The sequence below is a fragment of the Nostoc sp. JL23 genome, assembly GCF_017115065.1.
Classification (GTDB): domain Bacteria; phylum Cyanobacteriota; class Cyanobacteriia; order Cyanobacteriales; family Nostocaceae; genus Nostoc; species Nostoc punctiforme_A.
In genome coordinates, this window is record NZ_JABXKN010000094.1 from 1 (window position 1) to 57,671 (window position 57,671).

At 41.6% G+C, this 57,671-nt stretch carries 40 protein-coding genes and 4 pseudogenes (1 of these 44 running past the window's edge); 16 read left to right on the plus strand and 28 right to left on the minus strand.

The features are described from left to right. Positions 1-63 precede the first annotated feature (63 nt). On the plus strand, positions 64-996 hold the full coding sequence (locus HWQ42_RS19185) for a hypothetical protein (protein WP_292815024.1): 933 nt from the start codon (positions 64-66) through the stop codon (positions 994-996). On the opposite strand, the gene HWQ42_RS19190 is transcribed toward HWQ42_RS19185, so the two are convergent. The 4 genes from HWQ42_RS19190 to HWQ42_RS19205 form a co-directional block, all read right to left on the minus strand. Further along, a complete protein-coding gene (locus tag HWQ42_RS19190) occupies positions 977-1,360 on the minus strand; it encodes a hypothetical protein (RefSeq protein ID WP_292815026.1) in 384 nt (127 codons plus the stop codon). The two genes, HWQ42_RS19185 and HWQ42_RS19190, sit on opposite strands and share 20 nt — an antisense overlap. A 124-nt stretch (positions 1,361-1,484) precedes the next feature. Continuing rightward, positions 1,485-2,531, minus strand: a complete 1,047-nt coding sequence (locus HWQ42_RS19195; protein WP_292815028.1) for an MFS transporter — start codon at positions 2,529-2,531, stop codon at positions 1,485-1,487. Beyond that, positions 2,476-2,742 carry a hypothetical protein gene (locus HWQ42_RS19200; RefSeq protein WP_292815030.1) on the minus strand — a complete coding sequence of 89 codons (267 nt, stop codon included), beginning with the start codon at positions 2,740-2,742 and terminating at the stop codon, positions 2,476-2,478. Before HWQ42_RS19200 ends, HWQ42_RS19195 begins: the two co-directional genes overlap by 56 nt. Before the next feature lie 54 nt (positions 2,743-2,796). After that, positions 2,797-3,921, minus strand: a complete 1,125-nt coding sequence (locus HWQ42_RS19205; protein WP_292815032.1) for a fatty acid desaturase — start codon at positions 3,919-3,921, stop codon at positions 2,797-2,799. Between the two features lie 690 nt (positions 3,922-4,611). On the opposite strand from HWQ42_RS19205, the pseudogene HWQ42_RS19210 reads away from it, so the two are divergent. Beyond that, positions 4,612-5,365, plus strand: a pseudogene (locus HWQ42_RS19210) (IS5 family transposase). A gap of 219 nt (positions 5,366-5,584) precedes the next feature. Here HWQ42_RS19210 and HWQ42_RS19215 read toward each other — a convergent pair. From HWQ42_RS19215 to HWQ42_RS19225, 3 genes and pseudogenes are all read right to left on the minus strand, one after another. Further along, the gene (locus HWQ42_RS19215) at positions 5,585-7,984 is read right to left on the minus strand and encodes a calcium-binding protein (protein ID WP_292815034.1); all 2,400 of its coding nucleotides are present in this window, start codon (positions 7,982-7,984) and stop codon (positions 5,585-5,587) included. 1,029 nt (positions 7,985-9,013) lie between these two features. Next, positions 9,014-9,268: pseudogene (locus HWQ42_RS19220) on the minus strand (abortive phage infection protein); the annotation flags it as partial. 52 nt (positions 9,269-9,320) lie between these two features. Continuing rightward, on the minus strand, positions 9,321-10,355 hold the full coding sequence (locus HWQ42_RS19225) for an AIPR family protein (protein WP_292815036.1): 1,035 nt from the start codon (positions 10,353-10,355) through the stop codon (positions 9,321-9,323). A gap of 496 nt (positions 10,356-10,851) precedes the next feature. Between HWQ42_RS19225 and HWQ42_RS19230 the strand changes: the two genes are divergently transcribed. Continuing rightward, positions 10,852-11,043, plus strand: coding sequence for a hypothetical protein (locus HWQ42_RS19230; RefSeq protein WP_292815038.1), 192 nt, complete (start codon positions 10,852-10,854; stop codon positions 11,041-11,043). A 331-nt stretch (positions 11,044-11,374) separates the two neighbouring features. On the opposite strand, the gene HWQ42_RS19240 is transcribed toward HWQ42_RS19230, so the two are convergent. After that, a complete protein-coding gene (locus HWQ42_RS19240) occupies positions 11,375-11,671 on the minus strand; it encodes a hypothetical protein (protein ID WP_292815040.1) in 297 nt (98 codons plus the stop codon). A 318-nt stretch (positions 11,672-11,989) separates the two neighbouring features. Beyond that, positions 11,990-12,199, minus strand: coding sequence for a CopG family transcriptional regulator (locus tag HWQ42_RS19245; RefSeq protein ID WP_292815043.1), 210 nt, complete (start codon positions 12,197-12,199; stop codon positions 11,990-11,992). Between the two features lie 453 nt (positions 12,200-12,652). On the opposite strand from HWQ42_RS19245, the gene HWQ42_RS19250 reads away from it, so the two are divergent. Then, a complete protein-coding gene (locus tag HWQ42_RS19250) occupies positions 12,653-12,889 on the plus strand; it encodes a DUF1392 family protein (protein ID WP_292815045.1) in 237 nt (78 codons plus the stop codon). On the opposite strand, the pseudogene HWQ42_RS19255 reads toward HWQ42_RS19250, so the two are convergent. The 6 genes and pseudogenes from HWQ42_RS19255 to HWQ42_RS19280 all read right to left on the minus strand — a co-directional run. Continuing rightward, positions 12,872-13,240, minus strand: a pseudogene (locus HWQ42_RS19255) (hemerythrin domain-containing protein); the annotation flags it as partial. The gene HWQ42_RS19250 and the pseudogene HWQ42_RS19255 overlap by 18 nt on opposite strands. Before the next feature lie 205 nt (positions 13,241-13,445). Further along, the gene (locus HWQ42_RS19260; protein ID WP_292815048.1) at positions 13,446-14,891 is read right to left on the minus strand and encodes an alpha/beta hydrolase; all 1,446 of its coding nucleotides are present in this window, start codon (positions 14,889-14,891) and stop codon (positions 13,446-13,448) included. Between the two features lie 87 nt (positions 14,892-14,978). Continuing rightward, entirely contained in the window at positions 14,979-15,305 is a 327-nt protein-coding gene (locus HWQ42_RS19265; protein ID WP_292815050.1) for a phytanoyl-CoA dioxygenase family protein, read from the minus strand. After that, positions 15,278-15,907, minus strand: coding sequence for an SDR family NAD(P)-dependent oxidoreductase (locus HWQ42_RS19270; RefSeq protein WP_292815053.1), 630 nt, complete (start codon positions 15,905-15,907; stop codon positions 15,278-15,280). The genes HWQ42_RS19265 and HWQ42_RS19270 overlap by 28 nt, the downstream gene beginning before the upstream one ends. A 255-nt stretch (positions 15,908-16,162) precedes the next feature. Further along, entirely contained in the window at positions 16,163-20,374 is a 4,212-nt protein-coding gene (locus tag HWQ42_RS19275; protein ID WP_292815056.1) for a DEAD/DEAH box helicase, read from the minus strand. Between the two features lie 249 nt (positions 20,375-20,623). After that, complete coding sequence (locus HWQ42_RS19280; RefSeq protein WP_292815059.1) at positions 20,624-20,938, minus strand: hypothetical protein; 315 nt, start codon at positions 20,936-20,938, stop codon at positions 20,624-20,626. 136 nt (positions 20,939-21,074) lie between these two features. Between HWQ42_RS19280 and HWQ42_RS19285 the strand changes: the two genes are divergently transcribed. After that, positions 21,075-21,701, plus strand: coding sequence for a transposase (locus HWQ42_RS19285; protein WP_292815063.1), 627 nt, complete (start codon positions 21,075-21,077; stop codon positions 21,699-21,701). A gap of 302 nt (positions 21,702-22,003) precedes the next feature. After that, complete coding sequence (pyrC, locus tag HWQ42_RS19290; RefSeq protein WP_292815066.1) at positions 22,004-23,032, plus strand: dihydroorotase; 1,029 nt, start codon at positions 22,004-22,006, stop codon at positions 23,030-23,032. Positions 23,033-23,168: 136 nt separating this feature from the next. On the opposite strand, the gene HWQ42_RS19295 is transcribed toward pyrC, so the two are convergent. The 6 genes and pseudogenes from HWQ42_RS19295 to HWQ42_RS19320 all read right to left on the minus strand — a co-directional run bounded on the left by HWQ42_RS19295 (position 23,169) and on the right by HWQ42_RS19320 (position 30,296). After that, a complete protein-coding gene (locus tag HWQ42_RS19295; RefSeq protein WP_292815069.1) occupies positions 23,169-24,545 on the minus strand; it encodes a hypothetical protein in 1,377 nt (458 codons plus the stop codon). 226 nt (positions 24,546-24,771) lie between these two features. After that, positions 24,772-25,020 (minus strand): hypothetical protein, encoded by a 249-nt coding sequence (locus tag HWQ42_RS19300; protein WP_190882096.1) that lies wholly within the window; start codon positions 25,018-25,020, stop codon positions 24,772-24,774. Positions 25,021-25,112: 92 nt separating this feature from the next. Next, a complete protein-coding gene (locus HWQ42_RS19305; protein WP_292815075.1) occupies positions 25,113-26,063 on the minus strand; it encodes an RpoD/SigA family RNA polymerase sigma factor in 951 nt (316 codons plus the stop codon). A gap of 72 nt (positions 26,064-26,135) precedes the next feature. Next, positions 26,136-28,381: pseudogene (locus HWQ42_RS19310) on the minus strand (ATP-dependent RecD-like DNA helicase). Positions 28,382-28,588: 207 nt separating this feature from the next. Beyond that, entirely contained in the window at positions 28,589-29,542 is a 954-nt protein-coding gene (locus HWQ42_RS19315) for a ParB/RepB/Spo0J family partition protein (protein ID WP_292815078.1), read from the minus strand. A 1-nt stretch (position 29,543) separates the two neighbouring features. Then, positions 29,544-30,296 (minus strand): AAA family ATPase, encoded by a 753-nt coding sequence (locus HWQ42_RS19320; protein WP_292815081.1) that lies wholly within the window; start codon positions 30,294-30,296, stop codon positions 29,544-29,546. 257 nt (positions 30,297-30,553) lie between these two features. On the opposite strand from HWQ42_RS19320, the gene HWQ42_RS19325 reads away from it, so the two are divergent. From HWQ42_RS19325 to HWQ42_RS19360, 8 genes are all read left to right on the plus strand, one after another. Continuing rightward, a complete protein-coding gene (locus HWQ42_RS19325; RefSeq protein WP_292815084.1) occupies positions 30,554-31,144 on the plus strand; it encodes a hypothetical protein in 591 nt (196 codons plus the stop codon). Between the two features lie 81 nt (positions 31,145-31,225). Next, entirely contained in the window at positions 31,226-31,711 is a 486-nt protein-coding gene (locus HWQ42_RS19330) for a hypothetical protein (protein WP_292815086.1), read from the plus strand. A 414-nt stretch (positions 31,712-32,125) separates the two neighbouring features. After that, the gene (locus tag HWQ42_RS19335; protein ID WP_292815089.1) at positions 32,126-33,085 is read left to right on the plus strand and encodes a ParM/StbA family protein; all 960 of its coding nucleotides are present in this window, start codon (positions 32,126-32,128) and stop codon (positions 33,083-33,085) included. A 5-nt stretch (positions 33,086-33,090) separates the two neighbouring features. Further along, positions 33,091-33,381, plus strand: a complete 291-nt coding sequence (locus tag HWQ42_RS19340) for a hypothetical protein (RefSeq protein ID WP_292815091.1) — start codon at positions 33,091-33,093, stop codon at positions 33,379-33,381. A gap of 617 nt (positions 33,382-33,998) precedes the next feature. Then, the gene (locus tag HWQ42_RS19345; protein ID WP_069074080.1) at positions 33,999-34,196 is read left to right on the plus strand and encodes a DUF2811 domain-containing protein; all 198 of its coding nucleotides are present in this window, start codon (positions 33,999-34,001) and stop codon (positions 34,194-34,196) included. A gap of 105 nt (positions 34,197-34,301) precedes the next feature. Next, a complete protein-coding gene (locus HWQ42_RS19350; RefSeq protein WP_367119064.1) occupies positions 34,302-34,439 on the plus strand; it encodes a hypothetical protein in 138 nt (45 codons plus the stop codon). 13 nt (positions 34,440-34,452) lie between these two features. Further along, positions 34,453-34,641: a hypothetical protein gene (locus HWQ42_RS19355; RefSeq protein WP_292815093.1), complete on the plus strand. Its 189-nt coding sequence runs from the start codon at positions 34,453-34,455 to the stop codon at positions 34,639-34,641. A gap of 680 nt (positions 34,642-35,321) precedes the next feature. Next, positions 35,322-39,869: a filamentous hemagglutinin N-terminal domain-containing protein gene (locus HWQ42_RS19360; protein WP_292815095.1), complete on the plus strand. Its 4,548-nt coding sequence runs from the start codon at positions 35,322-35,324 to the stop codon at positions 39,867-39,869. Between the two features lie 997 nt (positions 39,870-40,866). On the opposite strand, the gene HWQ42_RS19365 is transcribed toward HWQ42_RS19360, so the two are convergent. Further along, positions 40,867-41,361 carry a tetratricopeptide repeat protein gene (locus HWQ42_RS19365; RefSeq protein WP_292815100.1) on the minus strand — a complete coding sequence of 165 codons (495 nt, stop codon included), beginning with the start codon at positions 41,359-41,361 and terminating at the stop codon, positions 40,867-40,869. A gap of 55 nt (positions 41,362-41,416) precedes the next feature. Continuing rightward, the gene (locus HWQ42_RS19370; RefSeq protein ID WP_292815102.1) at positions 41,417-46,603 is read right to left on the minus strand and encodes a hypothetical protein; all 5,187 of its coding nucleotides are present in this window, start codon (positions 46,601-46,603) and stop codon (positions 41,417-41,419) included. A gap of 47 nt (positions 46,604-46,650) precedes the next feature. Here HWQ42_RS19370 and HWQ42_RS19375 point away from each other — a divergent pair, with 47 nt between their 5' ends. Next, a complete protein-coding gene (locus HWQ42_RS19375; protein ID WP_292815104.1) occupies positions 46,651-47,181 on the plus strand; it encodes a hypothetical protein in 531 nt (176 codons plus the stop codon). Positions 47,182-47,398: 217 nt separating this feature from the next. On the opposite strand, the gene HWQ42_RS19380 is transcribed toward HWQ42_RS19375, so the two are convergent. The 4 genes from HWQ42_RS19380 to HWQ42_RS19395 form a co-directional block, all read right to left on the minus strand. Next, positions 47,399-47,800 carry a hypothetical protein gene (locus HWQ42_RS19380; protein WP_292815105.1) on the minus strand — a complete coding sequence of 134 codons (402 nt, stop codon included), beginning with the start codon at positions 47,798-47,800 and terminating at the stop codon, positions 47,399-47,401. 438 nt (positions 47,801-48,238) lie between these two features. Beyond that, positions 48,239-49,027 carry a hypothetical protein gene (locus tag HWQ42_RS19385; RefSeq protein WP_292815107.1) on the minus strand — a complete coding sequence of 263 codons (789 nt, stop codon included), beginning with the start codon at positions 49,025-49,027 and terminating at the stop codon, positions 48,239-48,241. A 13-nt stretch (positions 49,028-49,040) separates the two neighbouring features. Then, positions 49,041-49,604, minus strand: coding sequence for a hypothetical protein (locus HWQ42_RS19390; protein ID WP_292815109.1), 564 nt, complete (start codon positions 49,602-49,604; stop codon positions 49,041-49,043). Continuing rightward, positions 49,597-50,724: a ParM/StbA family protein gene (locus HWQ42_RS19395; protein ID WP_292815111.1), complete on the minus strand. Its 1,128-nt coding sequence runs from the start codon at positions 50,722-50,724 to the stop codon at positions 49,597-49,599. Before HWQ42_RS19395 ends, HWQ42_RS19390 begins: the two co-directional genes overlap by 8 nt. A gap of 480 nt (positions 50,725-51,204) precedes the next feature. On the opposite strand from HWQ42_RS19395, the gene mobF reads away from it, so the two are divergent. Continuing rightward, a complete protein-coding gene (gene mobF / locus HWQ42_RS19400; protein WP_292815112.1) occupies positions 51,205-56,331 on the plus strand; it encodes a MobF family relaxase in 5,127 nt (1,708 codons plus the stop codon). Between the two features lie 202 nt (positions 56,332-56,533). On the opposite strand, the gene HWQ42_RS19405 is transcribed toward mobF, so the two are convergent. After that, positions 56,534-57,671 carry the 3' portion of a hypothetical protein gene (locus HWQ42_RS19405; RefSeq protein ID WP_292815114.1) on the minus strand. 110 nt of this gene lie beyond the right edge of the window, so the window shows 1,138 of its 1,248 coding nt (coding positions 111-1,248); its start codon lies off the right edge, out of view; the stop codon is at positions 56,534-56,536.

Genomic DNA, 57,671 nt, shown 5'->3' on the forward strand with positions numbered 1-57,671 from the left:
TTGATGGTTATTTTGTTTATTCATGTTATTTTAACATAACTACTCTTGGAGAGCCGGAGTTTATTGCCTAAAACTATATCAGAAACACAAAATAAAGGCTTAATCCAATGTGAGCATTGCACCCATATTTTTAAACCGCTAACTGATGAATTAGCTAAAATTGAAGCCGAAGTTGACGAGGATGGAGTGGTGATTCAACATCACCAAGCTATTTGTCCAAGCTGCGGTGAAATGATTGATTTTATTACTAAAGAAAATTCTGCAAAGCCAAGTTTTAGCAGAATTCGACTTAGGCAGGGTTTTAGCCTTGAGCTTGCAGAAATTGACCTTTCTGTTTCTACTTACAGATTAGACTTAGTTACTGATACCATCAGAAGGCAAGGTTTACGGGGTGCGAGTCCCACTAAAATTTATAGCGCCATTTTCATCGCTTTTATTGAAAATATTACCAAATTTACTCTTGGTGATTGGCGCGAAATCGTTAAAATGGTTGAGCCGTCCCAATCAGCAATTACCAAAAAAGCATGGGAACTGTACAAGGAAGCTTTTGAGCGGCATAAGAACCGCATCCTGGCTATGTCTTTTGTTGAACAGAAAAAGCTTAAACAACAAGGCAGTAGCAATGTGGCGACTAATATAGCGACAATAGAAGCCCTTGGGCAGTTAGAGAATAGTATATTCTGGGAACCAAAACCACAGGAGAAGTCATCTAAGTTCAAAAAGAATTTAGGCGATAATTATTTTAGAGTGAAGTACAAATCACAATGGCTTGAATCTTTAACTCACTGTTCAATGCTAACAGGTGATTTTTTAAACATAAATGCTGGCCTGTTCCATGTGGAAATTAAAGATGTATATGTAAATATGTGTATTGAGGTTAGAGAACTTCCTGGGCTGAAATCCAAACTAACAGAGATTTGTGATCCCGCAGAGATTGAATATGCCTTTACTCAAGGGTTTGGCAAGCTTGCTAAGATCATGTTCCGGTTAAGTTGATTCCCAATGTTGGGTCAGAATTAACTTGATAATTTTCTAAATATTCATTTGCCTCCTTTGATGCCAACATCCTACCATCTGGGTGTAAGTTGAAATCAACCCCTGGCTTGAAACCTCCTTTAACTAGTTTTTGAGTCATGCTTGTCGATACATCCTTTACGGCTTGTTGATAACTTTCCTTGCCTACGTATTCTTGCAAGAACCAAACAAAATTTACATACTCTACTTGCACGAGAGCTTCTTTGAGGATTATTGTCTCATCCTCTAATTGTGCTAGGGTTAGGATTTTTTGAATTTCTTGCAGATTTTGACAAGAAATCGCTTCTATCAACTGCTGTTTTAGGAGTTCATTTTGCGAATTCATTTATCTCAATGCTCAACGGCACTTCAGTGCGTTAACTATTCTACAGTGACTAATTAAATTATGTTGAGACAAATTCGTGTCATCGAGTTAAGCCTGTTTTACTTTTCAGCACCTGTTGAGTGCATCAAGATGATCTTCGGTTGTCTCCTGTAGCTCGTATGCAATCCAATAGTGGCATGAAGTACCAGCCGCTCGCCGCTGTGATCGCCAACAAACTCCCATTCAGGCTCAATACCCATTCGACGCTGCTTAATTCTGCGATTACACCCGCAATCAGTAACCCGAAAATTCCTGCGGTAAAAGTGATTGCGCTGTGTGATGTAAAAACCTGTCCAGCTATTCGACTGGGTGTCACTTCTTGCAAAATCGTCTGTTCTAGAGGATTTCCTGCGCCTAATAGCAAACCACCAAAACTAACCGCTAGAATCAGCGCAGTTGGAGTTTCGACGATGGCGCACAGCAGAATGGCGATCGCAGTGAGAAGTAAACCGCTGTAATAAATGGCTGAACGAGAAAATCGTTTTGTCAACCTTGCGTAGGATAAAGCACCCAGAGTTGCTGCCATACCAAATCCAGCTAAACAAAGACCCAGTAGGGCAGGATTGGCAAATTTCTGGGTGGCTAACACTGGAAGCAAGAGACTGAGAAATGGCAGCAGCACAAAATTAAGTACCATGCCGCTAAAAGTGAGCGATCTTAGTTGACGCTGCTGGAGAATGAACCGAATTCCGGCAATTGGCTCAACCAAATCATGCTTAAACTCTTGATGGCGTGAACGTGGAACTGCGATCGCAAATACTACAGCACAAACAAAGAAACTGGCTGCGTTAACGAACAATGTATTGACAGTTCCAATCCAGCTAATTAACCCTGCGCCGACGATTGGACCTAACAAATCTGCTCCATTTTCCAGACTACCGCGATACCCATTCACCTTGTCTAAGGGAATTCCCGCGAGTCTGACAAATTTTGGAATGAGGGTATGACGGGCTGAAACTGCTGTTGGATCAAATAACGCACCAACAAACACCAGCAAGAAAATAAAAATCAGGGATACTGATTTGAATTCGATAAAAATGAATGGTAATAATAGAACTGAGAGACTGCTAAAAACATCAGCTACAATGCTCACCTGCCATGCACCAAATCGATCGATCGATCGCTTTTCCACCGATGAAGGCAGCCAACACAATCGGAATGATACTTCCTGCTCCAGCGATGCCAGTCGCGATCAGCGAGTGTGTAAATTGCAGCACCAGAATGGGAATGGCAATTGCAGCAATTTGATTCCCCAATTGTGAGAGGAATTCAGCACTGATGAGACAAATGAGGGGAAGTGCCTTTGGCGATATCTGCAAAGCAGCACAGACTTTTGCAATCATGAATAAGGTAGTGTTTTATCCAGTAGATAATAAGTCAAAACAATCACGCCCTGACTAAAATTTCAAGTTGGCTCTCTCTAGGTCGATGGATTGTGCCGCTTGACGAAACGATGCTATCGACGTGAGGCGATTGGAGGGACAATCCCACAGAATGTATTTGAAGCAATCAGGAATATCTACCATTCGCAGCGTTTTTGCACTTCTAAGCAGGTGAATATTTTGATTGTGGCAAGCTTGGAGGTTGTAATTGGGGATTCTCTCGCAAAGATGATGAATGTTATGGTAGCCGATATCGGCGGAAAACCACTTTAAAACGGTGGGTAACTCCAGATAACTGCTGCCCTTAATTGCTCCTTCGAGATAGTCCCACCCTTCAGTTTTGTGGGCGTAAGTGCCATCAAAGTTGTGCTGAACAAAGAAGACGCAGATGAGGATTGCCGCAGCACAAGTTAGCGTGATTGAGTAAACGCTCACGAAAAAACCAAATCCAAGTAAATACCCCAGAAAAATCCAGATGCCGACTACACAAATGTTATTGAACAACAAATGCCAAAATTCAGCCGCAGTGTACCAATTTCTAGACTTATGAGAGGAGATGATTCGAGGTAAATCCATAAAAGGATCTTGCTGCAAGCAAGTCAGTAGATGAGTGATAAAATCATATGTTCCGGCAATCAGGGCGAGTCTTGGCTTAATCGCGACATAGAAAAAACCTCCCGGAAAGATCATCAATGGGTGCCTCAGTAATTCATAACGCCTTTGGGCAGATGGACTGAGGCGAGCAAACTCCTCAGTAGAGAGTAATGCACTAGGACCGCGATAGCGTTGCCAATCACCGTTGGTTTTGTGGTGATAGGCATGTCCTCTTGACCACGGATATTGAGGGATCGCGTTTATCACCCCCAGAATAAAACCGATAATCTGATTAACCCTTTTTGAACGAAAGAGTGAATAGTGTCCGCAATCATGCATTAAAGAAAAACAACGCGCTGAAAACAGCGTCATCAAAACCATAGTAGGCGCAAGCAACCAAAAACAAATAGCAGCTGCTTTGTATGCTAAAAACCATAAAACCACATAAGGCACAACCGTATTCAGGATTTGATAAGTTGCCCGCAAGTCGCTGCTGTTCATGTAAGGACTGAGGACAAAATCCGACTTTTTCACTGTGGTTTCCATTAAATAAAACTTTCTCCTAGCGGCTGAAGTTCTTTTTGGGGTAAGTTGAAATAACTGGTAGCATTGACTTGACAGCGCCGCCTAATGTAGGATAGCGCAGCTCGTACAAACGGAGATAGTCGGAATTTGTGAGTCCCATGTAATAATCTATCGCCGCATTTTGGTAGCGAGTAGGTTTCGGAATCTTGCTTAATTGTGGTTTGAGCATTGAGGAATAAAGTAAGTATTAGGGCATTAAGCTTGGTTGAAATTCTGACCAACGCTTGCAAACTTGTTCGTAGCAATCGGGTGGAGTAATTTTTAATTGGTGTAAAAAAGTAACCTCAATCTGAGGTTCAACTTTTAGCACCAGAAGAATATCTTGATGGGGATTGTATGTTGTGACTGCTGGGAAAATGGATGAGATTATAGATGAGTTAAGTGATTGTGATCGCAAGTAAAACCCAATTAGATCGCAGGGGAGAAACTGGAGGGTGAAGCAGGGCAAACGCATCTAAAGTACTCTTGATCACGGACAGGATTAAGACCCAACGAAAAATCAGTTATTTCTGGCTTGATTTATTTTCCAAGGCTTAAAGCGATCGCTAAAATCTTTGTCAATAAGTAGGGATTAATGAGATTATTTTTGAGTCTATTGAGAATAGACTAGTCTTATTGACATGATGCGGCCGCCCTAGGTGTCAATGGGATATGCTGCCACGAGATTTTCCACCGAGTTCAACCGTGTACAGCTACTACCGTAAGTGGGAAAAAAAAGGCATCTGGGAGCAGATGAATCATACTTTACGTGACCAAGTTCGCCAACAACTAGGTAAGTCAACCCAACCAACAGCGTTAGCGAAGCTCGCCGTAGGCATCGCAGCAGATAGTCAGTCGGTAAAAACGACTGAAAAAAGGGGGATGTGTATGGTTTTGATGGGGGCAAAAAAGTAAAAGGAAGGAAACGCCAAACGTTGGTTGATAGTCTAGGATTATTACTCAAAGTTGTAGTTAGCGAAGCAAATGACCCAGAACGATTGCTTGCTGCTTATGCCTTAATGGAGCTTTTGGAGGAGCATCCAGAGATATTAGAACAGGTTGAGGTGATGTGGGTAGATGCTGGTTACAGCACTTACGGCAGCTATGAGGTACATCCCCAAATCTGAAAGCTTTGATAGGAGAGGGCAAGGAGAAAAACTGTATTGCATAATAGCCGGAAGCGCTGTATAACGGTGACAAATTTGCACTCTCAGTTTGGTTAATGATTCAAGCTCGTGTTGAGGTGATGAATCGTTTGGGGTCTGGGTTTGAGATTTTACCCAAGCGCTGGGTTGTTGAACGAACTTTTGGATGGTTCAACCAATATCGTCGTCTCAGTAAGGATTATGAGCGACTTCCTGAAATGAGCGAGGCTGCCATTTATGCAGTTATGACACGGATTATGTTACGTCGTCTTACAGCCTAAAGATTTACTTTATAAATGGTCTCTAACAAAAAACAAATGACAGCTCTCTTTTGTGGTCAAAGCTGAACGCGATCGCCAGTTAGCTTCAATTGCGCCCACCTACTACTAAGGATTGCGATCGCTTACCAAAATAACTAGCATCTCGCATTCGATTGCAAGATGCTAAAAATAGCACCTCGCAACCCCTACCGCTTAGTGATGGCAAAGCACTAATACAGATTAAACAACTACAAAATTGTTGTTGGTTAGTGACAACTCAGCAGATAATTGTGCAAATTGCAGCTGAGTAAACCCAGATGCACTACCATCTACGTCCAAGAACAGTCCACCTGTAGCGCTGTTGTAGATAAATCGCTGTTCGCTAGTAGTTGCAGATGTTCCGATGGTAAACTGAGTAGCCAAGAGTGTGCCTGGTGATAACCCACCAAGACTCTCATAATAACTACTAGCTAATACCTGAATCACTTCATTGGTGGCGTTGAAGTCATAAAGGCTATCAACGTTTTGATAGTACTCATTAAAAACAAAGGTATCAATACCATCCCCCCCATAGAGGGTATCATTGCCATTCCCCCCATAGAGCGTATCATTGCCAGAAGTCCCCACAATATTGTCATTGTCGGTTGTACCTGAGATATTTAATCTTTCGATATTCTTGTAACTAACCCCACTCGTGCCTGCTGTAATTAAGCCAGTCTTAGTAGTGGCATTAAAAGTTGAAGTGATTTTCCCTGTAGCATTCCTGTAATCGACGGACAACAAATCATCACCCTTACCCCCATCTATCGTATCTTTGCCACCAGATCCCATAGAGAGCGTATCATTGCCGGATGTCCCCACAATATTGTCATTGTAGGCTGTACCTAAAATATTTAATTGTTCGATATTCTTGTAACTAATCCCACTCGTGCCTGCGGTAATTAAGCCAATGTTAGTGGTGGCACTAAAAGTTGTCGCGATACCCCCTGTAGCATTGGTGTAATCGGCGAATAACAAATCGTTACCCTTACTCCCATCTATCGTATCTTTGCCACCAGATCCCGTAGAGAGCGTATCATTACCAGAGGTTCCCACAATATTGTCATTGTAGGCTGTACCTAAAATATTTAATTGTTCGATATTCTTGTAACTAATCCCACTCGTGCCTGCGGTAATTAAGCCAATGTTAGTGGTGGCACTAAAAGTTGTCGCGATACCCCCTGTAGCATTGGTGTAATCGGCGAATAACAAATCGTTACCCTTACTCCCATCTATCGTATCTTTGCCACCAGATCCCGTAGAGAGCGTATCATTACCAGAGGTTCCCACAATATTGTCATTGTAGGCTGTACCTAAAATATTTAATTGTTCGATATTCTTGTAACTAATCCCACTCGTGCCTGCGGTAATTAAGCCAATGTTAGTGGTGGCATTAAAAGTTGTTGCGATACCCCCTGTAGCATTGGTGTAATCGACGAATAAGAAATCATCACCCTTACCCCCATCTATCGTATCTTTGCCACCAGATCCCGTAGAGAGCGTATCATTGCCAGAGTTCCCCACAATATTGTCATCGAAGGCTGTACCTAAGATATTGAATCGTTCGATATTCTTGTAACTAATCCTACTCGTGCCTGCTGTAATTGAGCCAGTCTTAGTAGTGGCATTAAAAGTTGTAGCGATCCCACCGGTAGCATTCTTGTAATCGACAAACAACAAATCATCACCTGTCCCTCCATCAAGTAGGTTATCGCCTATTGAACCGCTAGCCTTCAATGTATCGTTACCTGAGCCTCCGTTAAGGGTGTTATTGCCTGTTGAGACAGAGTCCTTGAGGTCGCCGAAGGATTCCAGGAGGAAGTCACCAGAAATGTCAAGAAAATCATTGCCATCGCCTCCAGAAAGCAGGTTATCACCTATTGAACCGCTAGCCTTCAATGTATCGTTACCTGAGCCTCCGTTAAGGGTGTTATTACCTTTTGAGCGAGAGTCTTCATTAGTCCTGTATGCAATGCTGAATGCGCCAGAAATGTCAAGAAAATCATTGCCAGTGCCCCCAGAGAGCAGGTTCTCGCCTGTTGAACCGCTAGCACTCAATGTATCGTTACCTGCGCCTCCATTGAGGGTGTTATTGCCTGTTGAGACAGAGTCGGAGTCCGAATTCCCGGCGTTGCTGAACAGAGTGAGTAATCTGCCAGAGATGGAGATATTATCATTGCCATCGCCTCCAGAGAGCAGGTTATCACCTTTTGAACCGTTAGCACCCAATGTATCGTTACCTGAGCCTCCGTTGAGGGTGTTATTGCCTGTTGAGACAAAGTCCTTGAGGTCGCCGAAGGATTCCAGGAGGAAGTCACCAAAAATGTCAAGAAAATCATTGCCATCGCCCCCAGAAAGCAGGTTATCACCTTTTGAACCCTTAGCCCTCAACATATCATTACCAGGGCTACCGTTGAGGGTGTTATCACCTGTTGAATATTCAGCGTTCAAGGTATCGTTACCAGTGCCACCAATGAGAGTATTATTGCCTGTTGAATATTCAACGTCCAAGGTATCATTCCCTGCTTTACCGTTAATCGTGTCAGCGTCATTACTGCTGAATAGGGTATCGTTACCGTTGGTTCCCATGATGTTTGTCATAGCTTTTATCTACATCTATCTAACTTTTCAGTAACTTTAGTTTTCAACCTGCTGTTTGTGCTGTTGAGCACACAAATAATCCACCGAAATTTGATATTTTCGGCATACTTTATTCTTGACTTGATATTTGGTTTCTTGCTAGCGTTAAAGTTTTACTATAGGAATAATGGCTCTCCCAGATTTCGTTTGATAAATTAATACTAAAAAACAGTTAAAATACCTGATGTAACTAGGTTTCGCTAAAACAGAATCAAAGATTTAATAAAAATATGCTTTCTGATTCTTGAATCCCTTACTATATAAGGACTTAACCTGATATCAAGTATTAATTTTCTATAACTAGTCTAGGAGAGCCGGAATAATATTTTATTTTTGAACAAAATTAGGTATTGTAGGCTGTGTTAGAAGGCAGTTTGTAACGCACCGTCATCAAGGATTTGGTGCTGTACTCTCGGCTAGCTCCCCTATATAACTTTTAGTGAAATCAAATACTATTCCTATAGAAGAGAAAATAATTAATGGTTGGGCGAAATTATTTTTATACCCTTTTCATGGGCAATCTTACTTAAATATTTAGTCTGAAAATAGAGAACATCTCAATAACCCAACACTAACCACATACTACCGTATTTAGCTAAATATCTTTGTTTCAAAACACATTGAGAGCATATCCCTGTTTTGTCACTCTCGGAAAACAATAATCTCAGTCAAACTCTGAGACTTTGATTTCATCAAGGTTTGAGGCTTTATTTTCTAACAGAAACTAAAATTTATAGACAAAACGTGGAAATTAAAGCCCTGTAACCGTTTGGGCGATTGGATTCTCCCACTCTGACAAAAGAGGGATATTCTTAACATTATTTATTGATTAATTAATTAATTAATTAATTTACCGAGAATGGGAAAAGGGTACTAGGTTATACTCTTTACCCATCAAGTATTTGAAGCTATAGCGTTCCACCCTCAATAAGGTTGCGATGGCACAGTGACGCCAGAAAAAGCTATTTGGGGGCAGTAGTCGCTTTGAGTTCATCCCTTTTCCCTTTTCCCAAGATTGTTTGCACCTTGTGTCACCTTCAATTCTTCTTCTTGCTTACTAGAGTTGACCATTTTCACTAAGTGCTGATTTAGATAACTCTGCGCCGAAATGTACAAACTTTCCCAAATCTCTTGATTGCGGCTGATTTTTGTACCGACTGTATTCCCTGCTGTTTTCTCCGATACCAAGTATTTGCGGAAATAGTTATTCCACAAGTGTTGCAAAAAATCTTCGGCGAATTCGTTACAGCGCTTCCGGCTATTATGCAATAGAGTTTTCTCCTTGCCCCTCTCCTATCTAATTGCTTTCAGCTTTTAGGATGTACCTCATAGCTGCCGGAAGTGCTGTAAACGGCAAAATCCATTTATAGTCCTTGTCCAAAAATACCCGATAGGACGCAATTATCGGTAGTGCCAAGTCAGTTGGCGCACCAAACCCAAAGGAGTATTTGCTGTCAGGCAACAATGTAGTTTTACGTATATCAATTGATGCTAAATCGTTGCTACCCTTCCTTCTGGGGTTGCTGATATGGTCTTGAATTATTTCATAGAGCCTTTGCTCTATCCACAAGGCTTGAGAAAGCAGAGGCAAAAGTGCAGTTAATCTTTCCCTTTCCGTGTCTGTGATGTTAGATGGGGGACTCATACCTGCTGGGTGTTTGGTTCGTTTATTGCCGTCGGGGTTGTATCTATTTCTATCGAGGCAGTTAATCAACTTCAGCAAATGGTTGACATTACATTGGGCATTTCTGGGAGCGCCGCTTTGGTTTTGATAATAAGCGATGCGGAATTTCCTATCTTCTGCTCTCTCTAACTGGGCTAAATACTGCTTGATGAATTTGTAGTCACCTCTGGCGTTGACTTTAGAGCGAGAATCAACTGGCGTTGTGGTATTTGAAGCCAGGGCTATGTCTTTGGCTGATTCTTCAGTCAGCCCGATGTGAATCGTAACTTTTACTCTGGCTTGGGTTAGGTCATATTTGTAATTTTTCGCTTGCTCAAAGGCTAAAACTGTATGCCCACCGTTGATAATTCCATCGCTACCGCCCTCGTTAGCTTCTAAAATCTCTAGTTCGAGTTCAGTTTTATTTCTGTTGGGTTTAACTTTATTGGCTGACAGAACGATTCCACTGTGGCGAGAGAAGAATTTTGCAGGTTCGGTCGTTAGTGAGTCGAAGATTTGTCTGTAGGTCGCACTTTTGCGGTTTGGTTCCCGGATGTTCGGTTCTAGCGGCAGGTCTATAGGGAAGCTGTCTACATGGGCGGTGGCGATGATGCAATTGGGCTTGGCTTGAAAATAGTTATCTATTTTAATATTCCAAGTCTTGGGCATAGTCTATTTCTTGGGAACTAGAATTTCTATGTTAACCAAAACCCTGACCCTGATACCGCATTTCTCAAAATGCCGAGTACCGTTAGAGATTGGACTACAGCATATCTCAGTATCGGGGTAGTCAAATTATTTTAACCTGCAAAGAGGTGACACAGATGAAAAGCCGAAATTAACAGCAACATTATGCTTAATCTTTACAGTGCCTAAATCCTAGTTTCGATAAAGAGTACTTAAAACCTTTGATTTTTAGGTACTCTCTTTATGGAAAGCTCTTTGAAACTATCAAGTAACAGTCTAAGTGCTGTATTTTGCAACTAACTTAAGATAGACTATTATTCATACTTAAGTTAGTTGCAAAAAGTGCTAATTTTAAAAAAATCTAGAAAATTTATAACTAGGCTTGATCTGTTAGTTCCACTTAAAACGTATTTATACTTATTCTCATTATGAGAATGGCTGCTTTACTAATATTCAGCAACCGCAACTGCACAGTACCATGACTACCACTAAGATTCATTCAGTTGTTTGCATTCACTCTCGTGTTTTAGTCATATTTTACACTCCTGGTAAATGCTGGCAGTTTCGGATTATTAGCCCCGATGGAACGGTCTTTGGCGACTATCCGATTTACTATAGCGCTGAGGCGGCAGCAAAAGCTGGGCGTGATTCGATTTATCAAAACAGTTGAAGCGGTCTTTAGGATTCCCAATTCAAGCCAAGCGATCGCTAGTTAACCCACAAATTAGTTTTATGTTTTAAAGTAGAAAATATTATCCAGTCTACTTTTGTTTGATTTTAGTTTTTTTACTCAGAAGGAGCGACTTATTACAACGGCGAGTTAATTGTGCAACCACAACAAAGGTAGACACAACAGCAAAACTGGAGTTACTTGATTGGCATCCGATGTTTACTGGTAGATGTCCCCGATGCAATGCTGAGTTTGACCGAGACTACACCTCAAGAGTGCATTGGGATTGTGAATGCGGTTGGATGGATGATTCAATTTAAGATGTTCGTACTTACTCCTTTGCGCCTAATGCCTGCTGACTTAATTGCATCACAATATTTTGGGGTAATGGGTCTATGACAGCATCAGTAGGCAAAGATTTAATAAAAGCTGTTACCTCTTCCCCAGTTTTATATTTCCCTTCACTCCAAGCCGAAGCCATCTGTTTCGTTACCCGGTCAGCATCATCAGGGTTAGCATGGGCGGTAATACATTGAATATCATTACCTGTAAATGATATCCATGTCTGCCAAAGTCCCGTAACTGGATGCTGAACAATCCCTGTGGTCAGTTCATTGTCCTCAAGCACTGCTTTCTTCTTTGGGTGACTAAATCCTTTAAACATAGCTGTACTTAGTAAACGCTATTTTAAAATACCCAAAATGCAAAGCGCGATCGCTCTAGTAAGCTGCTAACAGGTTTAACTCCATCCAGTTGTGGGGGATAATCTACTGGTTTGTACATTCCCATTAATCACCTTGGAACCCAAGCAGCTAAATTTATTTTCTGATTTGACCGTCACACCAGAAAGCTTGCTGCACTATGGTTTGAGTTGACTGTTAATTCCTACAAGCATCATTTGAGTCTTATGAACATCCCTGTAATATCCTCTTCTTCATTGATTGACTTATTTTTGAAGCCGAGCTAATTCTGAAACTTCAGGAGATGGTGAGTTCTCCGATACTTCTGCACTGTCAACCTTTAAAGAACGCAGCAATTCTCGAATCACATCGTTAATGGGTCTTCCTGTTCTTGCACAGTATTCTGACAATTTCTGTGTCTCTGTTGCCGTGAGATTTACTGTTAGCCGTTTAACAGCCCATTTTTTATTGACCATTCACTTTGACGACTTATTACTTTTGGAAACAAATTATACATTATTTGTACATCTCTTAGTAATCTGATAAGCCAAAATTACGATTTTTCGGATTAGCGTAGATATTAAAAGAATTCACAGTGGGCTACGCTCTAAGCAAAGCTATGCCGAAGCTTTACGCAATTACGTTTTGTAACAGGGATTAAAAGTGGTGCTTTCGCAAGAGAAAGTTTTATTACTGATAAATGCTTGAAATTTAATTTGTATCTACGAATGCAGTGATTCTTTACAAAGCTTCAAACCTTTGGATAGAGATGATTATATAAAGACATTTCTTATTTAGTAGGCATAAACTAGGCTTTTAAGATTGGATCGAATTAAGGGAATTGAGGAAATAAAAATGGCTCTCACATTTACTCGCTGTTGGCGCAATCAGTAAATCTGAAGTGTCTAAAATTAGAGCCGTAAAGCATTATGATTAACCAAATTACACTTTTGGAATCTTGCTGGCATATTTCTCCTCCGTGGGGTCAAGCTATGCCTCCATTAGCAGTTCAGATGCGAGAAAAAGTTTTCCTGCCAACCTACAATTTGTTAGGTTACTGCTGTGGTGTTTACTGGGAAAGCCCGGAGTGGGTTTATGCAATTGTTTGTCGCGGTGAAATACTTTACTTGCCTACAATGCCAAGAAGTCTATTGTATGGAGGCTGACATTTCTTGCTGAATCTTGCTCTTGGCAGCTTTGAAATCAGTAGCCATTTGATCTTTTTCTACATCGCTGCAATTTCTGTTAATCGCCGCGAACATAGTACTCTCTTCTTGACGAATGTGATCCCCGACTGTATCCATCAACTGTTTAATTTTTGATCTGAACTCGTCGGCTGAACCAGGATTAATAGATTTAATTTCATCAAGCATCCGTTTCATTTTGGCTTGCTCATCGTACAGTTATTGAGTATTGTCATCGCCATAAAACGAGTGCACTTGCGGGTATACAACTTCTTCAGCTTGAGCATGTCCTAATAAATCTTTGTAAAGCTGCCCAAAATACTCTTGGAGCTTGCTAAATTTAATGAAAGCCTCTGTTAGTAGAACTCTTACACGAAATAATTAACCTGTATCCAATTCTAAGAAAACTCAAAGCGTAACATTCCTCTCTATTTTTACTTTTTTTGCTCAAAACAGCGATCACATTTTCAATGGCTGGGACTGCGGGCTGTGCTGATGAATCTCATCGCTGGGGTTGAGAGCAAAATTGATCGTAGTTTCAGCTTGCTAGAGGAAAAGTTGCTGCTAACATCCATCCAAAGAATAAGGCATTACCGATGGCATAGCTCCAATATTCGTTAAGTAAGCTAGAAGTAAATGAAAAAATAGCCACAAGTATAGGGAACAAGGGCAGTAAAAGATAAATAAACCCAAGATTTGGTAACAAGTAAAGTACTAAAATAAAACCTCCCATTAAGGCTGCACTTTGTCCTACCCACCACAAAATACGTTTTCCAAACAAGAGATTTTGTTGGGCTATACCTGATGCTAAAAACCAAGGAAAACTAATAAGTGCAAGTATAGGAAACAATTGCAAACGTATTCCAGTTAGCCACCACTGTAACCACACTACTTGAGCCATCGCTCCGAAACCAATCCATAACACTATGAATAGAACAATGCCGATTCCTAAACCTCTAACTGTAGGTCGTTGCATTCGTGACATAATCACAAGCCAAGTTAATCCTGCTGCACCAAACCAAATACTTACTGCTGTGCCTACTAAAACTCCACCTAAGTTATCAATATCACCAAGTCGATTACCTACTAAAAGTGTACCACTTGCGATAAAAGGCGCTATTAACAAGCCTGCCCAGCTTTTTAGCTGTTCTACCTTACTAGGGAGGAAAGAAGTACTTAAAACCGGAGCAATTGCTCCTAGTATTATTAACCACGCTAATAAGTGTAAAACGTACCAAATCATTCGATAATCAACATAGTTGCTTTGACGCTGGCTTCCAAAAGTAGCATCAAGCCAATTTCTAGCTGCTTGGTGGCTTTGATTACGAAACAAAATTGTAATATGTTCTGCATTAGGAATAATTACTAGCTCTCTTCCCTTGCCCTGAAATAAATTTTTATTTTCTCCACCTGCGGTTTTAAGTAACCGTTTTGCATTGACAATAAATCTACCTTCCCAGCTTCCTGCTTGCAATTGCAGATTATCAGGAGCTTTTGGTGTAACTGAAGCACTTGTAGGAGAAATAGCTACGGTTGCCGCATAACGACTGACATCATTGATAACAGCAGACATTACTGCACCGCTACCCATTGAGTGGCCTAAAGTAGCTAAACGCGATCTATCTACCTCTGGTTGTTTTACAAGTGCTTTATAAGCAACATCAAGATTTTGCTGAAGAGAGTTTTTTTCTAACGGTTTAGTATTAGCTGCATGACTATCAAAGTCCCACACCATCACTGCGTAACCTGCATCTGCTAACGTGTAGGCGTACCCAAGCATTAACTGCTTAGAACCTGCATATCCATGTGCTATTAAAACGCCCGGTACATTTTTTGCATTCTCTGACACTATGTATAATAGGGGCACACCATCAGAGACCATTTGCTTTACTGTAAAAGACACCTGTAGCGCCATTACTCTCCACCAAGAAATAGCAATTACTAATAGTGCCAAAATGAGCGTCAGTAAACGCTTATTGTTCATAGGCTTCTAGTTAATATACCTCTTGCAAAATTATTTTCAATACTTAAGTATTTGTTCTCACGACAGGATACTGTTACGTGAGCTTTCTTACTTCTCAGACATTCTCTTAAGATCAACGCTATTTTGTGATTGCAAAATTACAGGCTTCTGGTAATTAGAAGTATAACCTGGTAAAACTTTTACCCCTGGTTGAGTCAACCTTAGCGTTAAAGAAAGTCTGACTTTACCGCTATTATTACGTACTGAGCGATGTAATAGTGTATTAGTAAATAGTACAAACTCACCAGGACGTAACACTACAGGAATAGCTTGTTTTGCAACTTCCTCAATGATTTCAAAAAAGTTATTTCCACTAAAAGGATCGGTTCCTTTTATCTGACAACTTTTTAAGTAAATATACTGAGACGATGCCATATAGTAATATTTGATTGTACAAAGCCTGGATGTATGGCGTTAACAGTGACTTGAGAATTATTTAATCGCTGAGAAAGTTCTCTTGTTAAAAGCAATAAACATAGTTTTGAAATGGCATATAATTTTAGGAAATTTAAAGGTGTTCTTTTAACTAGTAAATTCCAGTCAATACCACTTGGAGACAATGCCAAATCTGATGCTAACATAATAATGCGGCTAGGAGCAGATTTTTGCAAATTCTCTAGTAATAAATAAGTCAGCAAAAAATGACCTAAATAGTTCGTTCCCCAAATCAGTTCAAAACCTTCTTTGGTTGTACCTCTGTTGTTGAATATACCCGCATTGTTGACTAATATATGTAATGGCAAATTATAGCCATTAAATAATTTTACACACTTACGAACTGAATCTAAAGAGGCTAGATCAAGAGGTAAAAATTTCACATTTTCATTTCCGGTGGTTTGGCGGATGTAGTCTATAGCTTTTGCGGCTTTATTTGCCGAACGACAGGCAATAAATACATAATTGCCTAATTTGGCTAAACCTATAGCAGTCATTAAACCTACACCAGAATTACCACCTGTAACCAGACACACTTGCATAATTTCCGCTCTCTTAGTATTTATTTCCAACTAATTGCCAGAAATATAGTCAGTATTAATATAACGTCAAGTATTTCATCATCTTGCATCATGATTAAATCCCTCTATAATTTGAATTGGGCGGTTAGGCATCACCGTGCCAAAACCTTATTTCCAGGTAATAATTATGGCGCAACAAGTTTTGCGATCGCTCAAGTCAGATAAAAGCAACTTACTGAATGAGCGATTATTGTCAAAAAAGCCTTGGTAAATGCCTTAACCTTCACTAATCAACTGTAATAAGACTTCTGTTGATATCTTGCCACTAATATCAGCACCTTCCAATAAGCTGTCTGCCAAATCTCGCTTGTGCTGATGCAATTGCACAATCTTTTCTTCAATAGTATCCTTTGCTACTAGACGATAAATAGTAACTGGGCGTTGTTGCCCAATGCGATGGGCGCGGTCTGAGGCTTGGTCTTCAACTGCGGGATTCCACCAAGGGTCTGTATGAATCACATAATCAGCCGCAGTCAGATTCAGTCCTGTACCCCCTGCCTTGAGACTAATCAGAAAGACATCTCCTGAACCAGCTTGAAATGCATCCACCCGTTTTTTCCGCTCTGCCACTGAAGTACTGCCATCTAGATATTGATAATTAATACCTTGCTGCTCCAGATAATTTCTGATAATGTGCAAATGGTCAACAAACTGACTAAACACTAAGGCTTTATGACGATTTTCCAGAAGTTCACCCAGCACCTCACCAAAAAGCTGTAACTTGGAACTGGGTAATTCAGTATCAGGCATAACGAGGCTGGGATTACAGCAAGCGCGACGCAGTTTCATAATCTCAGCCAAAACTTGCAAATGTTTCTTTCCGGCTTCTGCATCAGTTTCGGTAAGTTTAGATATTGCCTGGCGGCGCAACGCTTCATAGAATGCCTTTTCCTCTCGACTTAACTCTACATGCAATAGAATTTCGGTACGAGAGGGTAACTCTTCTAATACTTGATTTTTTGTCCGCCGCAACAGAAATGGTTGAATCAGTTTTTTGAGTTTATTACGTGCAAGTTTATCTTGATATTTTTCAATGGGGGTAGCAAAACGTTGATTGAAGCTTTCAAAAGAACCCAATAACCCAGGATTAATAAAACGGAATAAATTCCACAACTCACCCAGGTGATTCTCAATCGGAGTCCCAGTAGTCAGCAACTTAAAATTAGATTTTAGGTTCATGGCTGCCTGTGAACGTTTAGTGGTCATATTTTTAATCGCCTGGGCTTCATCCAGGACAATCGTTTGCCACTGTACACCAGAAAGCATTTGCGCTACTTCTTCCTGCTGTAATAAACCATAGCTGCATACCAACATATCCAATGGTTGTAACCCATCTAATAATTTTTGGCGGTTAGCACCAGAAAATTGAATAATATTCAGAGTTGGGGCAAACTTCTGCGCTTCACTCACCCAATTCATGCACACGGAAGTCGGCGCAATAATTAGGGTTGGCCCTTCATGGGCATTTCTGAGAATGACAGCCAATGCCTGCAAGGTCTTACCAAGTCCCATTTGGTCTGCCAAACAAGCTCCTACACCCCAATGTGCCAGCCGCGCTAGCCAACAAAAACCCTCCATCTGGTAGTCGCGTAGTTCTCCTTGAAGCGTAGATGGCAATTCTGGCTGGAGGTTCTGCACCTCATGGAGTCGCTCTCTATGTGCCTTCCAATGTTTATCTGCTTTTACCTTACCTACCTCATCGACAAAATCTTCTAACCCTAACGTCGCCAAGGGATGAAAACGAATACATGAACTATGCTTTTCCGAAAACATCCGTAATTCGTCGAGGCGTTTCCGAAAAGCTTGAGTTAAAGCCAAAAATTGACCATCACCAAGAGGGATAAAACGGCTGGGCGTTTTATCTAATAGTTCTAGTAGTTGCTGCATATCCAGCACTAGGTCGTTATTCAATTTCAACTCCCCAGTTGCTGCAAACCAGTCTTGCTGACGTTGAATTGATAAATTAAAGTCTTTCAAATCGGCATTGTAGCTAACACGCAGTTTTTCTCCTTGTGGCCATTCTATGACTACGCTACTTTCCAGTGCTTGCAGTTCTAACAGCAATTCTAAACAGTCCTCTGGGTCAGCTATAACCCATTCACCATCTTGTTCTTCAGTTCGCGTCAAGGTGGGGCAGGCTTTGATGGCAGCTTTAGCAAGCTGTTTCTCTTGGGGTAGATTTCGTCTGGTTTGCAGACGTTTCCCGTCAATCTCGGCAATTACAGTTTCACCACCTGTACCAGGACGGTAGTAGGGACCACCTTGGGCAAAGGGGCGCGACAAAAGCGCGACTTTCAAGCCGGCATTGGCAGGTAAAAGGTGAATATGGGGTAGAGTCTGGGCGGGTACTTCTTCTGCACTTTCGAGTCCGCCACCAATGTCAGAATGTACGGTAACGATGCCAGAGACGGCATTGATCGCTGCCAAAACTTGCTTTTCGGCGAAGGCAGGCACGTTTAATTTATTATCTTTACCAATAATCTCTGCAATGCGTCTATGTTCGGCAGTAATTTCAATGACTTTGATGCGGGTTGGAGTTTCTTTGATATGCAGAATATTTTGTGATTCTGGTAATTTGGGAGAAAATTCCAAGGTGAGACGATCAAGTTTCCCTTTTTTAACCAGTAGTTCCGGTTCTCCCTTGACAATTTCTACACGGATAGTAGGTGTATCTTCCCAAAAAACCAACGGGTGTCCAATTAAAGCAGAGATGGCTTTTTCACCGAAGGTATAATCAACTTTGCCGTAATAGCCTTCACTATATACCTCAATACAACTACATACCCGCATATCTTGGGATGTGATGTAATCAAACTCAGATAATGCACTATTCAGACGCTTGAGGGCTATGGGGCGACCTTTACTCCATTCCCCTTTGGCATTCACTTTTTGTTCTCGTGGTTGCAAGACACATCTGCTGGGATAGAAGGTGATGAACCATGCTAAACGCAGTTCCGATTCTGGTTTTAAGGATGTTTGTGGTCTTGATTGGAGATTTGCCAGGGCATTAAGGCACATTTCCCAAGCTTCTTGGGGTCGAATTAAGTCTACGATGGTTTGGATATTGCTATCTTCTCGCAGTGCGGGAGCAAGTTTATTATAGTTACTACTTGGTTTGAGTTTGGATAGGAGTTCTGCGGTTTCCATTGCCAACCAATGATAACCGGAGGCGAGCGATCGCTTATATAATGGCTCTAATAAATTCGGTAAGCGTTTTTTAGCACTTTCGGCATCCATCCAGTAAAGGCATAGCGAACAAAATAATGTTTGTAAGCTATTTTCTTCTTCCACAGAAGAAATATGACCACTGACTACAAATTGTTTTTGGGTAATATCACCAAGGTGAACTTGCAGTACCATGTTCAGTCTGCCATAAGTGAACCTTAGCCAATGATCCCCTTGACGGGACATCAAATTGCTATATTCTTCTGCTTCTTTGAGGCGTTGCGCTGAACCATCTTTTAAAAGTGCCAGGATGAAAAATAAGCCCCCAATTGTATTGAAATATATTTGCCGTTTGCCTGTAGCCTTTTTGATCGCTTTCAGGGCATCTGTATAATATTTTATGGCTTGTTCATTTTCACCCCGCAGAAAACTTAACCAACCCCAAAAGATAGCAGCGTTATTTTGATATTCATTTGATACACGCTCGAGACTTTCTTGTGCCTCTTGGGTACAACCCTGTAACAACAGTTGTTCTGTCAAAATCAGATGTAGATAATCTGAGCAATGTTTTTCACTGTCAGAGCATTCTTCTTCTAGCAGCATCAACGCATCTTCCGAAGCGGATAATTTTAAGGCTGAATTGAAGAGGATACTGGATATACCACTTTCATATAATCCAAGTGGAAGGGTCTTAAACCAATCTGCATCAAATGGATTATTGTATATCTGCTCAAAGATATTTTCTATTATTATTTTTTCTTCACTATCACTGTACTTCTGGTAATCTTCAATTTGCTGATTAATAAAACTAAGGTCTTGGCGATAAATACCAATGCGGATTTCTCTGATACACTGGCGCAGACTGGAGAAAATCCGAGAATCTCTATTCCAGTGAGTACGTATTGGTAGCTTCTCTTCTACTGCTGTGACGAGGATTTCAAACTGTCCGGTTTGTACAGCATGACGAGTAGCAATTTCTGTGAGTAACGGATGACATTCAGGACTCGATCTACTTGACTGTACTAACAAACCTGCTTTTAACAATTTATCAATTTGGGGACTAAGGGTTTTAGTACCCCAAGGTTTATTGTTTTCATCTAAAGCGCCAGTCTTACTAATACAACTTACAAATGAATTTTTATCTATCGGTGCATAAATTACCGAAAATAACTGGATAATCCTTTGTAAGGAAGGATGTAACTCGAAATATATATGGACGAGGTTTTTTTGCAGTTTTGTGGTATCATCGGCCAATTTAATCATACTATTAATTCAGTTCTTTAAATAATTTCATTAATTTACGTTTACGTCCATGAGCCGCTTCTAATTTTGAGCGATAAGCAGACCATTCAGCTTTTTACCCTAGTTAATATAACCAGCTTTGACTTTTTTTAGCCAATTAACCGCAGCTTATAACGGTCAGCTTTCCCTTGTTCCATAATTGGTTCTGCCCGTCTGCTTTGCGTTATCAATTACCCAATCTTGACGATGGGAAACTGCTGCATCCATGACTCAATGAACCAGTTTGGAATCATAGTAAGTATCTCTCTCTACTGTTTTAGTTGCATCATTAATTAATCCTTCATGGAGGAAAATATCGACTTGAGCTTCTCTTATTCCCAAATCTGGCTGATTTTGCAGTGTTTGCAGTAAATCCTGTTTGAGCGTCAACCAAGTTTCTCCTGCATAGTCTTGAATCTTACCATAGTCTCGAAACGCAAGAAGCTCAAGGATGGAAGGGGTTACGCCTGAAGTTGCGGCGTGATCCTGGAGTTTGAAGACGCTTGCTCTCAAAAGTTTGCTCAACTGGTGACAGATGCGCCGCATTGGACTGAATGGATGGCTTGATTTACACCTAAGCTTGGTATTAGACCAATAAACTATTGCTTGCGAAGTGTGTCTGCCACTTCAAGATGTTGAATGGCAGTTTCATAAGTAGCAAGTGCTTGTTGATAAGTTGCGAATGCTTCTGTATACTGCTTGTTGGTTAAGTATAGTTCGGAGGTTGTACAGTTTTCTCAAACCAAATGATGTACTTTTAGGAGATAGAGCCTTTTGTGCTTATGCCGATATGGTTTCTATTGCCAAGCTTGGTTGTGATGCTGTGTTTCGTAAGCATCAATCTCGCACAACAACCATGCGAAAAGGTAAAATTGTTGGCGATTGTGACAAGTTGGTTACTTGGTATAAACCTAAAAGATGCTCACAAGGGTTGAGCAAAGATGAATTTGATGCTCTACCTCCTTCCATAACTGTACGGGAAGTTTACTATTACATTGTTATTCCTGGTTTTCGCACTCAACAAGTCAGCTTAATTACTACTCTTTTAGAGAAATCTTCTTATTCTACTCTTGAAATTGTTGGGCTTTACGGTAAACGTTGGGATGTTGAGCTAGATTTAAGACATATAAAAACTACCTTGGGTATGGATGTTCTACGATGTAAAACACCTTCAATGGTACGTAAAGAAATTTTCGTTTTTTTGCTGGCTTACAATTTACTTCGTAGTTTGATGTGGTCGGCTGGAACTACTTACACCACTCCTCCATTACGCAAATCGAAAGCAAGGTACTCGCCACCATTTAATTAACTTTATTCCCAAATTATCAGCTGCTTCTGATCAAAGACGTTTCCGACTTTATCACACTTTGCTAAAAGTTATTGCTCATAAGACTGTTCCAGAACGCCCAGGTCGTAGTGAACCACGAGTCCGTAAACGTCGCCCAAAAATTTACCCCTTGATGACCAAACCCCGGCATGAATTACGCAAGCAATTGCAAACTGCTTAAACCGCAAGGGTTTCGGCTTTTCTTAGTGCCATTCAGTACAGTCTCATAGATAGCGATCGCCCCTATTTTCATGAGGTCCTTGTTGCCGTTTTATAATGAAAGGATGCAAAAGCTTACCATCACCCGACCTGACGATTGGCATCTGCATCTCCGCGACGGTGCAGCACTGAAAGCGGTTCTGCCCTACACGGTGCGTCAGTTTGCCCGCGCGATCATCATGCCGAACTTGAAGCCCCCTATCCGCTCGGTGGCAGATGCGGCAGCTTATCGCGAACGCATCCTCGCCGCCATTCCAGAGGGACAACAGTTTGAGCCATTGATGACACTCTACCTCACCGACAACACCAGCCCCTACGACATTCTCCGGGCGAAAGAATCCCAGTTTATCAAAGCGGTCAAGTACTACCCAGCCGGTGCAACGACCAACTCAGACTCCGGTGTGACGGATATTCGGAAGGGTGATCGCGTCTTTGAAGCGATGCAGCAGGTGGACATGCCGTTATTACTGCACGGAGAAGTGACCGATAACGATGTTGATACGTTCGATCGCGAGAAGGTGTTTATCGAGCGACATTTAATCCCCCTCAAGCAGCGATTTCCCAACCTGCGGGTGGTGCTTGAGCATATCACCACCTCCGATGCGGTGCAGTATGTCCTGTCTGCCAACACCATCGCGGCAACAATTACGCCACAACATTTGTTGTTTAACCGTAATGCCCTGTTCAAAGGCGGCCTTCGCCCCCATTTTTATTGCCTGCCCATTTTGAAACGGGAGGAGCATCGTCAGGCTTTGTTGCAAGCGGCAACATCAGGGAATCCGAAGTTTTTTCTAGGTACCGATAGCGCTCCCCATACCCGCACCAGCAAAGAAAGTTCCTGTGGCTGCGCGGGATGCTTTTCAGCTCTGCACGCCCTTGAGTTGTATGCCGAAGCATTTGAAAGCGTGAAAGCCCTGGATAAATTGGAGGCGTTCGCTAGCTTCTATGGCCCAGATTTTTATCAACTGCCGCGTAATACCGAGCGAATTACCTTGTCCAAAACGACTTGGCGCGTTCCTGATGAAGTTCCATTTATGGAATCTGGGCTTGTACCTTTGGGGGCGGGGCAGGAAATGACATGGCAAATGGTATGACATTTGCATTGTGCATCAGCCGTTGTGGAATCCTGTCGGTTAGCTTAGGCCAACGAGTAATTTGAATCCTGGCTCAAATTTGAGTCTGCGAATCTTCCATTTTGAGTGGTGATCGCCTTAGCAGAACTTTAATATTTTAGCTAGCACTTACCTGTTGCAATAACTTTGAGTCCCAGGTATAAAGTCCGATTTCTTCAGGTACTCTTGAAAATCTTCCTGTGCGATGCCCTCGCGATAATTCGTTCAGGACTTTGGGCTTTACTTCTATGACATCTGATGGATCAAGTTCTCCATATAATTCTTCGATAATTTCCGCCACATTGAAAACTTTACCCGGATTTTGTGACAACAAAGAGGTCAGCGCATCAATCAAAAACTGCCCGGAAAATTCTCCTTGCATTGGTATAGTATTAGTTTGTGTCTGTGGGTCAGGTTTTCTGTTTTTGCTCTTCTTAAAAGAACTAGTACGATTCGAGTTAAGCAATTTTAAATCTAGGGTAAAAGAACCTGGTTTACCAGGAACAAGCGACCATTTACCGCTTTCTCTGCCATAAGTTAATGTAGATTGAACTCTGCCCTTTACTAGTTTGAAAATATCTGGTTCTAAATCACCATAGAGCGATCGCACCACAAAATCTATGTGACATACAGTACCCCTGTGTTTTTGCAATACCTTTAGGATCGCTTCGGTGCGGTTGAGAGATTGATATTCCGGCAACATTGGAATTTCTGACCACAAGAGGGATTTCTCTAAAGTTTCTTGTTGTGTCTCTATCTCTTTTGATGTTGGCGCTGGTGGCTCGTCGGCTTCACCAGATGTCGAGGATGATTCATTTATTTCTAAATTATTTGTTTGTGAGGCTTCAGCCTGACTCGGCTCTACCAACTTCACTTCGGATTCAGTAATGTTATCGCTATTTACTGGTAACGAATTATCTTCGGGTGTATCTGGAACTACCTCATTTACTATTAAAGGCATCTCGATATTTTGAAATTCTGGGAATGGAGTTTCTAACTCTAAATCATTTGCTGGAGCAATCTCAGGATTGATAGGTTCTACCAAGTTGACTGACACGTCAGGAGTGCGTAGGGGCAGATCATCACAGGCATCGCTGTTAATCAACGATAAATTTTCTAAAGCAAGAAGGGCTGGCTCACTAATGACTATCGGTGCTTTAATATCTTGCTTTGCAGAAGACGAATTCTCTGTTAGATGCAGTTGAGAACTAACAGGCTTTACCAAGTTGACTTTTGGCTCTGGCGTGAAATCGTTATCCTCAAGGGGCAAGTTTTCTAAACTAGAAGCAACTGGCTGATTAATCTCCTCCAGGGTTGGCTTCTGACCGTTATCAGACCAGACAGACAACAATGCTTCTACGTGATTGAGATTTGCTAAAGCTTGTATGTATAACTTTTCGTACTTCTCCACAATCGGAGCATAATAGTCTCGTAATGACAACAGGGGAGCAAGAAAGGTTTCAGGAGGAGGCTGTAATTGTGATTGACTTTCCATAAACTTTTAATTTCACCAAAACCGCTATCCCTTGTACCATGAGTACATTTTTTTGTTGATCATGATGCAACTAGCTCATCAAACCTGCTGCTAGCTAAATATGTACAACATCACGGGATCAATACATCGATAATAGCAATGAAATCGTTTTCATTGCTAAAAACACATCCAAGATGCTTTTAGAATAACTACTTAGAAGGCATCTTGTTTGCTCTAAAAGTGTTCTCTATTTTGCCAAATTGATATCACTCTTGTAAGTCATAGCTCTGGGTTTTCTCTTCTTGAGAGGGACTACTGATTTCTTGGGTGGTTGGGGAGGGCGGCATTTCTCGCAATATAGAGGTCGAACACCAAAGGTTTCTCGTTGTGTGGGTTGTTCGCACTGCTTACATACGAAGTTGAAAACGCGAGTGTGAATTTCCCGCTTGTGCGCTCTAACGGTGTACTCTCGGACATCAATTGTTTTACTGGGCATTGACTGATTACTGTTGTGGACTTACTTCTTTAATATAGTTTTTCGTCTTAGTTCTACAAGATCCGTGCATCATCTGACGAAAGTAATTCTACTTAATCAAATAAATACTCTTGAATGTCATTTTGATGATGGCGGAGAATACTTATAGCTTTTACCTGGATTTGACGAATCCGCTCTCGGCTGAGGTTTAGCTGTTGGCCAATCTGAGCTAGATTGAAATGCTGATCATTCTCCAGTCCAAAGCTTAAAGTCAACACTTGACGTTGAATAGGTGTCAGTGGTGCTAAGAATTTAGCCACGTCTTGGGATAAAAGTTCTTGAGTGAGCAGTTTTTCTGGTGAAGCGCCAACGTCTGCTAAAATTTCGCCCAACTCTGTCTCTTTCTCATCTCCAACTTGTTTATTTAAAGAGATGGCTGTACGAGAGGCGGCGAGATATTCTCGAAGCTTATCTGGGCTGAGGTCTAATGATTTTGCGATTTCTTCAGCAGTGGCATGGCGACCGAGTTTTTGAAAGCTTTCTCGCTGCACTTTCTTGATTTTATTAAGTATTTCAGTCAGATGAACAGGCAATCTAATAGTGCGCGATTGTTCTGCAATTGCTCTGGTTATAGCTTGACTAATCCACCAGTAGGCGTAGGTTGATAGCTTATAGCCCCGGTTGGGATCAAACTTTTCTATACCTTTTTGTAAACCGATTGCTCCTTCTTGGATCAAATCTAGAAATTCCAAATTGCGGTTCTGGTATTTCTTGGCAACAGATACTACGAGTCGCAGGTTAGCTGTCACCATTTTCTGTTTAGCTTTTTGACCAAGGTGTAGTGCTGCTCGGACTTGTGTTTCGGTTTTTTCAACAGCATTGGCTAATTCTGTCATTGTTGGTTCCCGGTCTAGCTGTTGGATGAGTTCATTTTTAGATTGCTCAATGGCAATCATCTGTTGTACCTGCCTAGCATAAGCAATTTCTTCGTCTGGCTTCAATAAAGGATACTGACCAATTTCCTGCAAATAGATGCGAACCATATCTGAACTGAGGCTGGACATACAAACTTATGGGCTTTTTTTACCGGGGGATTTAAAAGTATAAATCAAATAATTCAATAAACTTTTTTATTTTTAACAATTCAGTCCTGCTTGAAGTAACCTCTGCTGTAACCGTGTGTAGCGCTTTTGGTCATCAGTAGAGCGCACCGCTAGAGAGATCGCTTTTTTTGCTCCAACCACGATCGCTAACTTCTTGGCACGGGTCAGCCCGGTGTAAAACAGGTTCCGGGTCAACATCATATAGTGCTGCATATAGATTGGCAGAATCACCACCGGATATTCTGAGCCTTGGCTTTTATGAATCGAAATGCTCCAGGCAAGGGCAATTTCATTAAGGTCAGCGTAATCGTAAACCACAGTCCGCTCACCATACAGTACTGTAACTTCCTGCTCGACAGTATCAATGGTGAGGATAATTCCCAAGTCGCCGTTGAAAACTTCACGGTTGTAGTCGTTGGTTAGCTGGATGATGCGATCGCTCTCGCGTAATAAATTTCCACCTCTGTTAATCTCCACCTTGTTGGGGCTGGGTGGATTAATCAACTGCTGCAAGACTGTGTTTAGGTTGCGAGTCCCGACTACTCCCCGTGTCATCGGGCAAAGCACTTGGACATCAGTGGCCCGATTGTAACCTAAGCCGGGAAGCAAGTCTGTAATCAATTCGCAGATTGCTTGCACTCCATGTTCAGGCTGATGACCGCCGCCATGCCACAAACAATCAGACACAGGATTGTCAGAGATTGGCTCGATTGTGGGATAAATTCCTCGATTAATTTGGTGAGCAGCAGAGATGATTGCGCTCTGTTGAGCTTGGCGGAACACCTGACTTAACCGCACTACTGGCACACGACCAGAATTAATCAAATCAGCGAGTATTTGACCTGGGCCCACAGATGGTAACTGGTCAATGTCACCCACCAACAACAGTAGAGCGCCAGCCAATACTGCTTTAACCAAGGAGTAAGCCAGAAATAAATCAAGCATCGAAGCTTCATCAGCGATAATTGCCGTGTGAGGCAAAGGATTTTCGCTATCGCGCTTGAAACCCCTTGAGCGGGGGTCAAATTCTAACAAGCGATGTATGGTTTTAGCTTCCAGCCCAGTCATTTCACCTAAGCGTTGAGCAGCCCGTCCAGTGGGTGCAGCCAACGCAATAGATTTACCCATTGCTTTCCACAGGCTGACAATGGTGTGAGTTGTGAAGGTCTTTCCAACGCCAGGGCCACCAGTCAAAATCATGATTTTGGAATAGGCTGCTGTTTCTACAGCTTGGCGTTGCTGTTCTGAAAGCTGAATTTTCCGGCTAGCAGTAAAGCGCTCAATCCAATCACGCACACGCTCAATGTCAGTGCCAACAGGATTTTCCAAGCGTTGGCGTATCAATTGAGCTAAATTCTGTTCCGTATGAAAGTAAGTCGGCTTATAGCAAAGTAGCCTTTTTTCTTCATCCCGCTCTCTAATCAGGTCCTCTACAAGAGCCATATCTTTAATAATGATCGCAACCCCTTCTTCTGTGGGCTGATGAGATTCGGTAGTCAGCAGTTTGATTACCGACTCAATCAGTTCGCTTTGTGGCAGGTAACAGTGACCATCTTCGGCAGCAACACTTAGGCAATGGATAATCCCCGCACGGTAACGAAATTCTGACTCAGGCGCAATTCCGATATTTTGTGCAATCTTGTCAGCAGTTAGAAAACCAATACCGTAGATGTCGGCTGCTAACTGGTAGGGATTTTTGGTAACAGTGGCGATCGCTTCATCCTTATATTGCTTGTAAATCTTCACAGCATAAGTGGTAGAAACACCATGCCCCTGGAGAAATACCATCACTTCTTTGATGGCTTTTTGAGTTGACCAGGCGTTTTTAATGAGAGTGATCCCTTTTTGGCAATACCCTGAACTTCAATCAGCCGCTCAATCTGGTTTTCGATAATGTCGAGCGTTTCTAAACCGAAGTGAGTGACGATACGCTTGGCTGTGACTGGGCCCACGCCTTTGATTAAACCACTGCCCAAATATTTCTTAATTCCGGTGAGAGTGGCTGGTTTGGTTTCTCGATAATTAACTACCTGGAACTGTGGCCCAAATTGTGGATGGTCACGCCAGAAACCAGTTAGCTGTAAAGTCTGACCTGGCTGAATATTGGCAAAGCTGCCGACAATTGTTGTCAGTTCGGTGCTACGGGGGCGGGTCAGTCTTGCCACTGTGTAACCCGATTCAGCAGAGTAAAAAGTTAAACGTTCTACGACTCCGGTGATTGTTTCGTGTTGAGGAAAGGCGTTTATTTGTTGAGGAGAAAGATTAGGAGGAGTGGACATTGCTTATGATCAGATGCCGCACATCATTATAATACTGGAATTCAGATGAATATAGTACATGAATACTATATTTTTTTGAGATTACAGTAATATTAGATGAGAAAGTCAAAAATGCTGCTTCGCTATACGATGACTATGAGCGCAAGCTATGCAAGCTACGCCTCAAAGGTTGGTAAGAGTAAAATATGTTGTAAAAAACCGTAGATTTTACTCTAATAAAGCTTCAATTTGCCCTAATAACTTCTCTAAAACTTTTGCTTTGTTAGGATCTTCCCAGACTTTAGCTTGCTTAACTCGCTGATAGGCTTCCTTCATCCGATTAGTCAGGATATTCGGCTGAGAAGACTTAGGAGGTTGAACTGATTGAATGTAACTTTTGATATCTCTAACTGAAAGATTTTCTTCAATAGTTTTCACTAGAAGTTGATGTCGCTGATCTTCGTCTTTCAATTGAGCGATAATACGGGCTTTGGTATATTCTAGTTGTCCTTGGCGCAAAATTTCTAGAACATCTTTAGGTAAATTTAGTAAAGGTAGGCGATGACTACGAAAACTGTCTGGAGTCACCCTACCTATTACTGAAAATATCTTTTCTACCATTTCCCATTGGTTACGAACAACGTTGTTCGTAGTTTCTGTTTTTTGCTTTTGGAGGTTAGCAATATGATTGAGTAGGGAAATAACTTCTCCTTCAGAGCATTCCAAGCGGATAGATAGCAGTTGCAAAATAGCTTCAGTTTCCTCAACCGGATTTAAATCTTCCCGTTGCAAATTTTCGAGGAGGGCGACTTGGAAAGCATCTTGGTCATTGAGATGGCGGATAATAACCGGAACTTGCTCCATTCCAAGAGTTTGAGCAGCACGGTAGCGACGTTCACCAGCGATCAATTCATAATTACCGGATTCTAACGGTCGGACAAGCAGTGGCTGCAAGATGCCATGTTCACGGATAGAAGCAACTAGGCTTTCCATTCCTTGAATTGAAAAATAACGCCGAGGCTGATGAGCCGCTAGGTGAATTTGAGTTATTAATAAAGATTGTTCAATAGATTCGTTTTCCGAAAGTTGAGGATTCTTGGTAACTCCTACTAAGTCCAGGAATTGTTTGGTTTTATTCGGAAATTCCATTTCATCTGCCATTGACAAGCGCCGCTTCGCCATATTACTCCTGTTCTGCCATTTCTCTGACGATTTCTTGATAAGGTTCAATCAATTTTCTTTCTGTGGTATACCGATGAATTGGTTGACGCGCCAAGTTAGACTCTGGAAACTGAACAGACTTAGGAACTGGTTCAAAAATTTTGACCCCAGGGAGTTTAGTTTTAAGAGTTTTGAGAGCATCTTGGGTCGTGAGTGTACGGTCTGCCATTGTAGGCAAGACTCCTAAAATTTGCAAATTGGGGTGAGTGTCTTCATCACGAAGACTTTCGATAGTTTCCAATAATTGTCGTAAGCCTTCCAAAGCAAAGAACTGACATTGAACGGGGATCAAGACTGCATCTGCTGCCATTAGTGCATTTAGAGTCAACATCCCTAAGCTAGGTGGACAATCAATGAGGATATGAGCAAATTCTTGCCGTAAAGGATTCAATTTCTTTCTCAGGATTCGGCTATTATCTGCCGAGGTCAAAATTTGCTTTTCTCCAGATGCTAGAGATATGTCAGCCGGAATCAGCTTGATTCCATACTCGGTGTCAATAATAGTTTCAGATGCGCTCTGTTTACGATCTGTAAGTACTTCATAGGCAGTCATCTGCCCTGGCTGAATCTTGATTCCTAGACCTGTGGTTAAATTGCCTTGGGGATCAAAGTCAACTACAAGGCAGGAGGAACTTTCTGCCAGCAATCCACTTAGTGCAATAGTAGAGGTTGTCTTGGCTACTCCTCCCTTTTGATTAGTAACTGCGATAATCATATTTTCTTAGTACTATGCGATTTTTGATGAAAAAACATATATATATTAGTTACAGAATGAACTGATTCTATGACAATTTAAGTAGACCGCAAAGATTTTCACAAGTTTTACACCAAAGTAATGAAAAACTAATGCTCCAAATTGCTTGTTGCCTAAAAAGCTAACTATACTTTCATTCTGGCGATGAGGAGCGATTTAGTGAAATAAATTGGCGCTTAAAATAAACTTATTTCCCAAAGTCCACATAAAAAGTTCTGATGAAGTCTACCGAGCGATCGCCCAAGCTACCTAAACAACAGCCAAAACCCAACGACCAAAGCCCAAAGCTTGACCTTGTTGCTTATAAACCAGTAGAGAAACAGCAGCCAACCTCTCAGCCTGGCATTACTCCCATTAATGAGCCGCCGTCAGTTGAGCAGCCAGCCCAAGCAGAGGTGATATTTCCTTTAAGGTCAAAACCGAACGCTGCTGAAAAACCGCAACATTTAGAGAAAAGTAAAGCAGAACGTACCTCTTCTGACAAGAGAAAATCCACATCACCGCAACAGCCTAAGCAACAGGGTCAATTGACAAAGAGTGATGATGAAGAGTTACCATCAGAACGCTGTCAATATATCCAGTTTTTGGATTGTAACTCCTCAGTGGGGCGTGTCATATTCGAGTATTGGCACTGCCAACAGGCAATAATTAGCGAATATACTGGAGAGCCTGTGATGGAAGAATACAAAGGCCATCCTTCACTTATTCAGGTTAAAATCCAATGTCCTAATTGTGAGAAGACAGCTATCAGATTAACAACGGGAGAAGTGATTTCGACAACAGCGATTCCTTCTCCTTGGCAGCAATGATGGCACACACCAAGATCAAGAGTGATTAGTAAAAGATATCTACGATTGATAATGCAAAAGCTGAAATTTTTACCCTCAATAATGACTGCACTAACGGCGCTCACGCTTAATAGTTGCAGCACTACTACTGCTGAACAGTATGAAGCTACAGCACTCACCAGTTACTCCTGGCAAGTCAAGTATGCGAATAACTTAACTAGTCAACCACAACCACGTATTGAAACCTTTGCGAATACTTCAGTGTTGAATCGGAATGGATTGAAACCGGCAGGAGCAGTTGTTGGGCCAGATGACCGGGGGTTATGGTGGCCTACTTTACCGCCGCGACCAAGTGTTGATGAAGTTGAACAACGCAAAAAATCTCCAGAAGAGGCAGGCAAACCTGAATTGATGAAAGATGTTCAGTACAAACTGACCTACGGAGTGGGTAATTTACAGAAGACACTACCTACTAATTATGATGTTTATCGGCAAGTAGTAAAAGCTTACCCCCAAAGAACCCCTTTGGAATTAACTTTGGGTGTGAATGATAATTCAGTTGAGAAAGTTGAACCTGTCAGCAAGTAGTAACCCACTCGTTACGTAGTCAGCAAGAAGTTAGAGATCAAAACTGAATTGCTTTTCAACAAAAAATTGACAGTTAAGTATAAATCAAAGAGTCAACGATGATCTAAATTAATTTTTGCTGCGTTGATAGAAAAGATTTCAAAAAAAATTATGGGGGCTATATGGGGGCTTTGTGTACCCCAAAGTAGTTTAGAGGCTTGAGCAAAATTTGACTCCCACATGGGGGCTTTATGGGGGCTTTATGGGGCATATTTGACTAATTAACATTTTGTACCCCACTTAGCCCCCAAGGGGTTATGATAAGCTCTTGAGATTAAGAAAAGAAGGGGAAGTTATTTTATTCTTCTTTCTCTTGCTCTTGCAGATCACTTGAACAGATAATTTTCCCAACTTAAAGTGTATTACTTGGAGCAGATGTCAAACATTCACACGTTACAAAAAATTTTTCCTGCGGGTTTCGATAACGGTTATGGAAGTCTCAAACTTTTAGTCGATGGCTTTGAAGTAGTTCGTGTCCCCAGTTATATAACCAATGCCGAGATGGAAGATGTTCCAGGGCGTGTAGTTTTCAACGGTAGTGCTTATACAGTTGGAGAGTCAGCTTACCGGACAGGGAATTATTTTGACCGCAACACCGACAATAATGAAAATAAAGTCAACAACGCATTATTGACTTTATTGGGTGCATTGGCACATCTACCACACCGTAAGGCTTGGCATTTAAAATTAGTCGTCAGCTTACATGATGTTGGTCTGGCTGACGAACTACAAAAAGTACTCAATGGAGAATATCAGCCAATACTTGCTGGCAAACAATCAGACGTGAAGATCGAAGTCCTGAAAGTTGTGCTAGAGGGGATGGGTGCATTGTTTGGGCATCAACTACCGAAAAAATTAACCATTTTAGATTTTGGCAATGGCACAACTCTGTATTCTCGTTACAACCAAGGGAAACGAGAAGTTCACACCGCCTACCCCACAGGCGTAGAAGTTCTCATCAATGATATTTCCCAAAAGATGAAGCATTTAAATGGCGGGAAAATTGGGGATGCCTCCAAAATCCGATTTTGTCTGGAAATGGGGCATACCAGGTACAGCCGTGATATCGATATCAAAGATATATACAGTGCTTGTTTGAAAGATTGGTATGAGAAATACTTGAAGAAAGTGGTGAATCTGACACTTGATGCCAAGCACCAGGGGGATGAAATCTGGGCGATAGGTGGAGGTTGCCTGTTACCAGGATTTAAGAAGCTTTTAGAGAAGAACGGGTTCAAAATACTGGACAACCCGGTAGAAGCTAACGTCTTTGGGCTTTTAGAAATGGCAAAAGCCATCAGCAGCAAGAATTCGCCTACTACATCTATTAAGTGATGACAATGACAGAAAAACTTGACTTAGCTCCGATAAAAATTCGGCTTAAAGAAAACTATCGAGAACGCATATTTGCAGAGTCCCAACAACTAGGTAAAAGTTACCTGGAGACGCTTTACTTCATTATTGATTGCTATTTTGTTTTCATTAAGGCTGGATTAGCCACACAACAAGTAGCTTTCACGCCGATTACTACTGACGAGAACAAACTTCCTTCAATGACTTCAACTCCATTTGCACAAGAGAAAGAAGAAGATTCTTCAAGCGAAACCTTCAGCCTTGACTTTGATTTATAGCCGTCAAAGGAAGTTGTTAATTACACACAAGGTTATTCCACTGTGACACGAAAAGAATTTTTCCACTTGAGTTGTCACTGAGCCGAAGATTTGTCTGTAGCATAGGATCTACTGTATTTTTAGCCCCTGACAATCGCAGAGCTTACATTATTACATTAGAACTTTTTGCAATTCTTATCATTAGCTCTACTTTTTCTAACTGATTCCACAGACTTTCCACAGCTACTTCTACTGTTTTCCACAGTTGTTTGACAAGATAATCGGCTTCTATTCATCCACTGGGGATTTTGTCATGACTGTAGCCATCAGTCTGTCTTACGGAGTTATTGTTAAGTTGCGTAAAGAAAATCTATCTTTAACCCTAGCTTTCACGTAATTATTTATTTTTTCTATATTTATGTTTAATATTTTGCAACATTGACAAACCAAGCCAGTCAGCACACAATAAATCGACTAGCCTTTGCCGTCTATTCCATCTTGAACATCGACTGTATAAAACTATTCAGTTGCTAGCACAGGTGGTTTGACAACTAAAGAATGGGGTGAGACAGGACAATTACTGCATCACCTCTAGTTTATTGTCCCTATTGATTTGCTTTTTCGGAAGCTTTGATCGCATGAACTCAACCCAAAACATCTTGACTAATCTTCCTGAAACATTACATCAGTCTTTAAACAGCTATCTAGAACAGCATCCTGATTGGGATGAACATCGCCTTATTACCGCAGCTATCTCACTGTTTCTGTTGCAAAATGCTGATGGAGATCGCCGTGTTTCCCAGGTTTATCTAGAAGCTCTGTTTCGCCGCGGCTAATTTACAACAGTTTACCTGAATCTGCTACTCTCTGAAAGTCATACTAAACAAAAGCTCAATTAAACGATACTCTCAAAAAGATTTATTGATTCTGAAATAATTGGCGTGGTTGGCGGTTCTGAAGCACTAAAGACAATCAATAATATTCGTACTTTAAGAGCGCAAGGTCGTGAAGCGAGTTTGACAACACTTGAAGACATACTAAATAAGTTGGAGATTGTAGTAAACGAACGTCGAGAATAGAACTGGAGGGCGAATGAAAACTGTAGAACAATTAAAAACTCGTATTCAAGAACTTGGTAAACAAGCTGCACAGTTCAGTCAGCAAGCAGTTGAAACTAGTAAACACAATCGAGGACAAAGTAAAATTTTAATGCAGCGAGCCAAAGAAGCTAGTAAACGTTGCCAATTATTGATACAAGAGCTAAAAAGACAAAATACTTAGTAGACATATCGACTCACCAGCTTTACAGGAAAACAGACATCCATGTGGGCGGGGATGTCGGGAAAAGGGAATTAGACGATATCTAGGTAAAAGCTCACATAGCAAAGCATCCAGCCAAAATGAACCCCTAAGTGCGATCGCACCTTTCTTCGGCTGCACAGCCGAAAATGACTGTAACCCTTGCATAGTGGGGTTATTGGACTGGTTTAGCACTGATTGATGGTTGTTTTGCTTTTGTGCAGATTTTCGCCAATAACTGATACCCCCTGAAGCCTTACCCAGCAGGGGTTAAGCTTGCATTAGGTATAGTAATTTACCTATAAAAGAATGCAAGAACACCTGCAAGGGAAGAAGAGGATAGTGCAATCGCGTTTCAAGCTATATTCTTTTGCCGTTAACCTGACTCGCTACCCGGATTTCTCAGTAGTGACATTGAGCAAGTCAAAACGTAAAGTCTTGTAAAGATAACTCACTTTCGCATAAAAGTTGTTTAATAAAGCTAAAGATAAAGTTAGCAAACTTTTGGAGTGCCAAATCAATCAAAGGAGCTTTGATAAGATAATTGGGTTGATTTAATTCAATGCAGTTGGCTTGCAAAACATTGCTAGGAAGCCCATTCTACAGGATTACTACGCTGGAAAAAAAAAGCTAGTCACACGGTGGATTTATTGGGGAGTGCTATGTCAGGATTAACTCAAAATTGGCGGTGTTGGTGTAGTAGTTTGTTGGTGGGAGGTGTGTTAATTGCTTCTTTGCAAGAGCATGTCTTTGCCCAAATTACCCCGGATAACACCTTACCTAATAATTCCATCGTTACACCAGATGGCAGCTCCCTCAATATCACTGGAGGTACGCAAGCAGGAAGTAATTTGTTTCACAGTTTTGGGGAGTTCTCTGTTCCGAATGGCGGCACTGCTTTCTTCAATAATGCTACAGATATTCAAAATATCATCAGTAGAGTAACTGGTGGTTCAGCTTCTAATATTGATGGTTTGATTCGTGCTAATGGTGCTGCCAACCTGTTTCTGATTAATCCGTCGGGGATTATTTTTGGTCAAAATTCTCAATTAAATATTGGTGGTTCTTTTGTTGGGACTACAGCTAATGCACTGCAATTTGGAAATCGAGGATTTTTTAGCGCTACTGAGAAAAATATCCCTTCACCATTGTTGACTATTAATCCTTCAGCATTGCTGTTTAATCAGATTAATCAAAACGCAACTATTGAAAATAGCTCAGTTACATTTGCAGGAACAGATCCAGCAGGCTTCAATGCATTTGGTTTACGAGTAGGAGATGGTAAAAGTTTGCTGCTAATGGGCGGTAATGTCAGCATAGATGGCGGCAAGTTAAATGCTTATGGTGGGAGAGTTGAATTAGGGGGGTTAGCAGCAGCAGGAACAGTTGGACTAAATATGGATGGTAATAATCTAAGTCTGAGTTTTCCCGAGGGAGTAGAGCGAACAGATGTGTCTGTTACTAACGCAGCTAGATTAGATGTCGCTGCTGGAGATGGCGGCAACATTGCCATCTACGGGCGAAATCTAAATATTGGTGGAATGAGCGAGCTTGTGGGAGGAATACGACCATCTTTAGGATCTGTGGATAGTCAGGCAGGAGATATTACACTCAACGTAACGGGAGCAATCAAAGTTGATGCAAGTTCAATATGGGATTCAGTATATAATGCATCTGGTAACAGTGGTAGTATTCGTATTAATGCTGAGTCACTTTTTCTTAGCAATGGTAGTTATCTAGAGAGCGGCACTTTTGGCAAGGGGAATGCTGGCAGCGTATTTGTGCAGGCATCAGGTTCTGTCTCTTTGGTGAATAGTTACATCTACAGCACTGTAGAAACAGGAGCAGTCGGAGCGGGTGGCGACATCAATATCACTGCCGGGTCGCTGTCTTTGACCAATGGCGCTCAACTGCTAACCTTAGTTCGGGGAACTTCTGATCCCCCTGCTGGGCGTGGCGATGCTGGCAATGTGAATATTGATGTCCGTGATGCTGTCACTATTGATGGTGTGAATAACGGACGTGTTAGTGCAGTTTACACCTCTGTGGACAACGGAGCGATAGGCAATGCGGGTGACATCAATATCACTGCCGGGTCGCTGTCTTTAACCAATGGCGCTAAACTGGATGCCAGTATATATGGAGAGGGGAATGCTGGCAGCGTATTTGTGCAGGCGTCTGACTCGGTTTCACTCACAAATAGCAACATTCTCAGCGCTGTAGGAACTGCAGCAGAAGGCTTGGGTGGCGACATCAACATTAAAACTAAAACACTTTCCTTAACTGATGGCAACCTAATTGCTAGTACCCTTGGACGGGGGAATGCAGGTAACATATTTGTGCAAGCCTCTGACTCGGTTTCTCTCATCAATAGCATCATTGGCAGCCCTGTACAAAATGAAGCGGTCGGCAATGGTGGTGATATTAATATTACTACTGGGGCGCTTTCTCTAAGTGATGGCGCTAACCTGTTTGCCAGCACATCTGGGCAGGGGAATGCCGGTAACATATTTGTGCAAGCTTCGGGTAGAGTCTCTCTTGCAAACAATAGCTTTATCGGCAGCAGTGTAGCAAAAGAAGTAGTCGGCAGCAATGGTGGCGACATCAATATCATCGCTGGGTCACTCTCCTTAACTAATGGCGCTTCCCTGTCTGCCAGCACATATGGACAGGGGAATGGCGGTAGTATTTTTGTGCAAGCATCGGACTCGGTTTCTCTCACAAATAGCAACATGCTCAACAGTGTAGCTAGTGGAGCAGTCGGCAATAGTGGCAATATCAATATTAAAGCTAAGACATTTTCCTTAACTGATGGAGCTGCTCTAGTTACCAGCATCCTTGGAAAAGGGAATGCAGGCAGCGTATTTGTACAGGCATCAGGTAGAGTCTCCCTTGCAAGTGGCACTTACATCTCTAGCAATGTTGTAGGAGTAGGAACGGGGGGTGACATCAATATCACCGCCGACTCCCTTTCCTTAATTGATGGCGCTGCTCTACTTACTGCCACTCCTGGACAGGGGAATGCAGGAAATGTGACGATTAAAGCTGATGGTGCAGTTTCCTTTGATGGTGTGCGGGTAATAGATGGCTTTCCTAGAGGTAGCGGGGCTTACAGCGGGGTGATAAAAGTAGCAATTCCAGGAAGTGTGGGCATTGGCAATGGTGGCGACATCAATATCACCGCAGGTTCATTTTCTCTAACCAATGGCGCTCAATTGAATACCCTGACTGGTGGACAGGGGAATGCAGGAAACGTAACTATTAAAGCTGATAGTGCAGTTTTATTGGACGGTGTGGGGGAAATAAGTGGTATCCCTGTCCCTGTACCAAGTAGCATTTACAGCGGTGTGGGAGGGTTCTCAGCTAGCCAGTTCGAGGCTTTGGGATTTTTGGGATTGGTAACAGATCAAGGAATTTTGGGCAATGGCAAGGGTGGCAATATCAATATTACTGCTGGTTCACTCTCCTTGACCAATGGTGCTCAACTGGAAACTAGTACTAGTGGACAGGGAAATGCTGGTAGCGTATTTGTCCAAACTAAAGATTCGGTTTCTCTAGCAGGCAGTGGCACTGGTATCCTCAGTAATGTATTTCCTGAAGCGGTAGGCAAAGGTGGCGAGATCGATATTACTGCTGGCTCACTCTTTTTGAACAATGGCGCTGCACTAATTTCGAGTACTAGTGGACAGGGGAATGCTGGTAACGTATTTGTGCAAACTAAAGATTCGGTTTCTCTGGCAGGTAGTGGCACTAATATCTTCAGTGCTGTAAACCGTGGAGGAGTCGGCAAAGGTGGTGATATCGACATCTCATCCCGGTCTTTTTCTGTAACGGGTGGCGCTGAACTAGCAGCTGGCACTCAAGGACGGGGAAATGCAGGAAATATTTTGGTCAATGCAACAGATTCTGTTGAACTCTCTGGAGTTGCTTCGTTCCCAGTCCTTGAAGATGGTCGTCCAGGCGGATTCTCTAGTGGGTTGTTTTCGACCACCAACAAAGGAGCCAGTGGACATGGTGGTGAACTGGGCGTTACTACTGGTATCTTACGTGTATCAGATGGGGCGGTTTTGAGCGCCCGCAGCCAAAGCGGCTCCAAGGGTGGTAATATCACTGTTAATGCTAATGTGCTTGAAGTAACAAATGGTGGGCAATTTCTTACCACTGCCTTCAACAGCGGCGATGCAGGTAACATCGCCGTCAAAGTTAAAGACCGGATCACTATTTCAGGCAGTGATTCCACCTTCAGCGATCGCTTTAACTCTGTTGCTAAAGTTTTTCGTGAGGAACAAGCCAAGGCTACAATTGATCCTGTTCGCCCAGAAGCAGGGTTGTTTGCCAACACGGCGATTGGCTCTAGTGGAAATGGTGGTAGTATCTTCATTGACCCGATGCGGTTAGCGATCGCAGATGGTGGGGGTATCGCCGTAGATAGCCAAGGAACCGGGAAGAGTGGCAACTTACAGGTACAAGCAGGCTCTCTTACCCTCGACAATAAAGCTTTCCTCTCGGCAATAGCAAACAGCAGTCAAGGTGGAGATATTGCGCTAACGGTGCAGGATCTGCTACTACTCCGTCGCAACAGTCAAATCTCCACCACTGCCGGGAATCGCGAATTCGGTGGCAATGGCGGCAACATCACCATCAATACCCCTTTCATTGTCGCCGTCCCCAAAGAAAATAGCGATATCAGCGCTAACGCCTTCACAGGGATTGGTGGTAGAGTTGACATTACAACAAACGGTATTTTTGGTATTCTGCCGCAAAAACGCCCAACCGAAAAGAGCGACATTACAGCGAGTTCGGAATTTGGAGTGAGTGGCGAAGTAACTATCAACAGTCCTGATACTGACCCCAGTCGCGGCTTAATTCAACTACCCTTCAACCTCGTGGATGCATCCCAACAAATCGCTCAAGGTTGCACTCCTAGAAGAGGACAAAACGCCAGCCGCTTTATCGCTACAGGACGCGGTGGATTACCCCAAAGTCCTAATGAACCGTTGCGAGGACGAGCAGTGATTACTAGTTGGGTAGATTTGCCCGCACAAGCAACAGCCATCACGGATAAATCATCTACTGCATCTATGACCAAATCTGATGATCAGATTGTGGAGGCTCAAGGATGGATCGTTGATGGTAACGGTAATATTATGCTTGTAGCTCAATCTCCTCAAAGTTTGTTTATTCCCTCTGCCATGTCTTGTAGTCAATAATTCGTTACTCCAGAAATCAGGGGAGGAATTACGATCAAACTCAAGAGCGATCAAAACAATCAGATGAAGGTGTAGCGTGTCTAGGTCGCTCCGTTGCGCTGCGATCGCACCACTACCGCCGCCGTTATGCAATGCAGTTGCTAGTCAAATATGAAATGATAATGTGAAATTTAATAACTGAAGTCTTGAAATATGAAAAGATAGTCAGATAAGGAAAGCGCTGAATCAGCAGCGCAGTTAGGAAATCGGTAGGTTTATACAATAATGTTAGTATGCTGGTACTAACTGTATAGACTGATCAAAAAGTGAGGTTAATAGCGATTTTTCTATCGCTATTAACTAAACTTTATGACCCTTGTATTTGCGTAGCTTGCCGCCAAAGGCATCGCCCAATGTCTAACACCCAATGCTCAATGCTCAAAAAATAGATTGGAGGTTTTGGGGTTTTGATGGTCACGTCTGGTAGTCACGATGATTGTATTCGCTCAATAACCGCCGCAAGTCTTCAATCACTGGAATTGACCTAGTAGCGAGCTTCCCTTTAGTGTTGGACTTTCTAATGACAAACTGCCGTCTAACGTTGCCTTTGGGTATGTAAATGTCTTAAGTTTGTAGCCGTACAGCATTCGCGGATTCTACAGGCATTAAACAGACAGACACTGAACAAAGGGCGATCCCACAAAGAAATGCAAAAAGAATCTAATTTGTAGCCACTCGACAAAAGTGGCTATTTTTTCGATTTGACTATCCTACTTTCAACCCCAAACAAATCTTTGTAAACTTCATGATCTCGAAAAAGCTCCATAATCAAACTTCGAGTAAAAGCACAGTAAATCATATTCCCTCGCGCCTCATACAAACCAAAAGCTTTAAATAAATATTTTTTAGCGCCTTCAATATCGCCCAGATGGAATCTGACTATCCCTCGTCCACAGTATGCTTCTGCACAATCAGCATCCAAAGATAATGCCTTTTCTAAATCAAAAAGTGATTTTTTTTATTCCCCAGACAAAAAATAAATATTCGCCCTATTTATATAGGCTGATAAACAGTTTGGGTCAAGTGAAATTACTTGATGGTAATCTAAGATAGCTGCTGGGTTGTCACCAGTTAAATTTTTATACGTATCAGCCCGATTTAGATAAGCCTGGACTAATTTTGGATTCAGAGCGATGGCTTTAGTATAATCTTCAATCACCTTGGGAAATTCTGACTTATGACAGATTTTTGACCGAGCTAATCCTCGATTATTATAAGCTTCAGCAAAATTCGGATTCATTGCTAATGCGTTATCGAAAAGTTGAATCGCATTTTCATATTTTTCGATTTGAAACTGAATTAGTCCTATAGTATTGTGAACTTCAGCAAAATTAGGATTAAGTAGTAATGCCTCTCTAAAACACTCGATAACTGCATCTAAATTGCCTGATTTTAGATGTGTCAAACCTTGATTATAAGAAACCTGTGCTTGCTCTAGATTAGCTGTCTCCATAGCGTTGTTCTCCTTTTTTATTGCTGAAAAGGGCTATTCTAGGATAAATCTATCTTTATAAGTCTATTTGTTGTGTTTGAGATTTAGCTAATATTTTATCAATTTGAGTATTAGCATCCTCAAAAGTTTGCAATATCTGTGAAGTTAGTTTATTAGTCTGCACTCTCCCTGATTGCAAGTTGAAAATTACCTCTCCATTTTTCTGCGAAATAGTTAAATCTCTCTGCTGGGTATTGAAAGCCAAATCATAAATCTTTCCAAGAAATTGAGTGCCATTTTCATCAGACTTACCCCAGACCATGCCAATCCTTTGAGCAATTTGAGTCAGCCGACTGACGGCTTCAAGCTCAGATGTATCTTTATTCATTACTGTCAACGCTTCGGCTGATAATTGCTCACCAGCTTTAAACCCATTTGCAACTTCTACAATGCGTTTTTTGTAATTTTCCGACTTCCCTAATTTATCTGCGGCATTATACCAATTTCTCAAGTCATCAATAGTAACTGATTGAGTATGGACTGTTTGATTAGGTGAGGCTCTGTTTTGTGGTTCAGGAAACGGGATTATTTTCCCGTCCACATAATCCCCCAATGGCTCTAGATGTAGTCCCCACACCTGCTGTTTTTCGGTGAATAATTCTGGTAATGCCTTGGGTGAGTGCTTTTCCATGTCAGCCCATTGCTGTTGATAAACGGGGTCAGCAATCATATCAGGTGTGATTTGATACTGCTTACCGACTCGAAAGGCGACTTGCTTATCAATGCCTGTCGCCAGAGCAATATCGCCTTCCTTAAACCCATACTGTTTGTAAGGCTCATAAGCTCTAGTAGTGTGAGTTCTGCCATATCCGCGCATGGCATCAATGCAAGTATTTACAGGTAGTGGGTTCGGCTCACCATGCATCATTAAAGGATAGTTCATCGGAATCGGTTTGCCTTTGATGACGGGAGGGGCGACATTTTGAACCTCTTGGTTTGGGTGGAATTGAGCGCTTTGTTGAGGCGGGGACAATGCTGATTGAGATGGTGGTTTCAAAAACTGCGGTCGTGTGGCGAGGGAATTAACTCTTTGTTGATAGTCACTATCCGTTTCAATAATTGACCCAAATTTCTTGGTCATGTTCTCCAAAATTTTGGGGGAAATTGAACTGCTGACTAAGTGAAATACTGCTAGACCTTTTTTAGTTTCCCTGATAACATCTCCTGTTGGTACTTGCTCCCATTCAACTTTTTGAGCAGTTAACCATTTAGTCACAGTTTCAGCTTTCTGGTTGTCAACAGCCAAGCCCATGACTCCAAGTTTTTTGTTTGATTCTGTAGAAAATAAGAAAGTAGGACGCTCTTTAATATGATGTAGAATTGGCTCACTACTATCAATCATCTGCTGTTGTTCAGAATTAACCAATTGAGTCCCAAAAGCCTGAAATTCCTTCGTCCATTTCTGGGGATATTCAACGGTATTACGGTCAATTTGAGCGCAAATCACTGAGAAATTACTTTCAATGATAGCGTCGGCGGGTGTAAGTTTTCCGGTTTTGAGTAGCCCAAGTTGTCTGAGCGCGTCTTTGTCTTTTTTGAAGTGCAATACCCCCAAGGGTTCACCATTCAAAAACACAGCATCTCTAGTTTTAGAAGCTGAGGTTTCGATAGTCAGTTTTCGGTAATCTTGATCATTGAATGTCTGACCAGAAAAATCATAGAAGTTAATTTTATTAATTTTGAGGAGATTTCCATTGGGAGACTCACCCAGGACAAAAGCTTGATCTCCTGTCTCAGAGATTGACGTGAGTTTCAACTTTAAAGGATTACCATTTTTGAGATAATTAATTTCTTTTAACTGTTGGACAGAATCACTGTCTAACTCACCCAAGGTTTTGCCATCAAGTTTGATTTTCACTGTTTTGTCAATCACCGGCACAGTGCCAAATTCTAAGTTGACCGGTTCGGCGTTAAAAACAAGTCCTGCATAAGAGAAGTTCTTGAGTTCACGGATAGTAATTTCAACCGGCTCGTTTCCTGGTAGTCCAATAGTTGCTGATGCTGTGGCAGGTTCTACCCCAACCATACAAGAGAGCGCTTTCGTTCCAATGGGAAGCTGTGCGGTTCTGGTTTCGAGCATGGCGAATTCCTTATATTCGCCGTCACTATCCTGGACAAACATTAGCCTGGAAACATGGCGCTCATGCCCAACTGGGTGGTGAGAAGCTCTGATTTCTATCGAATGTTTTTCATGAGCGTTCCAGTCTCGACCTAAAAATTGATTCGCTTCATTATTCAGTGTGACTAACTTCGGTTCGGTAAATTGCAATTTATCTAAGCGAGAGATAATCTCATTGGGGAAAGCAGCGAAGGCAAAATTAGAAACTTTTTTAGCGATCGCTTGGGGGTTTGCGTTTTCTTTTCTTGCAACTTCGAGTTCATCCTGGCGGGATGCACAGATGTTCCAAGCGGCGGCGGATAGAGCAAGTTTTTCTGACTCTGGGATAGAGGTATAAAATGCGAGAGCCGCCTCTTGTGCCTTGTCGAAAAGTAATTTAGTTTGGCTTCTAGTAAGTTCTGGTTTTAGTTCTAGGAGTTTAGCTCCCTGCATGGTCGTCCCCGCCTTGAGATTGTAGTCAGTCACAGATTGTTGGCTAACTGTCCCCAGGTTGCGGTAAGCGGGTTTTCCATTTTCCCCAACCTCGTCATCTATCTGTGCAACTGCTAATAATTTATGGGGGCGTTCACTGTTTGTGAATTTAATCTCATCTAGGCGAATATTAAGTGTCTGGGCTTTCCAGATTAGGGGATGCCTGTAGCGGGTGAGGTTGGTAATTTCGAGTTGCGTTCCTGAATCCGTTTGAACAATTGCGCTAGGACCAGACTCTGTTTCTCGCCGCCTTGAGGCACGAACCGCAGCGTTGAATTTCCGATCAAACTCGTACTTGGCGGCGATCGCTGCAAATTTTTGCTGTGGTGTAAATTCCACTCCTTTGAACAAGTCTTTAAACTGGACGATGGGACGCGATTCTAACTGTGATTCTTGGAAATATTTATTGGTTTGGCTAATTAATAATTCTACTGGTGAGTAGCCCTTTGGTGTTATCCCCGTGTTTAAATAAACTGAAGGCGACTTTTTATCTTTAATATAATTAACATCACGATATAAGTAGCGGCTGTTTTCCCGGATTTTATCCATCTCAGGTTTTTTAGCACTTTTGAATAAATCAACCGCTATTTGGTTTTGATAACATCCTTCTTCAATCATGCTCCGGTACATTTGACGGTTAATGTCCATTGCTTGCTGGATAATTTCGGGAGTTCTGTTAGGATTCTCTGCTAAAGCTACAACAGATTGCATGAAGGGTTTGTACTCTGCTCTAATTGGTTTGGGCTTCTCGCTATATTCCTGTTCAAATAAACTTTGATAATAGCTAGATACTTGCTCTAAATATTCTGATTTTTGTTCTAAAGTACCGTAAGTCTTTAGTACCTCAATTTCTGATTCTAATGCCTCCAGTGCCGTCACTTGATTGTTGATTATGCCCACGCTGATGCTATCGCTCATGTGAATAGCGATTTTTTCAAAAGGGGGCTGGCTTCCATCGCTGGGATCATAAAATGACTGTTTTTTGAGCTTAACCGTGGGCGAATAGGCGTTTTGGGGAAGATTTCTTCGCTCTGCCTCTGCTGTTAAATTGGGGTATAAGCTAGCTCTCGCCACACCAATGCAATCACCATCGTAGTCTCGTGCTTGGCGTTCTGATTCGGTTTCTGCTGGGTCGATAAAATCAACATCAACCAAGAGTGCTTCTAACTCTGTAATTCTGGCTTGTATGCGCTTGTGGTCTTCGTCATTGACTACAATTATGCCTTGCAAAGATTTCCCATCTGGAGCAACACGGTCTTCAACGTGTTTATTATTAGAAACACACAAACCATTAGAGTTGAGGAAAGGAGAGCGAAAATTAAGAACTTTTTCTCCAAGCTTCAGCCAAGGGACACAAATTTCACCATTTTTGAGTTCCTTGGAGGGAATAATCATTCCTCGGTCAAAAGTAAGCGTTTTCCCAATAGCAATATCTCGCCACTCACTTTGTACAAACCGATTTAATTCCTGTTTAACCTTCTCAGTTTCTAATAACTGCTGATGCCCTAGTAAATCGGCTTTAATGAGTTGGTACATAAACAAATCATCTTTGGTACTCTCATCATCCAATTCCTGATCTGCATCTAAGTCATCATTTGTCCTTAAGTTTTTAACATCTGCTTCAAGATTTGTGACTTCTCCTATTTTTAATTTATTTTGGCTCAATGATTCTTTACGTTTTTCGTATCTTTCACAATAGTAAGCAGCAACAATTCTTGGGTCATTTTGAATAGAGGCTAATCTTTGAGCTTGTACCTCTAGTTCCTCGGCAAAATCTTTCATTCCTTGGGGGAAAGATGCCAGCAGTTGGGAGATAGACATCTGACCTTGTTGAGATTGCCCTTTTTCAGCTAACCAAATATTTTGCTGATATAATCCTGGCTTAATCTGCGGTTTAGTAGATCCCTTGGGTCTATCCTTGTCTGTTCCCTTAAAACTGCTTATGGGGAGAATTATCTCTATTTTTGGTTTGTTATTTGGATTTGCATATTTTATTCTATCTAGTCTGTATGGTCGGAGCGTTCCTTTGCCAAAACGATATTTAGTAGTATCTTCTCCAACTCCATCCACCCAACCAAATCGATGCTGAATTACACGATAGCTTTTATCTACTTGGGATTCTCTTAAGGTTAACAAGTCATAAAGCTGTGTTGAAATCTGCCCATAACAATCGCCAACTAATTTATATGCTAAATCATTTGATAATATTCCTCCATTTTCACCCCTGTTATCAGTAGAATCATCTACTACCAGAATGTTTAGCTTTTCGTGGATCGCATTTTTACAAGCCCCAAGGAAGATGGAACCATAAGCGCCCCGGTCTTTACTATCTGGACAAATCTTTTGAATCGTTTCTAAACATTCCTTTTCTCCATAAAGTAAACGAGTTTTTGAAGATAATAGTAAAATCTGTCCATCTGGATGATTTTTTAAATCTTCGTCTGTACTGTATTCATCTGAATGTCCAAAGGAGAATTCTTTGTCAGGAAAGTAAAATTCTAGTAAAGTATTACTGAGCTTTTCAGTTAAAATTGATTGAGAGTTCGTTTTGTTATCGTCTATATAGATCCACTGATTTAAACGAGGGTCAAAATGCTTCAATTCCAGAGTCATAAGATTTGAAACTTGATAAACATTAATTAAATTTTTGAGAGGTTTTTATGTCAAGGATTAAGCGCTGGATAAATATGAATAAAAAAGAATTCAACCCAGATGGAAGTTTGAAAAATGAAGCCCGACAACAAATGTTGTCTACAGGAATGAGTAACGAAGCAATTACTGACTATGCTCTTTCGTTGAAAGAAGAATACGACGAGTGGAAGCACTTGGACGAAACTGATCCAGAGCCGTGGCCAATCTACACAGCCTACGATTTCTTCACTGAACAAGAAAAAAAAGAATTCAACCCAGATGGTTCTCTCAGACCTGAATATATAGAATATGCTCGTCAAATTGGCATCAGTGAAAGTGCGCTGGAACAGCTTGAGTGGCGTAAGAAAATAGAGGTTGATGATTATAATGAAATGTCTGCCGATCACATAGAACAAGGCATTAACTTTGGTGAATGGTTGATGCAAGGGAGGATTGGAAACAGCAGAACTTACGTCCAACGTCGGCAGCAGATGGAGCAAGACCTGCGTAACTTTGAGGATGTTGACAGTTTGCCTTTCGACAAGGACACCTCTTATTAAAGTAGGTGAGTTACCCTGTAAAGAAAGTTTTATCCATCAAATGCAGTGATTTGACCTGAATATGTGAAAAAAGCGATCGCCTCACCTTGGCATGAAAGTAAATATTCATAAACTGCCTTTTTACTTCGTTGACTTGAAAGATTTTAGAGATTGCTGATGGAATATCATAGTCAGTAATCACAGTGCAGTAAATAAATATACCGCACTGTCACTGTGTTTATCTATGGTGTTTTCTACTGTGTGGTAGGGTGTTTTTTGATAATTGTTTGCTAAGAGATAATTCCGACGAAGAATTATTAGATATTGATGAAGTAGCTATTTTATACGTCGCAAAATAGCAAGGAATAGCGACTAAAAAGATTAAGGTAGCCTGACCAATTATTTTCCACGAGTTGGAAGTCAGTTGAGACTGAACTCGCCGAAAGAAAACAGACTCTAACTTTTGCTGAGTCGTGCGATTTTTCAAGTACTCTAAAACTTGCAGACATTCAGATATGTCCTCGCCTTTGTAGACTTTTTGACACAGTAGAATTTCTAAGCGTTCAATGCGACGTTCTGGAGTTGATAAATTGATATCGTCCCAATCATCCCAAAGCAAGGTTTGTTGTAGTTCAGACATGAGCATTTCTTAATTATTTACGACGCTTGGATTTGTTCTTGTTACGTTCGTACTCAGCAAGGATATTTTTGAATTGTTGGGGAAAAATCACGGTTTTCTTATCTAATCGCAGTAAATAACATCCCCCAGAGTCACTTTTACAAGCGATGGTGGTAGGCCAGTTGAGTCCTGCGATTAGCCCAAAAGTAGTGAATGTGACAATGCCACTCAGGAAAAATAAAGTACCAGAGCGACCAGAGCCGACCCAAGCACCAGCCCAGAAAAGAAGTTCTTTGAATTGTTCAAACCGCTTGTGACGAAGTTTTTGACGTTGTGTTTGTGCTTCATTCCAAGCTTGGAGCTTTAAAAGCTTTTGGGCAGCAAGTTGGGTGGCTTTAGCATCAGAGGCTTTATCTACAAGGATATCAATGGTGCGTTCTCTGTTATGAATTTCCTGTTCTAGCTGGTAGTCGTATCGCTCTCTGATTCGCTGGGCAATTCCATTAATTGAACAGAATTCGGGGGTAAGGAAAATACCCGATGTTTCTCCATCAACCTCTGCAAGGGACTTGGAGTCTGGGACTTTCCCTGAAGTTGCTGCATAATCTTATCTTCTAATTGAGCAAAGAGATAATCGCTTCCTTGAGATTGTTGTCCTAACTTGGCTAGGGCCTTTTGAACGTACAAGTCCTTAACTAATCCCGATGGAATTTTTTCAGCCAGATAATCTGTAACTCTATCAACTAAGCCAGCTAAAGCTTCTTCTGATTCAGTATTAATATTTCCAATGCTACTGGAAATATCAGGTGTTTCTTCACTAACGAACCCAGAGGCTTGGATAAAACGCTCGACTTCTTGGTGGGTATATTCCTCTTTCTCTCCTAATCCACAAAAAGCCAAAATCCTGGAAGCTTGTGTCAAGGTGAGCTTCAATCCCTGTTCACGAGCAGCAATCAACAATTCAGTTATATCTAATGGTTTAGTCCCTTTTTTGGTAGACTTTTTCTCATTTTTGGTTTTCGGTGCAGAATTCTCCTCTAAACTTTTTTGAAAAAGTGTTGTAGCTTCTTGATAATCAGATACTTGTCCATCCTTGAACCACTGACGAACAATATCAAACCGAGTTTCAATCTCTGCATCAGAGTATTCCTGTGTGTCATCAGTCAGTCCACAAGCTATCAATGTTGCTAAAACATCCTCTGAGGACAGAGAATACATATTCTGCAAGGCTTCTTTAGTGTAAGGCATTACTCATCTCCTTCTAACCGAACATTTGTCCAACAGCATTGTCATTTTGATTTTCTAGAAAATCTATCACTGGTTTGAGTATTGCTGGTTTAATCAATTCCTCCTCGTCAGTCTCATCTTCATCATTAGAGTTAGTCATATTAGATACCATCAAATTTGATAGGCTTTCCTCAAAATTCCTCAGCTCATTAAATATTTCTGATTCAATAACGCTTTTATTAGTCACATTAGATACAGGCAGATTTAATCCCATTTCTTGTGCTGTTGGTCTAGCAGAAATATTTGAGGAAGAATTGACAGGAAAATCTTCTAGTAGAAAGGCTTCAGATAGAAGCAGAATGTGTAGTTTCAATCTGTAAATTGCAGTTCTAGCATGTTGTCTTAATTCGGCTTCAGAATAGTTCCCATTTGCCTTTAAAGCAAAAGGCAACCAATATCCAAACAAGGCAGGTAATACCTTATCCCTCTCAGCAATCCCATCACCCTGCTTTATGTAGTTTATTAGAGCAATACTAGACGGCTCTTTGTTCATCGAAATTCGACACCGATAATCAACTCTTTCGTTTTTTTCACTCATTCGCCCCACCTGCCCTAACAACCTCTTTGTTTAAACTCATCCTCTGACTACAGAGAAAGAAAAATAATCCATAAGCGTCTGTCAATCGATAGTTAAGAGACTTAGAAGAGACTTGAGGAAAACTATTGACGATTTGTGCCTCCAAATTTTCACACCAGTTCACATTAGAAAATGAAAACAAGCTGTTTAACTGGGACTGGAAATAATGTGCAGTCCCTCCACCGATAATCACTTCATCAACATTGCGAGGAATTTGCAACTTTAACCAGTTAGATAGCATCATCCAATATTCTTGTCTACTATTAGCAACGGCATTACGCATTCGGGAAATTTCATGCTCTCTATAGGCTGGTTCTACACTAGAAGCTAATTCACTCAACGCTTTATAAGAAGAGTTTTTCTTTGTCTTACAAATCGCCCATATCAAACGATCTACGTTCAATCCTGATGTCTGATTCATCACTGATTCAACCATTTTTGAGAAACCTAAAGGTTCTGTTTTGCCTTTACGCATTTCTCCACGCTCGATTAACAGAATGCTTATATCTCTATAACCCAACATTACAACCGCGATCGCTTGTTCTTTGATATTAGAGCTAGCACCTCGCCCCCTACTCAAGATTCCTCCTCCTTCGGGAAGACAAATAAATAATTCTAGTGAAAATGCTTTTGAAGATCCTTTGAATTTGTAGTCAGAAAGGGCTGTCTTCACCAAATTCTGAAATAACTCCCGATCCTCAAATTCTCCCCAAGGCAGCAAAATCCCTAAATGAACCGATGACCCATTTTCTAAATTGTGTTTGTCTGCGATCGCTCCCACAATCGCCAACGCTTTAGCCAAAGCTAACTCAAATTTCCGCTTTTGCAATTGCTTGTCAGCATTGAAGCGCTTTTTGGCTAAGAACCCTACTGCAAAACACTTCTGTTCATATTCAATCCAAGCACTATCTTCAGGATTCGACTCTCCCATCTTGTTCCGTTCATAAGCTTCTAAGCTTCCTAACGGCACTGTCGCTACCTCCGGCTCCATCAACATCAACATTGGATGGAATGGTTCTAATGTGTAAAATCCCCTCGAAGATGAACTACCAAGGTCTATCACTACCCTTAACAAACTCACACTTACCACCTCCTATTTAGAAATTATTTTCTGTAATTTATTTGTAGCAAAACATCCCAGTACAGCCATAACGAACTGATGTTATTCTTCAGCCAATTGTAAGATAAAACCAGTAAAAATAATGCAAATAAATTAGCTTTTTATGTCATTTTAAAGGCACTTCCTAGCACTTCCTAGAACTTCCTACAAGTCGAATTCATGTTTAGCGTATGTCACTCTTATGTCAAGCCCACGGCACTTTTACGGCATCCAAATTTTCATTTGCGACGCACAGTACGCCATATTTGGCGGAAACTTTTTCAGCGTAATTTGCTATAGTAAAAAACATCAAAGTTGAAAAATAAAAACATTGCTGTCGTCAAAGTTTTACCAAAATTTCTTCACTCGGCATCAAACAAAATTTTGTTTGGTGACGGGAATGAACTTTGGCAGCAATAGTTATTGGGTTAAGTTGTGTAAAGCTGATAGCAGAGGTGAACAATGCTAACAGCTGCCAACGTTTCCTCAGAGATGGCGGTGAAGTACTTCGTCAAAAACTACTACCACCACGGCAAGTCACGCTGGAGTGGACTAGGTGCAGAGAAACTTGGATTGTCAGGGTCAATTGATAATGAGCTTGAATTTACCAATGTAATCGAAGGGCGATCGCCCGATGGTCTTGAGCAACTTAATGCCAGGGTGTTAAAACCCAAAGAACGCAGGGCAGCACTAGACTGTACATTCTCTGCGCCCAAGAGTGTGAGCCTAATGGCGTTGGTCGGTGGGGATTCAAGATTAATCGCCGCGCACCATCAAGCATTAAAGGAAGTGATCGGGCTGATGGAAAGGCGTTATGCCATAACGAGGGTGACACAAAACAACGGTAGGCACAGGGTAAACACGGATAACTTGGTGGTCGCGCAGTTTGACCACATCGAGAGTCGGGATTTAGATCCACATCTGCACACCCACTGCTTAGTCATGAATACGACGCAAGCTAATGATGGTCAGTGGATGAGTTTGGTGAATAGTGAGATATTTGCTAACAAGAAATTCCTGGGGATGGCATACCAGAGCTATCTAGCGGCAGAAGTCCAGAAACTAGGGTATGAGGTAGAACTCAGAAAACATGGACAATTTGAGATTAAAGGTTTTAAAGAACAAGATTTAGAGACGTTCTCAAAACGGCGGCAGCAGATCGTAGCTCTTGCTGGTGCATCTTCTTCATGGGCAGAGCGAAACCAAGTTTGGGATACTACTCGTCAACGCAAGCAAAAGTGGAAAGAGGCAGAACTCAAATCGCTGTGGTATGAAGAAGCTGCGGCACTAGGCATCAGTTTCGTCAAGCCTTCTGAGCCAAATAGTCAAGTAGTTGCTGATTCTCTTGCCGAACCCAAAGTTGAAGATGCGTTGGCAGATGCCATCGCTCATTGCAGTGAGAGGAATGTTGCCTTTAAACTTGAAGATTTAGAAAAATTTATCCTCTCTGAAAGACTTTTAACTGATGTAAATGCGCTTGAGCCATTAATCAAGGAGCATCAGGAGTTAATCGTTCTGCCGGGAATGGAAAGACAATATACAACATGGACGGCAGTAAAAAGAGAACTAGCGACGATTGAGTTGATGCAGTCAGGAATTGGAGCAGTTAATCCGATACTGCATACACAAGTAGCTTCAAGCCTTTTAGAGAAAACCTCACTAAACCTTGGGCAGCAGCAGGCAGTTAGTCTAGCTGCAACGACAACAGACCAATTCATTGCGTGGCAAGGGGTAGCTGGTGCTGGTAAGACTTTCGCCCTCAAGGAATTAAACGCGATCGCACTCGCTCAGGGCTATACAGTCAAAGCTTTTGCCCCTTCATCAATGGCAGCTAAGGTATTAAGTGAGGAACTAGGTATACAAGGCGAGACTGTAGCCAGTTTATTAGTGTCTGAGCCAGCACCCCTAATTGAATCAAATCAGATTTGGATTGTGGATGAGGCAGGTTTACTTAGTGCCAAAGATGCTCATGCCCTGTTAGAAAGAGCGACCATTGAGGGAGCAAGACTATTGCTAGTAGGTGATACCAAGCAATTCTCGGCTGTCGAAGCTGGAAACCCATTCAAATCCTTGCAACAAGCTGGCATCAAGACCGCGCACTTAACCCAATCAAACAGGCAGCGTAACCCAGAGTTAAAAATTGCAGTAGACCTAATTGCAGATGGGAGAGTAGAAGCAGGATTTAAGCAATTATCGGCAATAGGCAGTATTCAAGAGGTATCATCAGATACCATAAAAGAGATAATTGCTGCTGACTATATAGGATTAACGAAAGAGCAACGAGCGCGAACATTGGTACTGGCTGGCACAAATGTTGAGAAGTTGGCACTTACCCAGGCAATCCGAGGCAAGCTAAAAATTGAAGGAAGTTTAGGGGCAACTGCAAACATTACCCAGTTGCAAGCTCTAAACTTGACCAAAGTGCAGCTGCGCTATACCCATAACTTTGAACTAGGTAATGTGGTGATGCCAACGCGCAATTACAAACGCCGAGGTTTAGAGAAAGCCAAGGTGTATGAAGTCGTCGGCAAGAACACCGACCGATTAATTTTGAAAGCAGACGATGGAAAGCAGTTAGAAGTAGATGCCAATTTTGACAAAGCTGTTTACCAACGTGATGAAATTGAGATTGCTGTAGGCGATCGCTTGCAATGGAAGAAAAATGACCGACAGTTACAAAGGCGAAATGGACAAGAATTTGTAGTCACGGCGATTGAGGGAGATTCCGCCCAAATTCAGTATTTAGATAGCAATCGAACTGAAACTATTAACCTAAAACAGGCGCAAAACCTGGACTATGCCCTTGTCAGCACAATCTATAGTAGCCAAGGTAAAACCACTGACCTAGCCTTGATTGCGGCAGATCACACCATTGGGCAAGAAAGTTTTTATGTAGCGATTAGTCGAGCTAGGCACAACGTCAAACTTTATACTAAAGACAAATCAGAATTGCTGGAACTGGCGCAAGAGTCTAAAGCCAAAGATAACGCCTTAGAATTGCTGATGAATTCCTTAAAAGCGGAACGAATTCAGGCGAAAACTGCCTCAGTCAGTCCAAGAGCTAATCAGCCGGTAGTAAAACTTGAAGTTGCAATAGCAGAGCCTGTACTGAAAGCTCAACCAACAATCACAGAACAAGTCTCCTTGCCAGTTAGTCAGTCAGTTAGTCAGCCAGCCCCATTAGTTACAACGAGTTTAGAAACTGTTGCCAAACCCACTCTCAAAGAGAAACGTAGAGATGATAGAAAGTCTCCTGCTTTTGAGAAACCAGTATTAAAGACTGCTGCCCCAACAGAAGCATTTTGGATACCTCAAAAGCAAGAAGAAGTACCTAATTTTATTGAAACAAAACACTGGCAAGAGTTTGAATCAAGTGTCATTCACCCAGAAATTGCAGCGCTAAACTTTGAAAGCCTTCAGTTCAACTATGCAGGTGGTGAGCATGAGGCTTGGGAAAGACTCATGGTTAGTGAAAAGCTGAATCGAACAAATACAGGACGGCTAACAGATGGTTTTATAAGGGCATATTCTCATCTTGATGCTGGCGGTTGGTGGTGTGATGCTGGAGTTGATGCGCGTTCATTTGCTGATTTGACTCCAGGTGATAAACCTTTGAGCAAAAGATGGGGATGTTACAAGCCGAATACGCCCAGACCAAAAAAAGATGAGGAGAACCAGGTAATTGAAGGGAAATTCATTAAATATGAGCATCCCCCAAAAGTTGAATTAAGTATCTTCTTGCTAGATGTCCCTGACGATATTGCCGAACGCATCTACTCGAAACACAAAGTTAACCCCACCCAGCAGGAGCGCCAATCAGGATTTTGGTATTGTGTATGGAAATATAATTTACCGTGTGCGATCGCAGAAGGCGCGAAAAAAGCAGCCAGTCTGTTGAGTCAGGGTCATGCTGCCATTGGGCTACCTGGGATTTCGGCAGGATACCGAACTCCCAAAGATGAGTTTGGCAAGAAAATTGGCAAGTCTTACCTACATGAGGAATTAGCGGTTTTCGCCACACAAGGGAGAGTTTTCAAGTTCTGCTTTGACTATGAAACCAAGCCCGAAACGAAGCTCCATATCGAACGAGATATTTCCGTAACTGGAAGATTGTTACAAGAAGCTGGAGCAAGAGTAAAAGTCATCAACTTGCCAGGCCCAGACAAAGGTGTTGATGATTTCATCGCCGCAAGTGGGCCACAAGCTTACGAGAAACTGAGTCATCTTGCTCCAACCTTTCGGGACTGGCAACAGCAGAATCAGCATTCAAAGACTGCGGCTTTTCCACCTTTGCGTAAGCCGATACCAGAACAACGTTCTATACAACTTGAGGGAACAGGCAACAGGGAACGGGCAACAGGGAATGACAAATTGGATCTCTTACCAACACACAGGGAAGAGGAAATAGAAAAAACTGTTGCCTGTTCCCCATTGCCTGTTCCCTATCTTTTACAAAATAAACCACAGGTACAAACCCATGACTTTAACCAACGACAACAACCCAACACAGATACAGTTGCTAACCGAGAAGATAGAGCAATTGACCCAGAAAATCGAGCAGTTACAAACCAACAGCCAGCAATTGACCCAGAAAATCGAGTTCTTAGAAACGAGCCAAGCCGAGAACCTAATCGAAATAAGCGCGAATCAGTCGAACTTCTTGCAGCAATTAACCGAGATGCTGAACTCGAAAAAGTCTTCGAGCATGGAGACGATATTGCAGGAATTAACCAAAGCTCTACACATGATGGGCTTCGAGGTCAACGAACAGAGAAACTCTCAAGACAAGTTAACGGACAAAATTCAACAATTTTTAATAGAGAAGCAAGTTATGTCCATTCTTCACAACAAGCCACCAGACAACTCTTAAATACAATCTCTGATTATGTTGAGCAATCAGCTATTGAGTCTGCTTTAACCCAAACAATATTAGGATTAACAGAGCAACTTTCTCGATCTCATCAACAACTTCTTGCATCTAAGACTACATTCAGTGACTTTGAAACAGCCTTGACTCAAGAGTTACAATCACATGCAGAGAAGAAAGCCATTCTGTCAATCTCTGATTATATTGAGCAATCAGCTATCGAGTCTGCTTTAACCCAAACAATATTAGGCTTAACAGAGCAACTTTCTCGATCTCATCAGCAGTTAGTTGAAGCTCAAACTGTATTTAATGACTTTGATGAAGCGGTTACGGCTGAGTTGCAATCTCATGCAGAGAAGAGAGCTATTTTATCCACCTCTAACTCTGTTGAGCAATCAGCTACTGAATCAACCTTAGCTAAAACATTGCTAGCAGAATTAAAGTTGCATCTCAAACAGATGATTCAGGGTTTAGATATTAAAAGATTGGCTGCTTTAGTTATGGAAGTAGGAAAATATGTCAAAGGTGAAAAGGTAACAGGAGCAAAAGTCAGTGAGTTATTTACGAGTGTTACAACTGATGCTTTAGCTTTGACTTTTGAGGAGAAAATGAACATCGTTAGGCAACTGATTAGAGATGACAAACCATCGATTCTGAAGAGATTGAAAATAAACCCTCAACAATCAGATGATAACGGGGAGCAAATCCGGTTTCGGCGCTAACTTATCAGTTATCAGTTATCAGTTATCAGATATTTCCATTAACTCATTCAAATGATTAGGATTAGTATCATTTTTATGCTCCCCTTTGATCATGGAACAGGGAGGCAGGGGAGATAGGGGGCAGAGGAGAGTTCAATGTGCCAAGTTCAATCACCTCTGCCCCTCTGCCCCATATCCCCTCAAGCTTGTGAAAAATGCGGACTTACCTGTGCATACTTCTAAATTGTGATTCTTGTTGAGAATCCTGCTGAATTTGATGATGCATATCAACAACAGATTGAACCTTATCAAGTGCCTGTAACTGTTTCTCTGAAACGTTAGGCGATAAAACTCCATCAGTGAGAACAGTCTCGCCGTTTTTGGCACGAACAATTACATTATCGCCAAGGCGTTCAAAATCAAAATTTGTACTTTTAAAACTCTTAGAACCATCAGGGTTATCTTTGCCCAAGATATTCAGCATTGCTTTGACACTCTGTTCAATTGCTTGACCTTTAACATCCTCAACAGCAGCCTGTAGTTCAGTTCGAGTATTGTCAATAGCTGACTTGACACCCATAAGGCTTTGATCAACCGTGTTTTTAACACTATCTACCTGTGTACGTATCTCTTGAGTTAAGTTACCAACTTGTTGATTGAGTTCATTTCTTACACTGTCAGTCTGATATTTAACTTCATCCTTGAAGCTAGTAATTTGTTCATTAATTTGAGATTTAAGTGAAGTAATTTCCTTTCTGACCTTCGTTACTTCGGGTGTCAGCACATCTTTAATCCGCTCAAAAACATTCTTGGCAGTTTGTTTTACCTTGTTCTCAACCGTACCCACCCAATTTTGAAGAACCGTATTTTGAACTTGTGGTAAAAACCGTTCATTTACCTGTGACAATGCTTTTTGGGTGTTTTCAATCAACTGTTGCTGCTTCTCCAAGGATTTACTCATTTCGGCAACTTGAGCAGCTAGTTGTGATAAAGATTCGGGTGAAAGCTGTTCTGATTTGATACTATCTACAAGTTTTTGTTGTTCGCTTAGTTTTTTCTGCAATACTTGCACTTGTTTTCCTAAAGCTTCTACACTGTAGATTCGCTCATTACTTACAACTTTATTTTTCTGTGATGCCGGAGCTAAACCTAATTTGTCAGTTAGTACTTCTCCATTTTTAATATGGAATACTTTTTCATTACCAATTTTAATAGAAATTGCACCTTGAGAATTTTTCGGGTCAGACAGAGCTTTTTTTAAGTTCTCTACTATCGTTGGTGTTAATAAGTTTTTAGAGGGGGATTCTCCCAATGTTCCTTGATAAACTTTGTTAGAGCTAGAGTAAATATGAACATCCTTG

Excerpts from the sequence above, each read along its gene's own strand:
- HWQ42_RS19190 (WP_292815026.1), bottom strand. The coding sequence starts at position 1,360 with ATGAATTCGCAAAATGAACTCCTAAAACAGCAGTTGATAGAAGCGATT.
- HWQ42_RS19200 (WP_292815030.1), bottom strand. The coding sequence starts at position 2,742 with ATGATTGCAAAAGTCTGTGCTGCTTTGCAGATATCGCCAAAGGCACTT.
- HWQ42_RS19205 (WP_292815032.1), bottom strand. The coding sequence starts at position 3,921 with ATGGAAACCACAGTGAAAAAGTCGGATTTTGTCCTCAGTCCTTACATG.
- HWQ42_RS19215 (WP_292815034.1), bottom strand. The coding sequence starts at position 7,984 with ATGACAAACATCATGGGAACCAACGGTAACGATACCCTATTCAGCAGT.
- HWQ42_RS19225 (WP_292815036.1), bottom strand. The coding sequence starts at position 10,355 with ATGCCCAAGACTTGGAATATTAAAATAGATAACTATTTTCAAGCCAAG.
- HWQ42_RS19230 (WP_292815038.1), top strand. The coding sequence starts at position 10,852 with ATGACTACCACTAAGATTCATTCAGTTGTTTGCATTCACTCTCGTGTT.
- HWQ42_RS19245 (WP_292815043.1), bottom strand. The coding sequence starts at position 12,199 with ATGGTCAATAAAAAATGGGCTGTTAAACGGCTAACAGTAAATCTCACG.
- HWQ42_RS19250 (WP_292815045.1), top strand. The coding sequence starts at position 12,653 with ATGATTAACCAAATTACACTTTTGGAATCTTGCTGGCATATTTCTCCT.
- HWQ42_RS19260 (WP_292815048.1), bottom strand. The coding sequence starts at position 14,891 with ATGAACAATAAGCGTTTACTGACGCTCATTTTGGCACTATTAGTAATT.
- HWQ42_RS19265 (WP_292815050.1), bottom strand. The coding sequence starts at position 15,305 with ATGGCATCGTCTCAGTATATTTACTTAAAAAGTTGTCAGATAAAAGGA.
- HWQ42_RS19270 (WP_292815053.1), bottom strand. The coding sequence starts at position 15,907 with ATGCAAGTGTGTCTGGTTACAGGTGGTAATTCTGGTGTAGGTTTAATG.
- HWQ42_RS19275 (WP_292815056.1), bottom strand. The coding sequence starts at position 20,374 with ATGATTAAATTGGCCGATGATACCACAAAACTGCAAAAAAACCTCGTC.
- HWQ42_RS19280 (WP_292815059.1), bottom strand. The coding sequence starts at position 20,938 with ATGCGGCGCATCTGTCACCAGTTGAGCAAACTTTTGAGAGCAAGCGTC.
- HWQ42_RS19285 (WP_292815063.1), top strand. The coding sequence starts at position 21,075 with ATGCTTCTGTATACTGCTTGTTGGTTAAGTATAGTTCGGAGGTTGTAC.
- pyrC (WP_292815066.1), top strand. The coding sequence starts at position 22,004 with ATGCAAAAGCTTACCATCACCCGACCTGACGATTGGCATCTGCATCTC.
- HWQ42_RS19295 (WP_292815069.1), bottom strand. The coding sequence starts at position 24,545 with ATGGAAAGTCAATCACAATTACAGCCTCCTCCTGAAACCTTTCTTGCT.
- HWQ42_RS19300 (WP_190882096.1), bottom strand. The coding sequence starts at position 25,020 with ATGCCCAGTAAAACAATTGATGTCCGAGAGTACACCGTTAGAGCGCAC.
- HWQ42_RS19305 (WP_292815075.1), bottom strand. The coding sequence starts at position 26,063 with ATGTCCAGCCTCAGTTCAGATATGGTTCGCATCTATTTGCAGGAAATT.
- HWQ42_RS19315 (WP_292815078.1), bottom strand. The coding sequence starts at position 29,542 with ATGGCGAAGCGGCGCTTGTCAATGGCAGATGAAATGGAATTTCCGAAT.
- HWQ42_RS19320 (WP_292815081.1), bottom strand. The coding sequence starts at position 30,296 with ATGATTATCGCAGTTACTAATCAAAAGGGAGGAGTAGCCAAGACAACC.
- HWQ42_RS19325 (WP_292815084.1), top strand. The coding sequence starts at position 30,554 with ATGAAGTCTACCGAGCGATCGCCCAAGCTACCTAAACAACAGCCAAAA.
- HWQ42_RS19330 (WP_292815086.1), top strand. The coding sequence starts at position 31,226 with ATGACTGCACTAACGGCGCTCACGCTTAATAGTTGCAGCACTACTACT.
- HWQ42_RS19335 (WP_292815089.1), top strand. The coding sequence starts at position 32,126 with ATGTCAAACATTCACACGTTACAAAAAATTTTTCCTGCGGGTTTCGAT.
- HWQ42_RS19340 (WP_292815091.1), top strand. The coding sequence starts at position 33,091 with ATGACAGAAAAACTTGACTTAGCTCCGATAAAAATTCGGCTTAAAGAA.
- HWQ42_RS19345 (WP_069074080.1), top strand. The coding sequence starts at position 33,999 with ATGAACTCAACCCAAAACATCTTGACTAATCTTCCTGAAACATTACAT.
- HWQ42_RS19355 (WP_292815093.1), top strand. The coding sequence starts at position 34,453 with ATGAAAACTGTAGAACAATTAAAAACTCGTATTCAAGAACTTGGTAAA.
- HWQ42_RS19360 (WP_292815095.1), top strand. The coding sequence starts at position 35,322 with ATGTCAGGATTAACTCAAAATTGGCGGTGTTGGTGTAGTAGTTTGTTG.
- HWQ42_RS19365 (WP_292815100.1), bottom strand. The coding sequence starts at position 41,361 with ATGGAGACAGCTAATCTAGAGCAAGCACAGGTTTCTTATAATCAAGGT.
- HWQ42_RS19370 (WP_292815102.1), bottom strand. The coding sequence starts at position 46,603 with ATGACTCTGGAATTGAAGCATTTTGACCCTCGTTTAAATCAGTGGATC.
- HWQ42_RS19375 (WP_292815104.1), top strand. The coding sequence starts at position 46,651 with ATGTCAAGGATTAAGCGCTGGATAAATATGAATAAAAAAGAATTCAAC.
- HWQ42_RS19380 (WP_292815105.1), bottom strand. The coding sequence starts at position 47,800 with ATGTCTGAACTACAACAAACCTTGCTTTGGGATGATTGGGACGATATC.
- HWQ42_RS19385 (WP_292815107.1), bottom strand. The coding sequence starts at position 49,027 with ATGCCTTACACTAAAGAAGCCTTGCAGAATATGTATTCTCTGTCCTCA.
- HWQ42_RS19390 (WP_292815109.1), bottom strand. The coding sequence starts at position 49,604 with ATGAGTGAAAAAAACGAAAGAGTTGATTATCGGTGTCGAATTTCGATG.
- mobF (WP_292815112.1), top strand. The coding sequence starts at position 51,205 with ATGCTAACAGCTGCCAACGTTTCCTCAGAGATGGCGGTGAAGTACTTC.